The sequence below is a fragment of the Enterovibrio gelatinilyticus genome (assembly GCF_028683095.1).
GTDB classification, from domain to species: Bacteria; Pseudomonadota; Gammaproteobacteria; order Enterobacterales; family Vibrionaceae; genus Enterovibrio; species Enterovibrio gelatinilyticus.
This window is the reverse complement of record NZ_JAJUBC010000006.1, coordinates 57672-114931: the sequence shown is the minus strand read 5'-3', so window position 1 is coordinate 114931 and position 57260 is coordinate 57672. Positions and strand designations below refer to the sequence as shown.

Annotated in this window: 56 protein-coding genes, 1 riboswitch and 1 other annotated feature (2 of these 58 cut by a window edge); of the genes, 27 read left to right on the top strand and 29 right to left on the bottom strand. The window is 48.2% G+C overall.

All coding sequences use genetic code 11. The features are described 5' to 3' along the window. The 3 genes from LRP50_RS07240 to rnd all read left to right on the top strand — a co-directional run. Positions 1–62, top strand: the 3' portion of a protein-coding gene (locus tag LRP50_RS07240; protein WP_274163789.1) for an alpha/beta fold hydrolase. The gene continues 817 nt to the left of window position 1, outside the view; 62 of the gene's 879 nt are visible here — the last part of the coding sequence; its start codon lies off the left edge, out of view; the stop codon is at positions 60–62. A gap of 95 nt (positions 63–157) precedes the next feature. Next, on the top strand, positions 158–1843 hold the full coding sequence (gene fadD, locus LRP50_RS07235) for a long-chain-fatty-acid--CoA ligase FadD (RefSeq protein ID WP_274163788.1): 1686 nt from the start codon (positions 158–160) through the stop codon (positions 1841–1843). Between the two features lie 182 nt (positions 1844–2025). Continuing rightward, a complete protein-coding gene (rnd, locus tag LRP50_RS07230) occupies positions 2026–3150 on the top strand; it encodes a ribonuclease D (RefSeq protein ID WP_274163787.1) in 1125 nt (374 codons plus the stop codon). Between the two features lie 55 nt (positions 3151–3205). Here rnd and minE read toward each other — a convergent pair whose 3' ends face one another. Genes minE through minC form a run of 3 tightly spaced genes read right to left on the bottom strand, consistent with a single transcriptional unit; the run spans position 3206 to position 4967 of the window. Further along, positions 3206–3469: a cell division topological specificity factor MinE gene (gene minE / locus LRP50_RS07225; protein WP_274163786.1), complete on the bottom strand. Its 264-nt coding sequence runs from the start codon at positions 3467–3469 to the stop codon at positions 3206–3208. Positions 3470–3472: 3 nt separating this feature from the next. Continuing rightward, entirely contained in the window at positions 3473–4285 is an 813-nt protein-coding gene (gene minD / locus LRP50_RS07220; RefSeq protein WP_274163785.1) for a septum site-determining protein MinD, read from the bottom strand. 19 nt (positions 4286–4304) lie between these two features. Next, on the bottom strand, positions 4305–4967 hold the full coding sequence (minC, locus tag LRP50_RS07215) for a septum site-determining protein MinC (RefSeq protein WP_274163784.1): 663 nt from the start codon (positions 4965–4967) through the stop codon (positions 4305–4307). A 314-nt stretch (positions 4968–5281) separates the two neighbouring features. On the opposite strand from minC, the gene LRP50_RS07210 reads away from it, so the two are divergent. Together LRP50_RS07210 and LRP50_RS07205 are read left to right on the top strand one after the other, a co-directional pair. Further along, complete coding sequence (locus LRP50_RS07210) at positions 5282–5557, top strand: YcgL domain-containing protein (RefSeq protein WP_274163783.1); 276 nt, start codon at positions 5282–5284, stop codon at positions 5555–5557. Between the two features lie 9 nt (positions 5558–5566). Then, the gene (locus LRP50_RS07205; RefSeq protein WP_274163782.1) at positions 5567–6544 is read left to right on the top strand and encodes a lytic murein transglycosylase; all 978 of its coding nucleotides are present in this window, start codon (positions 5567–5569) and stop codon (positions 6542–6544) included. A gap of 256 nt (positions 6545–6800) precedes the next feature. Here the strand turns inward: LRP50_RS07205 and LRP50_RS07200 are convergent, their stop codons facing one another. Next, positions 6801–7199 carry an H-NS family histone-like protein gene (locus LRP50_RS07200; protein WP_274163781.1) on the bottom strand — a complete coding sequence of 133 codons (399 nt, stop codon included), beginning with the start codon at positions 7197–7199 and terminating at the stop codon, positions 6801–6803. Between the two features lie 341 nt (positions 7200–7540). Continuing rightward, positions 7541–7720, top strand: a riboswitch (Lysine riboswitch). 86 nt (positions 7721–7806) lie between these two features. Here LRP50_RS07200 and LRP50_RS07195 point away from each other — a divergent pair. Further along, complete coding sequence (locus tag LRP50_RS07195) at positions 7807–9387, top strand: Na+/H+ antiporter NhaC family protein (RefSeq protein WP_274163780.1); 1581 nt, start codon at positions 7807–7809, stop codon at positions 9385–9387. 119 nt (positions 9388–9506) lie between these two features. After that, complete coding sequence (locus tag LRP50_RS07190) at positions 9507–10085, top strand: thymidine kinase (RefSeq protein WP_017008861.1); 579 nt, start codon at positions 9507–9509, stop codon at positions 10083–10085. Positions 10086–10209: 124 nt separating this feature from the next. Here the strand turns inward: LRP50_RS07190 and LRP50_RS07185 are convergent, their stop codons facing one another. Genes LRP50_RS07185 through LRP50_RS07165 form a run of 5 tightly spaced genes read right to left on the bottom strand, consistent with a single transcriptional unit; the run spans position 10210 to position 14792 of the window. Continuing rightward, positions 10210–12003 carry a bifunctional molybdopterin-guanine dinucleotide biosynthesis adaptor protein MobB/molybdopterin molybdotransferase MoeA gene (locus LRP50_RS07185; protein ID WP_274163779.1) on the bottom strand — a complete coding sequence of 598 codons (1794 nt, stop codon included), beginning with the start codon at positions 12001–12003 and terminating at the stop codon, positions 10210–10212. Beyond that, the gene (gene mobA / locus LRP50_RS07180) at positions 12000–12584 is read right to left on the bottom strand and encodes a molybdenum cofactor guanylyltransferase MobA (protein ID WP_274163778.1); all 585 of its coding nucleotides are present in this window, start codon (positions 12582–12584) and stop codon (positions 12000–12002) included. Before mobA ends, LRP50_RS07185 begins: the two co-directional genes overlap by 4 nt. Beyond that, positions 12568–13269, bottom strand: coding sequence for an energy-coupling factor ABC transporter ATP-binding protein (locus tag LRP50_RS07175; protein ID WP_274163777.1), 702 nt, complete (start codon positions 13267–13269; stop codon positions 12568–12570). Before LRP50_RS07175 ends, mobA begins: the two co-directional genes overlap by 17 nt. A 12-nt stretch (positions 13270–13281) precedes the next feature. Further along, complete coding sequence (locus tag LRP50_RS07170; protein ID WP_274163776.1) at positions 13282–13980, bottom strand: ABC transporter permease; 699 nt, start codon at positions 13978–13980, stop codon at positions 13282–13284. Then, a complete protein-coding gene (locus LRP50_RS07165) occupies positions 13980–14792 on the bottom strand; it encodes an ABC transporter substrate-binding protein (RefSeq protein WP_274163775.1) in 813 nt (270 codons plus the stop codon). The genes LRP50_RS07170 and LRP50_RS07165 overlap by 1 nt, the downstream gene beginning before the upstream one ends. A gap of 257 nt (positions 14793–15049) precedes the next feature. Here LRP50_RS07165 and LRP50_RS07160 point away from each other — a divergent pair, with 257 nt between their 5' ends. After that, positions 15050–16441 carry a sigma-54-dependent transcriptional regulator gene (locus LRP50_RS07160; RefSeq protein WP_274163774.1) on the top strand — a complete coding sequence of 464 codons (1392 nt, stop codon included), beginning with the start codon at positions 15050–15052 and terminating at the stop codon, positions 16439–16441. A 45-nt stretch (positions 16442–16486) separates the two neighbouring features. Continuing rightward, positions 16487–18532 (top strand): sensor histidine kinase, encoded by a 2046-nt coding sequence (locus tag LRP50_RS07155; RefSeq protein ID WP_274163773.1) that lies wholly within the window; start codon positions 16487–16489, stop codon positions 18530–18532. A gap of 13 nt (positions 18533–18545) precedes the next feature. Here LRP50_RS07155 and LRP50_RS07150 read toward each other — a convergent pair whose 3' ends face one another. Continuing rightward, positions 18546–19445 (bottom strand): helix-turn-helix transcriptional regulator, encoded by a 900-nt coding sequence (locus tag LRP50_RS07150; RefSeq protein WP_274163772.1) that lies wholly within the window; start codon positions 19443–19445, stop codon positions 18546–18548. After that, on the bottom strand, positions 19438–20268 hold the full coding sequence (locus LRP50_RS07145) for a formate dehydrogenase accessory sulfurtransferase FdhD (RefSeq protein ID WP_274163771.1): 831 nt from the start codon (positions 20266–20268) through the stop codon (positions 19438–19440). Before LRP50_RS07145 ends, LRP50_RS07150 begins: the two co-directional genes overlap by 8 nt. A 186-nt stretch (positions 20269–20454) precedes the next feature. Here LRP50_RS07145 and LRP50_RS07140 point away from each other — a divergent pair, with 186 nt between their 5' ends. From LRP50_RS07140 to LRP50_RS07105, 8 genes are all read left to right on the top strand, one after another. Then, a complete protein-coding gene (locus LRP50_RS07140; RefSeq protein WP_274163770.1) occupies positions 20455–20907 on the top strand; it encodes a DUF3305 domain-containing protein in 453 nt (150 codons plus the stop codon). Continuing rightward, positions 20897–21586 carry a DUF3306 domain-containing protein gene (locus LRP50_RS07135; protein ID WP_274163769.1) on the top strand — a complete coding sequence of 230 codons (690 nt, stop codon included), beginning with the start codon at positions 20897–20899 and terminating at the stop codon, positions 21584–21586. Before LRP50_RS07140 ends, LRP50_RS07135 begins: the two co-directional genes overlap by 11 nt. Positions 21587–21815: 229 nt before the next feature. Continuing rightward, positions 21816–23519: a 4Fe-4S binding protein gene (locus LRP50_RS07130; protein WP_274163768.1), complete on the top strand. Its 1704-nt coding sequence runs from the start codon at positions 21816–21818 to the stop codon at positions 23517–23519. A gap of 9 nt (positions 23520–23528) precedes the next feature. After that, a complete protein-coding gene (locus LRP50_RS07125; RefSeq protein ID WP_274163767.1) occupies positions 23529–24140 on the top strand; it encodes a TorD/DmsD family molecular chaperone in 612 nt (203 codons plus the stop codon). Between the two features lie 49 nt (positions 24141–24189). Next, a complete protein-coding gene (locus tag LRP50_RS07120) occupies positions 24190–24399 on the top strand; it encodes a twin-arginine translocation signal domain-containing protein (RefSeq protein ID WP_274163766.1) in 210 nt (69 codons plus the stop codon). Between the two features lie 25 nt (positions 24400–24424). Continuing rightward, complete coding sequence (locus tag LRP50_RS07115) at positions 24425–27280, top strand: formate dehydrogenase subunit alpha (RefSeq protein ID WP_274163765.1); 2856 nt, start codon at positions 24425–24427, stop codon at positions 27278–27280. A 15-nt stretch (positions 27281–27295) separates the two neighbouring features. After that, positions 27296–27901, top strand: a complete 606-nt coding sequence (gene fdh3B, locus LRP50_RS07110; RefSeq protein ID WP_028025033.1) for a formate dehydrogenase FDH3 subunit beta — start codon at positions 27296–27298, stop codon at positions 27899–27901. A 47-nt stretch (positions 27902–27948) separates the two neighbouring features. After that, positions 27949–28950 carry a formate dehydrogenase subunit gamma gene (locus tag LRP50_RS07105; RefSeq protein WP_274163764.1) on the top strand — a complete coding sequence of 334 codons (1002 nt, stop codon included), beginning with the start codon at positions 27949–27951 and terminating at the stop codon, positions 28948–28950. 99 nt (positions 28951–29049) lie between these two features. On the opposite strand, the gene pseI is transcribed toward LRP50_RS07105, so the two are convergent. The 16 genes from pseI to LRP50_RS07025 all read right to left on the bottom strand — a co-directional run bounded on the left by pseI (position 29050) and on the right by LRP50_RS07025 (position 43786). Beyond that, positions 29050–30099: a pseudaminic acid synthase gene (gene pseI, locus LRP50_RS07100; protein WP_274163886.1), complete on the bottom strand. Its 1050-nt coding sequence runs from the start codon at positions 30097–30099 to the stop codon at positions 29050–29052. After that, positions 30096–30668 (bottom strand): UDP-4-amino-4,6-dideoxy-N-acetyl-beta-L-altrosamine N-acetyltransferase, encoded by a 573-nt coding sequence (pseH, locus tag LRP50_RS07095; protein ID WP_274163763.1) that lies wholly within the window; start codon positions 30666–30668, stop codon positions 30096–30098. The genes pseI and pseH overlap by 4 nt, the downstream gene beginning before the upstream one ends. Continuing rightward, the gene (gene pseG, locus LRP50_RS07090; RefSeq protein ID WP_274163762.1) at positions 30668–31735 is read right to left on the bottom strand and encodes a UDP-2,4-diacetamido-2,4,6-trideoxy-beta-L-altropyranose hydrolase; all 1068 of its coding nucleotides are present in this window, start codon (positions 31733–31735) and stop codon (positions 30668–30670) included. Before pseG ends, pseH begins: the two co-directional genes overlap by 1 nt. Next, entirely contained in the window at positions 31732–32433 is a 702-nt protein-coding gene (pseF, locus tag LRP50_RS07085) for a pseudaminic acid cytidylyltransferase (RefSeq protein WP_274163761.1), read from the bottom strand. The genes pseG and pseF overlap by 4 nt, the downstream gene beginning before the upstream one ends. A 9-nt stretch (positions 32434–32442) precedes the next feature. Next, on the bottom strand, positions 32443–33609 hold the full coding sequence (gene pseC / locus LRP50_RS07080; RefSeq protein WP_274163760.1) for a UDP-4-amino-4,6-dideoxy-N-acetyl-beta-L-altrosamine transaminase: 1167 nt from the start codon (positions 33607–33609) through the stop codon (positions 32443–32445). A gap of 241 nt (positions 33610–33850) precedes the next feature. After that, on the bottom strand, positions 33851–34483 hold the full coding sequence (hisIE, locus tag LRP50_RS07075) for a bifunctional phosphoribosyl-AMP cyclohydrolase/phosphoribosyl-ATP diphosphatase HisIE (RefSeq protein ID WP_274163759.1): 633 nt from the start codon (positions 34481–34483) through the stop codon (positions 33851–33853). After that, positions 34480–35253 carry an imidazole glycerol phosphate synthase subunit HisF gene (gene hisF, locus LRP50_RS07070; protein ID WP_017008889.1) on the bottom strand — a complete coding sequence of 258 codons (774 nt, stop codon included), beginning with the start codon at positions 35251–35253 and terminating at the stop codon, positions 34480–34482. The genes hisIE and hisF overlap by 4 nt, the downstream gene beginning before the upstream one ends. Then, positions 35235–35972, bottom strand: a complete 738-nt coding sequence (hisA, locus tag LRP50_RS07065; protein WP_017008890.1) for a 1-(5-phosphoribosyl)-5-[(5-phosphoribosylamino)methylideneamino]imidazole-4-carboxamide isomerase — start codon at positions 35970–35972, stop codon at positions 35235–35237. Before hisA ends, hisF begins: the two co-directional genes overlap by 19 nt. 6 nt (positions 35973–35978) lie before the next feature. Next, on the bottom strand, positions 35979–36575 hold the full coding sequence (gene hisH, locus LRP50_RS07060) for an imidazole glycerol phosphate synthase subunit HisH (RefSeq protein WP_274163758.1): 597 nt from the start codon (positions 36573–36575) through the stop codon (positions 35979–35981). A 10-nt stretch (positions 36576–36585) separates the two neighbouring features. After that, positions 36586–37653 (bottom strand): bifunctional histidinol-phosphatase/imidazoleglycerol-phosphate dehydratase HisB, encoded by a 1068-nt coding sequence (hisB, locus tag LRP50_RS07055; RefSeq protein WP_274163757.1) that lies wholly within the window; start codon positions 37651–37653, stop codon positions 36586–36588. A gap of 37 nt (positions 37654–37690) precedes the next feature. Then, positions 37691–38731, bottom strand: coding sequence for a histidinol-phosphate transaminase (gene hisC / locus LRP50_RS07050; protein WP_274163885.1), 1041 nt, complete (start codon positions 38729–38731; stop codon positions 37691–37693). Positions 38732–38751: 20 nt separating this feature from the next. After that, complete coding sequence (gene hisD / locus LRP50_RS07045) at positions 38752–40044, bottom strand: histidinol dehydrogenase (RefSeq protein ID WP_274163756.1); 1293 nt, start codon at positions 40042–40044, stop codon at positions 38752–38754. Positions 40045–40047: 3 nt separating this feature from the next. After that, positions 40048–40944, bottom strand: coding sequence for an ATP phosphoribosyltransferase (gene hisG, locus LRP50_RS07040; protein ID WP_274163755.1), 897 nt, complete (start codon positions 40942–40944; stop codon positions 40048–40050). Positions 40945–41015: 71 nt separating this feature from the next. After that, positions 41016–41155: a sequence feature (His leader region), on the bottom strand. 362 nt (positions 41156–41517) lie between these two features. Continuing rightward, positions 41518–41706, bottom strand: coding sequence for a hypothetical protein (locus tag LRP50_RS07035; protein WP_274163754.1), 189 nt, complete (start codon positions 41704–41706; stop codon positions 41518–41520). A gap of 60 nt (positions 41707–41766) precedes the next feature. Beyond that, positions 41767–42267 (bottom strand): YchJ family metal-binding protein, encoded by a 501-nt coding sequence (locus tag LRP50_RS07030; protein WP_274163753.1) that lies wholly within the window; start codon positions 42265–42267, stop codon positions 41767–41769. A 109-nt stretch (positions 42268–42376) separates the two neighbouring features. Next, on the bottom strand, positions 42377–43786 hold the full coding sequence (locus tag LRP50_RS07025) for a glutamine synthetase family protein (protein ID WP_274163752.1): 1410 nt from the start codon (positions 43784–43786) through the stop codon (positions 42377–42379). Positions 43787–44113: 327 nt separating this feature from the next. On the opposite strand from LRP50_RS07025, the gene LRP50_RS07020 reads away from it, so the two are divergent. The 8 genes from LRP50_RS07020 (at position 44114) to LRP50_RS06985 (ending at position 53456) form a co-directional block, all read left to right on the top strand. After that, positions 44114–44893: a gamma-glutamyl-gamma-aminobutyrate hydrolase family protein gene (locus LRP50_RS07020; RefSeq protein WP_274163751.1), complete on the top strand. Its 780-nt coding sequence runs from the start codon at positions 44114–44116 to the stop codon at positions 44891–44893. Then, entirely contained in the window at positions 44880–46226 is a 1347-nt protein-coding gene (locus LRP50_RS07015; RefSeq protein ID WP_274163750.1) for a glutamine synthetase family protein, read from the top strand. The genes LRP50_RS07020 and LRP50_RS07015 overlap by 14 nt, the downstream gene beginning before the upstream one ends. 70 nt (positions 46227–46296) lie before the next feature. Next, a complete protein-coding gene (locus LRP50_RS07010; RefSeq protein WP_274163749.1) occupies positions 46297–47682 on the top strand; it encodes an aspartate aminotransferase family protein in 1386 nt (461 codons plus the stop codon). Positions 47683–47821: 139 nt separating this feature from the next. Next, the gene (locus tag LRP50_RS07005; RefSeq protein WP_274163748.1) at positions 47822–48940 is read left to right on the top strand and encodes a polyamine ABC transporter substrate-binding protein; all 1119 of its coding nucleotides are present in this window, start codon (positions 47822–47824) and stop codon (positions 48938–48940) included. Between the two features lie 206 nt (positions 48941–49146). Continuing rightward, positions 49147–50298: an ABC transporter ATP-binding protein gene (locus LRP50_RS07000; protein ID WP_274163747.1), complete on the top strand. Its 1152-nt coding sequence runs from the start codon at positions 49147–49149 to the stop codon at positions 50296–50298. After that, positions 50295–51245 carry an ABC transporter permease subunit gene (locus LRP50_RS06995; protein ID WP_274163746.1) on the top strand — a complete coding sequence of 317 codons (951 nt, stop codon included), beginning with the start codon at positions 50295–50297 and terminating at the stop codon, positions 51243–51245. The genes LRP50_RS07000 and LRP50_RS06995 overlap by 4 nt, the downstream gene beginning before the upstream one ends. Continuing rightward, positions 51242–52078 carry an ABC transporter permease subunit gene (locus LRP50_RS06990; protein ID WP_274163745.1) on the top strand — a complete coding sequence of 279 codons (837 nt, stop codon included), beginning with the start codon at positions 51242–51244 and terminating at the stop codon, positions 52076–52078. The genes LRP50_RS06995 and LRP50_RS06990 overlap by 4 nt, the downstream gene beginning before the upstream one ends. A 49-nt stretch (positions 52079–52127) precedes the next feature. After that, on the top strand, positions 52128–53456 hold the full coding sequence (locus tag LRP50_RS06985) for an NAD(P)/FAD-dependent oxidoreductase (protein WP_274163744.1): 1329 nt from the start codon (positions 52128–52130) through the stop codon (positions 53454–53456). A gap of 64 nt (positions 53457–53520) precedes the next feature. Here the strand turns inward: LRP50_RS06985 and LRP50_RS06980 are convergent, their stop codons facing one another. Continuing rightward, positions 53521–54069 (bottom strand): cupin domain-containing protein, encoded by a 549-nt coding sequence (locus tag LRP50_RS06980; RefSeq protein ID WP_274163743.1) that lies wholly within the window; start codon positions 54067–54069, stop codon positions 53521–53523. 334 nt (positions 54070–54403) lie between these two features. Between LRP50_RS06980 and LRP50_RS06975 the strand changes: the two genes are divergently transcribed. Both LRP50_RS06975 and LRP50_RS06970 read left to right on the top strand, forming a co-directional pair. After that, positions 54404–55708: an NAD(P)/FAD-dependent oxidoreductase gene (locus LRP50_RS06975; protein ID WP_274163742.1), complete on the top strand. Its 1305-nt coding sequence runs from the start codon at positions 54404–54406 to the stop codon at positions 55706–55708. Positions 55709–55940: 232 nt separating this feature from the next. Continuing rightward, positions 55941–57158, top strand: coding sequence for a bifunctional alpha/beta hydrolase/OsmC family protein (locus LRP50_RS06970; protein ID WP_274163741.1), 1218 nt, complete (start codon positions 55941–55943; stop codon positions 57156–57158). Positions 57159–57247: 89 nt separating this feature from the next. Here LRP50_RS06970 and LRP50_RS06965 read toward each other — a convergent pair whose 3' ends face one another. Beyond that, positions 57248–57260: the final stretch of an aldehyde dehydrogenase gene (locus tag LRP50_RS06965; protein WP_274163740.1), read on the bottom strand. Its footprint extends 1484 nt past the window's final position; the window shows 13 of its 1497 coding nt (coding positions 1485–1497); its start codon lies off the right edge, out of view — the gene reads right to left on this strand; its stop codon occupies positions 57248–57250.

Here is a 57260-nt window from a genome sequence, read left to right as displayed (position 1 = left end):
CTGCGTTGATCATTGATTTTGTGACAAAGCTACATCTCACAAAGTGTGGTGATGTTAATTGATTGTTACTCGTGGTCTAATTGGGTGTTAAAACACTCGTTTGAATTTTTGCTTCTGACGTGGGCCAAGACCCGCGATATTAAATAGGAGAGATCAAGTGGATAAGGTTTGGCATAACCGCTACCCATCAGATGTACCAGCGGAAATTACCCCGAACATGTACCCATCTTTGGTAGAAATGTTTGAAAAGTCGGTTCAAAAATATGCCGACCAAACTGCCTTTATTAACATGGGGCAGGTCATGACTTTCCGCAAGTTGGAAGAGCGCAGTCGTGCATTTGCGGCTTACCTGCAAAACGATCTTGGTCTGAAAAAAGGCGACCGTGTCGCTGTGATGATGCCTAACTTGCTGCAATACCCTATTGCGTTGTTTGGTATTTTGCGCGCTGGCTGTGTAGTGGTTAACGTTAACCCGCTATACACCCCGCGTGAGCTTGAACACCAATTAAATGATTCAGGCGCTGCCGCGATCGTTATTGTGTCGAACTTTGCTCACACGCTTGAAAAAGTGGTTGATAACACGAGCGTTCGCCACGTGATTCTGACCAGTTTGGGCGATCAGCTTCCTCGTGCGAAAGGTACAATCGTTAACTTCGTGGTGAAGTACATCAAGAAGATGGTGCCGAAATACAGCCTGCCACATGCTACCTCAATGCGCCTTGCTCTCAAGAAAGGCCGTCGCATGCAGTACGTGAAACCGTTTATGACGGGCGACGATATTGCGTTCCTGCAATACACGGGCGGTACGACAGGCGTGGCAAAAGGCGCGGTGCTGACGCACAAAAATATGCTGGCGAACGTGGATCAAGCCAAAGCCATGTATGCGCCTGTACTTCAAGAAGGGCGTGAACTCGTTGTGACTGCGCTGCCGCTGTATCACGTATTCGCGTTGACAGTGAATGGCTTGTTGTTCATTGAGATGGGCGGTCAGAATCTGTTGATCACCAACCCTCGTGACATCCCAGCTTTCATTAAAGAGCTAAAACAACATCCGTTTACTGCTATCACAGGCGTGAATACCCTGTTTAATGCCTTGCTGAACAATGAAGATTTCCATGAATTGGACTTCTCTAAGTTGAGTCTGACCGTCGGCGGTGGTATGGCCGTTCAACGTGCAGTGGCTGAACAGTGGAAGAAACTGACTGGCAAACACTTATTGGAAGGTTACGGCCTAACCGAATGTTCACCATTGGTTGCTGCCTACCCGTATGACTTGAAAGACTACAATGGCTCAATTGGCTTGCCTGTGCCTTCAACCGATGTTCGTATTGTTGATGATGAAGGCAATGTTGTGTCTAACGACCAAGTTGGCGAGCTTCAAGTTAAGGGCCCTCAGGTGATGCAAGGTTACTGGCAGCGTCCTGAAGCGACCAAAGAAGTGCTGACTGACGATGGTTGGTTATCAACGGGCGACGTGGTGAAGTTTGACGAAGATGGTTTCTTACATATCGTTGACCGTAAAAAAGACATGATTTTGGTATCGGGCTTCAACGTATACCCGAATGAAATCGAAGACGTCGTTGCGCTGCATGGCAAAGTGTTGGAAGTGGCCGCGATTGGCCAGCCACATGAAACCTCAGGCGAAATCGTCAAGATTTGCGTTGTAAAGCGTGACCCAAGCTTGACCAAAGAAGAGTTGTTGGCGCATTGTCGTGAGCATCTTACGGGTTACAAAGTACCTAAGATTGTCGAATTCCGTGAAGATTTGCCGAAAACCAATGTCGGCAAAATTTTGCGTCGCGCGCTGCGTGAAGAGCAAGAGGCGAAACAAGCAGAAGCATAAACCCCTCGTGCGCTTTGATGTTGAAGGGCGTACAATAAAGGGCATATGCCTTTGAAAACATGCTGGCTTATGCCAGCATGTTTGCTTCTGGCCCCATACCCACTCAAGCACCTTCTGTTTGCTTGTGTATCGCCGCGATTAGGTCAGGCTCTCGGGCGTCAAAATTAAATACGGATGACAGTGTGAACTTTGAAATAGTAACTGAAGTATCTCAACTCGAACGAGTTTGTGAGCAAGCGAGAAAGGTTCCAGCAGTGATGTTGGATACAGAGTTTGTTCGCACTCGAACACTTTATCCAAGATTGGGTCTTATCCAACTTTATGATGGAGAAACCTTGTCTCTGATCGACCCTATTGAGCTCGATGACATGACTCCGCTTTGGGCACTGCTTACGGATGAATCCGTCATCAAAGTGCTACATGCTTGCAGTGAAGATTTGGAAGTGTTCCATCATTATTCTGGTGTCATGCCAACGCCAATGGTCGATACTCAGATCATGGCGGCATTTTTAGGGCATGGTCTGTCTACGGGTTTCGCTGCCTTGGTAGAAGAATACTTGGTGGTGACACTTGATAAAGGTGAAGCGCGAACTGATTGGTGTGCCCGCCCGCTGTCAGACAAGCAACTTGAATATGCCGCCGCTGATGTGTTCTACCTGTGGCCTTTGTATCACCTACTTGCTGAACGTATTGAAGCTGCGGGCTGGCAAGAAGCTGTTATACAAGAGTGCAATCTGATTGTTAGCAAGCGCGGAAAGACAGCGGATCCAGAAAAAGCCTATTTGGATATCAAGAATGCATGGCAGCTTCGTCCTAAGCAACTGGCTGTGCTTAAAAAGCTGGCGAGCTGGCGTTTACAAGAAGCTCGTCGCCGAGATTTGGCGCTGAACTTTGTGGTGAAGGAACTTCATCTTTGGAAAATGGCGCGTTTTGATATTCGTTCATTGGATAAAATGGCTGATGAAGGGTTTGACCGATTTGAAGTTGAGCGTCACGGTAGCCGAATGCTACGTATGGTTTCAGACTTGGATTCAATGCTTGAGTCGGACTACCCAGAAACCATCGTGCGTCTCGTTGACATGCCAGGCTACAAGCAGATGGTCAAAGACATCAAAGACCAAACCAATGCCGTCGCGGAAAAGCTGGGTGTAGTGCCTGAGTTTATCGGGTCGAAAAAACAAATTCACCAAGTGCTAAAGTGGGCTTGGATAAATGAGCAAAATCCAGAGAAAATGCCTGATTTGCTTTCTGGGTGGCGTAAAGCTTACTTGGAAGAACGCGTTATGCCTATGCTCAATAAACCTTAAGCAGGGCAGAACAGCAGCATAAAAAACCGGCGAAAGCCGGTTTTTTTATTGATGCTTATTTGTCTTCGTCAGGCAAAGTGACGTTGAGCTCTAGAACAGACAAATCGTCATCTCGTTGTTCGAGAGCCACAGAGACTTGCTCTGGAGAAATATCAACGTACTTACGGATAACGTCAAGGATATCCTGTTTTAGCTGAGGCAAGTAAGTGGGCTCTGAACACCCGGCGCTGCGACGTTCGGCAACAATGATTTGCAAGCGTTCCTTCGCAACCGATGCAGATGCTTTCTTTTTCGGACGGAAAAATTCCAGCAGTGCCATGTTCTATCCTCCAAATAGTCGTTTTAGAAACCCTTTCTTCTCTTCTTCCAAGAAGCGGAATGGGCACTCATTGCCGAGTAGGCGACTGATAGCGTCGGCATACGCTTGTCCGGCATCGGATTCTTCATCCAAAATGACAGGTTCGCCTTTGTTTGACGCATGCAAAACAGATTGGCTTTCTGGGATAACACTCAATAGAGGTATACGCAGAATCTCTTCCACGTCAGAGACGCTTAGCATCTCACCGCGGTTAACGCGCACTGGATTGTAGCGCGTCAGGAGAAGGTGAGTTTTCACTGGGTCTTCACCGTTTTCGGCGCGGCGAGACTTGGAATCCAAAATGCCTAGAATACGGTCTGAATCGCGTACTGAAGAGACTTCAGGGTTCGTGGTGACAATGGCTTCATCTGCAAAGTATAGCGCCATCAGGGCGCCCGCTTCGATACCTGCTGGTGAATCGCAGATGATGAAATCGAAATCCATCGCTTTAAGGTCGTCAAGAACACGGCCCACACCTTCTTTCGTCAAAGCATCTTTATCGCGCGTTTGAGAGGCGGGAAGTACATAAAGATTTTCAATGCGCTTGTCTTTGATCATTGCCTGATGAAGGTTTGCTTCACCATTGATAACATTCACAAAGTCATACACTACGCGACGTTCGCAGCCCATGATGAGGTCAAGGTTACGTAGACCAATATCAAAGTCGATAACTGCTGTTTTCTTCCCAGCTTGAGCAAGGCCAGTTGCAATGGCTGCACTTGAAGTGGTTTTACCCACGCCGCCTTTGCCTGAAGTGATTACGATAATTCGAGTCATTCCTCAATCCTTTGGATAATTACAGTGTGAGGGGTTCAATGTTTAAAGAGTCTTCTTTGAGTGAGACTTTCACCGGTTGAGCTGCGTATTGCTCTGGGATGGATTCACTCAGCCAGTATGTACCAGCAATAGATAACAATTCTGATTGCAGGTTCTGGCAGAAAATGTGGGCTTCTTTTTGACCGCTAGCGCCCGCTATTGCACGTCCACGAAGTACGCCATAGATGTGAATACTGCCATCTGCAATGATCTCTGCGCCAGCACTCACATGGTTTAGCACGACCAAATCGGCGTTTTTTGCATAAACCTGTTGGCCTGAACGAATCGGCGTTGTGACGACTTTTGTCGGCGTTTGAATAGGGTCATTGACCCGAGTTTGGTTTGCCGGATTCATCACAGCGAGTCCCGCGAGTTTTGCCGCTTCACGGTAAGTATTTTGTTTGCACCCTGTGACACCAACAACCAGCATGCCAGTCTGTTCTATCGTGGCTTTCAATGCCGAAAAGTCAGGTTGTCGATGCAGTCTTGAAATATCGACCACAACGGGTGCGCCGTCGAAGAATGCCGGTGCTTGGTTCACCTTATCGGAAAGAATCTGCATAGCGCTATCTAAGTCGTCATCTAATAAATGAAGGACAGAAAGCGTAAATGAACTGCCTTTGAGCTCAGCGTTTTTGGTCATTAGATGTTGTCCTGATGGCAGTTGTTTGCGCTGATTTTACGCGTATTAATGTGTCTCGCAATGGGAATAATGCCTCCTTGCAATGTAACGATTGGGGCGAAATATCTGTGTAAAGAACAGATGGATACACTTTTCCGCTTCATCCCGAAAAATATGAGGGACGCACGCATTATCAGACTGTGTTCAGCATGGTATATTCATGGAAACTTTGCGGCAAGCATGAACGCCGTTTGTGGCGTTTTAATCGTCGAATTCATAACAAATATCTAAGCGATTTCTCTTTATTGCGAAATCGCAACACTGTGAGGTACAAGGTGTATTGCGCAATCTATAAGAGCAGTAAAAAAGAATCGACCTATCTTTATGTAAATCGTAAAGATGATTTAGGGGATGTACCTCAACAATTGTTACAAACTTTTGGGAACCCTCAGTTCGTTATGATGGTCAACCTAGATAAAAGAGAGAAGCTTGCGATTGCGGATCTTTCCAAAGTGAAAGAGAGTTTGCAGAACGAAGGTTTCTATTTGCAACTGCCACCACCACCTGATGGGGCACTGCTACATATTCGAACAAAAAACACCAAGTTATAAAGGAGCGCTATGCGTAAAGGACTGATAGGGATACTCATTGGGGCTGCATTGTCTTTGTCAGCACCCGTGTTGGCAGAAAAGCCCAGCTTTGATGAGTATGTGACGGGTCTTAAGCAAGAAGGCTCGGCGAAAGGGATCGATGCTCAGTTACTTGAGCAGGCATTTGATGGTATTCGTTATCGAGAGAGGGCAGTCAAAGCCGACCGAAATCAGCCTGAGAAACGACTCACGCTGGATGAATATATCCCGCGCGCGGTACCTGATTGGAAAGTGAAAAAAGCCCGTCGTTTGTATGACGAACATTATGACGATCTAAAACGTATTGGTGAAGAATACGGCGTACAGCCTCGTTTTCTTGTGGCGCTTTGGGGGGTTGAAAGTAACTTCGGCGCGTTAACGGGTAATTTTAATGTCGTCGAAGCATTGACGACATTGGCTTATGACGGTCGACGTGAAGCGTTTTTCCGCAAAGAAGTGTTTTCAGCATTAACTATTTTACAAGAAGGCCACATAGCGCCTAATGACATGAAAGGGTCATGGGCGGGGGCGATGGGGCAATGTCAGTTTATGCCGAGTTCCTTTATTTCATTTGCTGCTGATGGAAACAACGACGGTAAAAAAGATATTTGGACCTCGAAACCAGATGTATTTGCGTCATCTGCTAATTATTTAAAAAATGCAGGATGGGATGATGAATACACTTGGGGACGTCAGGTAAAAGTCCCAGAAGGCATTGGCAAAGAAATGTCAGGTTTAAGTCAAGATAAAGCCAAAACTTTGGCAGGATGGCAGGCTGTTGGTGTGCGTCGTATGAATAATGCAACGTTGCCGGATGTCGATATAAAAGCGTGGTTGATCCAGCCGGATGATGAATATGGGCGTAGTTACTTGGTCTATGGGAATTATCAAAGCTTGATGAAGTGGAATCGCTCTCACTATTTCGCTATTGCAGTGAGCCATTTAGCCGACAGAATTAAGCATGGATAAGATTTCTTCGTATGAAGAATAGCGTTATACCTTGTATATCACATGGTCTTTTATTGGTGATTAGACGATGAGAATTCAGTCAGATAGATACAAATAGATACAAGGTGAGAGTGATAACAGTTAGACGACGTAAGAAAATAGCATCATATGAAACAGTAAAGTGATGGTGCGACTAACAATGAAAAAAGGGGCGTAAGCCCCTTTTTTCATTGTTCAACAAAAACGAGAGGTTTTTGTTGTGACAATAAACATTCGATTACAGTAGGAAATCTTCGATTTTCTTACCGCTGTCTAGTGCTTCTTTAATTGTCTTTGGCGTACGACCTTGACCAGTCCACGTTTTTTCTGAACCGTCTACATCGATGTACTTATATTTAGCTGGGCGAGCAGCACGCTTTGATTTTGGTTTAGCACCACCCAGAGTAGCCAACAGTTCCTCAGGATCAATACCGTCTTTGATCAGCATTTCACGGTATTTCTCAAGTTTCTCTAGACGCTCTTTTTCCGCTTCATGAGCTTCTGCTTCAGATTCTTCGCGCTCAGCGACGACAGTTTGAAGTTTCTCAAGAGCTTCTTGTAATTGTTCTAGGGAAAGTTCACGTGCAACGGCACGAAGGCTACGTAGATTTAATAATACTTTCAGTGCGTCAGACATTATGCCTATCCTATTCTCTGTTTATAATAATTAGCTTCGAGGCTAAGAGTAGCAAGAATTATTAATTCTATGCAATATTTGTTTAATTAAATATTGAAACATTAGATATCGAAATTAAAAAAAAGTGCAAATTGAATTAAATCGCATCATTTACTTAGTACAGAAGTTGTTTCATTTTTGTAGAATGTACAATAAATCTGTCAGGCGTGTTTAGCTTTGTGTGCGATCAGAGAGCGGGAAAGGAAACTTGTTTGAGAGTTGTAAATGCAATGGTGTTGATGTGTAAAATCATTGAGATGGATATTGCAATGTCTCTCATGTCACCTACAATACGCTGGCATTATGCACGTAGAGGTGCGTGATTTATCAGTAACACGTTTTAGGGTGATGCCAATGAGAACGTGTGAAAGGAAATGACGCCGAAGTAAGCTTTGCCTATCAAGCTGTCTTGCTGGGGTTGTAATCGAAAGATACAACACTGCCATAGTATTGGGATTTAACTATGGAGCGCTACTGTAGGGTTTAAGAATGCGTTTAACCATCATTCTATTTCAGTGGTTTCCGTTTCTGCAGTAGATCTCCAACCTCATAGGTTGATATAGAGATCATGAATTTAGTCGATTTTTCCGCGTCATCATTATCGGTATTGCCCGCGATTCTCGCGCTGGGCCTCGCCATTGTTACTCGTCGTGTTTTGTTATCTTTAGGGCTGGGTATTCTTTCAGGCGCTGTGCTACTGAATGATTTTTCTATCTCGGGAACAGCATCTTATTTATTCGGTCTTATCAAAGGCTTATTTATTGCCGACGGCAGTATTAATAGCTGGAACATGAGCATCGTTGCTTTTCTTGTCTTGCTGGGTTCTATCACCGCATTGATTACCCTTTCCGGAGGCACGCGCGCTTTCGCTGAATGGGCTCAGACACGTGTTAAAAGCAAACGTGGTGCTAAATTGCTCGCGGCTTTTCTCGGTGTTTTCATTTTTGTCGATGACTATTTTAACAGTCTAGCCGTGGGTGCAATCAGCCGCCCCGTTACTGATCGCTTCCATGTTTCTCGTGCGAAATTGGCATATATTCTTGATTCCACTGCGGCACCTATGTGCGTCATCATGCCAGCCTCTAGTTGGGGGGCTTACATCATTACGATTGTTGGTGGCATTCTTGTTAGTCACGGTGTCACAGAGTACAGCCCATTAAGTGCATTTGCGCATATGATCCCGATGAACTTCTATGCCATTTTTGCGCTGCTGATGGTGTTTGCAGTGGCATGGTTCCAAATGGATGTTGGCCCGATGCGTCGCTTTGAATACCAAGCATCAACTGGCAGTCGTCTTGGCGATGACGAAAATAGTGATACTTCACTTGATGATGAGTTAGGTATTAAAGAAAGTGACAAAGGCCGAGTTACAGATCTCATTGTGCCGATTATTGTGCTGATTGTGGCGACCATGTCTTGGATGGTTTACTCAGGTGCACAAGTTTTAGCGGCCGACGGTAAAGCATTTTCTATCCTCGGAGCGTTTGAAAATACCGATGTAGGTATGTCTTTGCTGTACGGGAGTGCAATGGGACTGTTCGTGGCATTGGTGACTGTGTTTAAACAGGGTATTCCAGTATCAGACGTGGCTCAAACCGTTTGGGTTGGCTCTAAATCTATGTTTGGTGCCATCTTAATTCTGCTTTTTGCATGGACAATCGGCAGCGTCATTGGCGACATGGCAACGGGTAAGTTCTTGTCTACCTTGATTCAGGGAAATCTGTCACCACAACTGTTGCCTGTTATTTTGTTCTTGTTGTCTGCAGCAATGGCGTTTTCGACAGGAACTTCTTGGGGAACCTTCGGCATCATGTTGCCTATTGCCGGTGATCTTTCTGCTGCGACAGATATTGCGTTAATGCTGCCTATGTTGTCCGCGGTACTGGCGGGTGCAGTATTCGGTGACCATTGCTCGCCGATTTCAGACACGACCATTTTGTCGTCAACCGGTGCGCGTTGTGGCCATATCGATCACGTATCTACGCAACTGCCTTACGCACTGGCTATTGCCTTGGTGGCGGGCTTGTCCTACTTGGTCTTAGGCTACACGGATTCGCTGTCAATATCGTTGCTGGCGGGTATGTGCGCGTTTGTATTGGTTTGCGTATTATTTGGTTGGCTATCTCGTCGCCCAGGTAAGCTGGCTTAACATCTATTCGAAAAACCTCCCAGTCGGGAGGTTTTTTTGTATCATTTCGCGGCTTGCAACGCTTTTACCCCTTCGCTTTTTTCGGTAGCATGCCAGCGTCTTTTTCTCGGGAGAGCCCAATGGCCCAGCTGTATTTCTATTACTCTGCAATGAACGCAGGGAAGTCGACGACACTTCTGCAATCGTCATTCAATTACCAAGAGCGTGGCATGAATCCGCTTATCTTCACTGCTGCCATTGATGATCGCTATGGGCTGGGTAAAGTCAGTTCACGTATTGGCCTTCAAGCCGACGCGCAATTGTTCTCACCTGAAGACAATATTTTTGCTGCAGTGAGCGACATCAACAGCAATCAAAAAGTCGATTGTTTGTTGGTAGACGAGTGCCAGTTTTTGACGAAAGAACAGGTTCATCAAATTACCGAAGTGGTCGATAAATTACGCATTCCAGCATTGTGTTATGGCCTTCGCACTGACTTTCTTGGTGAGTTGTTTGAAGGATCGAAATACTTACTGGCGTGGGCAGACAAATTGGTTGAGCTTAAAACTATTTGTCACTGTGGACGCAAAGCTAATATGGTTATTCGAACTGACGCTGATGGCAACGCCATTGCCGATGGTGATCAAGTGGTGATTGGCGGCAATGACCGCTATGAGTCTGTTTGCCGCGTACATTACAAAGAAGCGTTGGGTAAATAGGCGCAGCTGAAATCCAGCATCTACAGGTTGTTTGGGTATATTCAGTTTCAAAACAAAGAATAAAAAAGCGGCGATTATCGCCGCTTTTTTTGTGTCTGAGTCAGCAATGGCTGTGCGTGAACTATTACAGTCGAGATGCCAGTGGAATGATGGAGACGCGATCGCCCACTTCCGCATTATCAACATTCGGTGCGACTTCAATTAAGCAGTTGGCCTCACTCATTGAACGCAAAATACCCGAACCCTGTGAGCCCGTAGATCTGACTTCGAGCTGACCATTGGTACTGATGCTGTATATCCCACGTGTATATTCAGTGCGACCGCGGCGCGAGCGGATACGCTCTTGTGTAATTGCGGATAGCGTTTCAGGCTGCCAGTATACATCGCCTTGCATTTTACGAATGGCGGGCTCAACGAACTGTAAGAACGTCACCATCACTGCGACAGGGTTGCCTGGTAGCCCAAAGAAAGGCTTATCGCCTAGTGTGCCGAAGGCGAGCGGTCTGCCAGGGCGCATGTTGACGCGCCAGAAGTTAATGTCACCCAGTTGGTTTAATACGGTTTTGATGTAGTCTGCATCGCCTACAGATACGCCGCCGGACGAAATTACCATGTCGGCTTGCTTTGTTGCAGCGAGGAGTGTGTCGTTCAGTGCTGCTTCCGTGTCTTCAATGATGCCGAAATCGAGGATCTCGCAACCGAGTTTGGTGAGCATGGCTCGTAGCGTGTATCGGTTCGCATCATAAATGCAGTGAGATTTTGCTGGTATACCTGGTGCTTGTACTTCATCACCGGTTGAAAATAGGGCAACCTTTATGGGTTTGAATACTTCAGCGCTATCAAAACCTAGCGACGCCATCATTCCCAGCTCTGCTGCTCCAATGCGCTTTCCGGCATGAAAAACCGTCGAACCTTTTCGAAGATCTTCACCCGCTTGACGCACATTTTGCCCGGCACGGACAGCACCTTTATCGGTATCGAAAGACACTGTTCCGTTATCGTTGCTTGCCTGTTCACGCATGATCACCGTATTTGCGCCTTCAGGAACGGGCGCGCCAGTCATAATACGCACACATTCTCCTGCTGAGAGTTTTTCAGCATAGTGGTGACCTGCAAACACTTCACCCACGAGACGATAGGTTTCGCGTTCAATATCGTCACTGCGAATGGCATAGCCATCCATTGCCGAGTTGGTAGAAGAAGGCACGTTGACGGGCGCGACGATATCTACTGCGAACACGCGATTAGGCAGTTCATTAAGGCCGCATGTTTCGGTGTTTTTAGACACCGAAATCGCAGCAAGGATTTGGCTTTTGCCATCTTCCATAGACAGCATGGTTGGCGATAGAGAATCGCACGTGGCGGTTTGTGCGTGATGGCTTTCCATCCAACGTTGAATAAACCCCACTAAACTTCCAATGTCATTGATGTCTAGACGTGGCAGGGACGTTGATGAAAGCGCGAAAGAGGGTGCAGAAGAAGGTGGCTCATCGCAAGCGACCGCCACAATGTTTGGATCTTCCGGGTGAAGCCAAGGCTTTTCAAGTGCCCAGCGGTGAAGTTCTATCTTGGGGAAAGCCTGATGCTTAAAACCTTCTACTAACACTAAATCAGCGTTGTTTTGGTCAAGTTGACCAAGCAATTGATTGAGCGTGCATTCGTCATCAGGGGTTTCCGTCATTAACGCGTGGCGATAGCGAGAGCTGATGAGCATTTGCGTTGCGCCTGCTTTGCGAAGGCGATAACTGTCTTTACCCGGTTTATCGACATCAAAATCATGATGCGCGTGTTTGACCATGGCAATGCGAATGCCTTTCTCGACCAAGGCTGGAATGAGCTTTTCCAACAGGGTCGTTTTACCTGTCCCACTGAACGCAGCAAACCCTAAAATGGGCAGTGAGCAGTTGGACAAGCTCATGAAATAGCTCCGTACTTCTCCAATTCATCCGGGGTGTTTAAGTTGATGAAGGCATCATGCTCATCACTGAAATCAACAAAATGAGTGGTACAAAGATCGTAGAGCATCACGATTTTCCGGTCACCGTTAGCGAGAAAGCGATCGAGGCGTTCAAAAATATCGCGCTTCATCATGGTCACGACGGGTTGAACGGATTCGCCATCATGGGCAACCACAATCTCGGTCTCTTCATTAATCGCAGAGACCATTTTTTTAATCAGATTGTGTGGCAAGTTGGGACAATCACAAGGCACAAAGCCTAACCATTCACTATCAAGGTGTGACATCGCAGCATGCATTCCGCCGAGTGGCCCAGGAAAGCCTTCCAATACATCACCAAAGACTGGACCATATTGCTGATAGATTTCTTGATTGCGGTTAGCGTTCACCGCAATGTCAGCACCTTGCTCTTGCAGTCTGTGATGAACGTAATCAATCAAAGGTTTCTGATTCAGGGTCACAAGTCCCTTATCTTGGCCACCCATGCGGCGAGCTTGGCCGCCAGCGAGAATGACCCAAGTGGTGTCAGGATGCGAAGGCATGATTGTCCTTGTCGATAATATTGAGTTTAGGTTTATGGATTAGACGCTGATTTTCAATCCGCCATTGTTGATTGCAGCATTCCGTCAATTTGTTGGGATGATGGCTAGTGATCACCAAACTGGCGCCACGTTCTATCAAGTCATCAATCATATGCTTTTGCGCATCAATGGCATCAGGATCTAGGTTAGCGCAAGATTCGTCCATCAGAAGGATTGAAGGGCTGAGTGCCCAAGCGCGCGCCATGGCGACCTTTTGTTTCTCTCCGCCAGATAGTACGGAGATATGTTCGTGGCTTAGGGCTTCTAGCCCGATTTTGCGCAAGGCTTGCATTGTAAGCTGACGTCGCCGTCTTTGACAGAAATGCTTGCCCATCAAGCCATAGGCGACATTTTCAGCCACTGTACCATCAAAAAGGTAAGGGGTTTGATGCATGTAAACCACGCCACTTTGACCTGAAAACCCTGCTAGTCGTTGTAACCATGAAGGACGTTTTAGATTCAGTGTACCTTTGGTTGGCTTTTGAATGCCGGCCATGACTTTCAACAAACTGGTTTTGCCGATGCCGTTTTGTCCGGATAAATAAATAGCATCCCCTGGGCAGACCTTTAATGAGGGGATATGAAATAGCAATCGATGCTTATATTTCACAGAAAGGTCGATGGCTTCCAATGTAATTTGACTCATCATTGCCCCTGATTATGTCCGTAAATGGCCGTTTCCGCGGGCAAAGCTGATGAAGAAATTCATCGTCAAAGCCAGCAACAACAGGACCATGCCAAGTGCGACTCCCTCTGCAAAAGCGCCTTTTGATGTTTCTAACGCTATGGCGGTGGGAATGTTTCGGGTGTAATTGAGAATATTGCCGCCAACCATCATTGAACAGCCAACTTCAGTGATAATGCGGCTAAAAGCGGTGATAACAGCGGCAAGAAGAGGGAATCGAATCTCCCACATTAAGGTCATCATGGCTCGGGGAATAGAAGCGCCTAAGGTGTAGGCGGTTTCCCATGCTCGCTTGTCACTGTTTTGAAAAGCCGCATGCATCATCGACACCAAAATCGGTAAGCTGATGAGGACTTGCCCCAATATCATCGCTTTTTGTGTGAATAGCATTTTCCAGTCACCCATAGGGCCTGCCCGTGACAAAAGCATATAAAGCAATAGCCCAATGACCACAGTAGGAACAGACTGGAGCGTGTTCACGATGGACAAGACGATCCACTTGCCGGGGATCTCCCAATAAGCGAGCGCAAAGCTAAGCAATAGGGCGGGCACGATGACCAACCCAATTGCTACAAGGGACACGGAAAACGAGACCCCGACAATGCCCCATAGCGTGGTATCACCACTAAATAGCAGTGCGGCGGCTTGTCGAGTTGTTTCCAGCATGTCCATTAGCCTGCATCCGCCACGAACAGTTGCTGACCGTTTACTCTAAAATCATTAATCATGGCTTGCGCTTTTGGGTTAACCAGCCAATCACTTAGCTCTTTTGCACCTTGGTAATTGAGGTCTGGATAGCGGCTAGGGTTGATCAGAATAACTTGGTAAGGGTTGAATAAGCGTTTGTCGCCTTCAACGAGAACACCAAGTTCCAGCTTGCTTTGATACGCCAGCCAAGTACCACGATCGGTGAGAGTGTACCCTTGAATTTCATTCGCCATAGTGAGGGTGGGGCCCATTCCCTGACCAACGGCCTTGTAGGCTGAAAATTCCGGTTTAACAGAAGCCGCCTGCCAAAGAAGGAGTTCTTTTTTGTGGGTGCCGGAATCATCCCCTCGTGAAACAAAGTGCCTGTCCGTTTCTGCCACTTTTGCTAATGCGGCAGTGACATCTTTGATGCCTTTGACCTTTGCAGGATCGCTGACTGGGCCGACAAGTACGAAATCGTTATACATGAGTCCTCGTGGAAGAACGCCGTAGCCTTTATCCACGAACTTGGCTTCTGCGTTTGGTGCATGAGTCATCACCAAATCCACATCGCCATTCTCCCCCATTTTTAAGGCTTTACCTGTGCCCGCAGCGAGCACTTGGACGTCGTAGCCTGTGTCTTTTTTAAATTCAGGGAGGAGGAAATCCAGCAAGCCTGAGTGATAGGTGCTGGTGGTGGTTGCCAACCGAACGAGTTCTGCTGCGCTAACAGTTCCGGAAACGGAAAGTAGAATTGAAACCAGTGCGAACGTTTTAGTTATTTTCATTGAGTTCATTAGTCTTCCTGACGATGGTTATTTTGATTTTATGACCTCATCAATGAATGAGGGCAAATATTGACTAAGCAACAAAAATGCCAAATTTTTCGCCTGTGCGTCAACAGGTTTAATTGACTGAAAAATAAAAGTATTTTTGACTCTCAAATGACTTGTAGAGCTGAGTGCAATGCATTGAACTGTGGCGAGTCTCATAGACTGAGTCAAAATGTCCCATGTATGATGGCAGGCAAGAAACGAATAGGGATGTTCATAAAATGAAGGATGCGTTGCAGCAATTTGGTTTCTCTGCCTTGGTGGTTGATGACGAACCCGGCATGCGAGCGATCTTGAACAAAGCGTTGTCTAAAAAGCTGACTCAGGTTGAAACCGCATCGTCTTTGGAAGAGGCAGAAGCCCTGCGCAAGCGGAATCACTTCGATTTACTCATCGTGGACATTAACTTGCCAGGACGTTCTGGTATTGATTGGCACGAAGCGTTTGATGATGATGAGCGTCGTAGCGACATTATTTTCATGACGGGTTATGCCGAACTGGAGACTGCCATTAAAGCGCTTCGAGCAGGCGCTTCAGACTTCATTCTCAAGCCTTTCAATCTGGAGCAAATGCTGCAATCAGTGCAACGTTGTCTCGATAAACGCATGATTGAGCGTAAAAATATTGCGCTTCAACGTGATGTCGCCCGTTCGTTTCCCATCGATATTATTGGCGAAGCGCCCAAAACACTCGCCATGCGTGAAGTTATCTCGCGCCTTGCGCCGTCTCCCGCTGCGGTATTAATTGAAGGTGAATCGGGCACAGGTAAAGAACTCGTCGCGCGCGCACTTCATGGTATGAGTGGTCGTTCGGGGCCTTTTGTTCCGCTTAACTGCGGAGCCATTGCGCCAGAGCTATTAGAAAGTGAGTTGTTTGGGCATGTTTCAGGCGCGTTTACTGGCGCGCGAAAAAACAAAGATGGCCTTTTTAGAGTGGCAGACAAAGGCACCTTGTTTCTTGATGAAATTGGCGAGATGCCATTATCCATGCAGGCGTCTTTGCTGCGTACGTTAGAGCAAAAAACCATTCGTCCCGTCGGTGCTGAGCGTGAAGTCAGCGTTGACGTGCGTATTGTCGCCGCGACCAATCGAAACTTGCATGATGAGGTCGGGGAAGGACGTTTTCGAAAAGACCTTTTCTATCGTTTGAATGTGTTATCAGTGGAATTACCACCACTGAGAGAGCGTGTTGATGATATCGGATTGTTGCTCAACCATTTCTCCGATGTGCTGGCGCGGGATCTTGGGCTAAAACCCGTCGTGTGGTCTGAGCTCGAGCTTGCTGCAATGCGATATTACGATTGGCCGGGCAACATTCGAGAACTGAAGAATACCGTCGAGCGAGCAATATTACTGGGTAAGCCAGATCTGGGTCATTGGCAAGGTGACTCGCCCTTATCGATAAGTGACAACCTAGACGAGCAGCAAACGCAATTAGATCAGGAGCGTTACGAAGAGGGTTATCCGTTAGTTTGGCCTTTAAAAGAGGTGGAGCGGGCGCACATTGAGAAAGTTGTTGGTGCGCATGAAGGAAACAAGTCCGCGGCGGCACGACAACTTGGTGTGGCGAGAAAAACCCTGGAGCGAAAGTTTAAAGAGTGGCTTGATGAATAGGGTTATCCCTTGTTGGGCGCGATGGGATGCTGAAGGGAGTCTGCAATGAACTTGATTAACAAGTGGCGACAGCGTTTTCGAACCATGGTGCGTTACCGCCTGTTGGTGCTGACATCTGTGCCCATTATCATTACGTTACTCGCACTCATCGCATTGACCATGTATTGGACGGTCGCTTATTCGTGGAAAAATGCCTTGTCAGGCGTCAAAGCAGACCTTGCTGTCGCCAGCAACAGTATGGAAGTACTGCAACGAGAACAACGTAGTCAATTACATGCCATCGCCGATTCATATGACTTTCAAACGCAAATTGCCCGAATAGCTGACGAACCGGAAAAGATATTGAGTTGGGCACAATCTCGTGCTGATAAGTATGGCGTGGACTTCCTTGCTGTATACCCTGCCAGTGATATTGACCGATTGCCGCAAAGCTTGAGACAACGAATTTTGAACGGCAAAGAGCAGACCTTTTTTCAAGTGATGTCTGCGATCGAACTGGACTCGATTTCCCCCGATATGTCTGCCCGCGCTGAGATCCCGCTGTTGCAGGAAAACATCAAGGAATCACGCGGTTTAATTAGTCGCACCTTATTACCTCTTTACGATGAAAACGGACGATTAGAATGGATTGTGGATGGAGGGTTACTGCTCAACAACAGTACCGTCTTGGTAGATAGGATCCGTGATCTTGTATTTCCTCCCGGAAAACTGCCCGAGGCCAGCGTGGGAACCGTCACCCTGTTCATGGATGATATCCGTGTGAGTACCAATGTCCCCTTAGACAGTGACAATCGTTTTGGGCGTGCCATTGGGACGCGAGTGTCAGATGAAGTGCGCAATACTGTGCTGCTTGATGGCGATGAGTGGGTTAATCGCGCATACGTTTATGATGCGTGGTATATCTCTGCGTATAAGCCCATCCGAGACTTCAACAATACGGTTATTGGCATGCTTTATACCGGCTACCTTGAATGGCCGCTGATCAGTCGATATCTCACCAACCTCATTGAACTTGGGGTAGGGATTTTACTAACGCTTCTCATCTCAGGGCTACTGGTTTATCGCGGTGCCAAAGACTTATTCCGGCCCATAGAGCGCATTCACCGTGTGGTTCATCTTATGCGCTTTGAACAAGATGCGAGGATCGGCAAATTGGGTTTAGACCCTCAGCACGAACTGGCTATTCTCGCTCGACAGTTCGATAGCATGCTTGATCAGCTAAAAAAGCAAAATGAAGCGATTCGACAAAGTGCTTTAGAGCTGGAAGATAAAGTTAAACAACGAACAGCAAGTCTGCATGAGAAAACCGAAGAGCTAGAGCACAACATCAGCTTGCTAGAGCAAACTCGAAACAAGCTGTTATTAAATGAAAAACTGGCAGCACTGGGAGAGTTGACTGCCGGGATTGCGCACGAAATAAACAACCCCACCGCGGTTATTCTGGGCAATATAGAGTTGATGGAGTATGAGCTGGGTAAGCATAGTGATCTTATTTCGGAGGAGATGAGCACGGTGCTGGCGCAAATCGACCGTATTCGAAATATCACGCGTAGCCTATTGCAATACAGCCGCCAAGGGGGCGTTCAAGATACTGTCACTTGGCAACATGTGAATCCCGTGATTGAAGAAAGTGTGGTGCTAGTGCGTTCGGGCACAAAAAAACAAGATGTCGACATCGAGACCGAACTCAATGCCAAGTGTTGTGTGGAGATCAACCGTCATCAGCTTTTGCAGGTGCTGGTTAACCTACAGATGAATGGCGTTCATGCTATGAACGATAAAGGTAAGTTAATCGTGAAATCTGACGATTGGGTAGATATTCGAGGTGTTATACAAGGCGCTAAAATATCTATTCAAGATTTTGGCTGTGGCATTGCAAATGAAAACATGACCAAAATATTCGACCCCTTTTTCACCACGCGTCGATCTGGTACAGGGCTTGGATTGGCAGTCACCCAAGGTATCGTCAGTGGCTTGGGCGGGGAAATAAAAGTGGATTCGCAATTGGGCGAGGGCACGACATTCACGCTTTACTTGCGTGAAAAAATCCAAATGGGTGATGAAATCACGTCATTGAACGTTGTGGAGTAGCGGTAAAGTCAGCCTACTCTGCAGCCCACATTTGTTTGCCAGTATGGGCGAAGTGATAGCCCCCAAACTGTTCACTTTGCTTAAGAGTCGCGACGTCATCCAAATGATGAACTAGTTGCTGAACCAATGCGCGAAAGTAGATGTTTTTGGGGATGACGAGCTCAAACGCCTCGTTGGCGATAGGGTGAAATGCTAACCCAAATTCGCCAGCACCACTTTGGCTACCAAAACCAATGTCAGCGGCACCGCGGGCGATGGCGGAGCCGAGTTCGCGCTCGCTCAGGCATTCAACCACGGTATTCAGTTGATCGCGGGTTGTTCCGTTTCGAAATAGCCATTCATCCATAGCACGCGCACTTCCTGCGCCGTCTTGTCGTCCTGCCCATCGCCACTTATTGTCGATAAAGTGATGTGGGTCTTCGAGTTTTTCGAGCATTTCAGAACGCATGATCAGCCCTTGCTGACGTTCAAATGCGTGAAGCAGCACCCAATTTCTATGACCAGAGTACTGTTGAATCAACGCTGGGTGACGCAGTTTTGCTTCTTCTGCATTTCCCCAGTGAATGGCGCAGATATCAACGTGACCTTTTTCTAACATCGCGAGGCCTTGTTTGGTGCCGGTAGCGGTATAGCCAACCAGTGCTGTGCTGCCAAGAGCCGCCGCCATCTTGCTTACAATGTGCTGAAGCAAAGGGTCATCAGAGCCTGCAATGAGTAGGCGATCGTTGAAGACACCGTTGTGGCTCGATTCAATCAACCAGCGGTCAAGTAGGCTTTTAGGGAATAGCCATTTTCCAGTGACCTTGGTGGCGGGTAATACGCCATCGTTAGCAAGGCTATAAACTTTCTTTTCGTTCAGATCGAGGTATTCCGCGACCTGACGCGCATTCATAAAGGCCGGAAACTCACTCATCACGACCGCCTTTTACATCAAATTCGATATTCTCAGCCCCGTTAAACACCTGAAAGCGGTGGCCTTTGGCGCGGGCAATCATAGTAATGCCTAACTGCTTGGCGAGATCGAGCCCCATTTGGGTGATACCGGAACGTGACAGCAACACGGGAATTCCCATTTGCGCCACCTTGATGACCATCTCCGAGGTCAGTCTTCCCGTCGTATAAAAGACTTTGTCGCCCCCCGTTTCGCCTTCAAGCCACATCTCCCCCGTTAAGGTATCAACGGCATTATGTCTGCCAATGTCTTCGACAAAGGAAAGGATTTCTGTATCTCGGCATACGGCGCAGCCATGCACGGCGCCTGCGGCTTTGTAAGTGTCATTGTGGTGGGTGAGTGCTTCGAGTAAGCCATAGAGCATAGATTGTTTAATGTGTGGGCGAGGAAGCTGCAGGTTTTCTAATTTCTTCATGACGTTACCGAACATGGTGCCTTGACCACACCCTGAGGTCACCGTTTTCTTCGATAAGGTTTCTTCTATGTCTTCGTTCTGTTCGCTTGTGACAACAGCCGCTGATTGGGTTTGCCAATCAATAATGACGGAATCGAGCGCACTGGCATCTTCAATCAACCCTTGATTCTTCAAATACCCTAACACCAACATGTCAGGGCGGGCACCGAGTGTCATCAGCGTCACGATCTCCTGCCAATTGAGGTACACCGTTAACGCTCGCTCGCACGCGATTTGCTTGGTCATGGTTTCTCCATACTCGTCATGAACCATGACATCGATGGTTTGGGGGATCTCTGATTGCGTGGTGATGATTTTTGGGTGAGGCATCTAGCCGAGTTCCTTGTGACTGAAAATGAGAATGCTTGAATCCATAGGTTATTTGCAAAACCTGTTCCAACCCTTTGTGACTGGTATGTGTTTTGCTTTGTTGGGTAAATAGCAACCACAGCAGCAAGCGCAGCACCGGCTAAATCTACGTTTGGAATATGCTGCGGACATGACAAGGAGTGATGTGTGCCTGTAACAATCAAAGACCCTCAATACTGGCTCATGCAATTTGATCTGGTGTCGCAAGAAGTTGATGTTGGTCGTTGGAAAACCAAGCGTTGGTCGATCGCCAACTTGCATCTGCCGCGTGAAGAGGCAGAACGAATCGACAGCCAAATCTCTATGCCTCTAGAGCTTTATAAGGATGAGAGAACCGACTACCGATTCAACCTCAGTTCTCGCGACCCCCACCTGTTTTTTGTCTTTGACGTTCAAGATGATGAATCCTTAAAACCTCTGAAAGTGACCGCGGCACAATCCTGTGCAGCGAGTTTTATGGATGGTGATTACGTGGTGCTTTCTGAGCCGATGCCACTGCCGATTCAAGCATGGATGGAAGCGTTTATTGGTCGTCACGGTGAGTTACTAGAAGTGCGTAAGAAGAAGCGTCGTGGCGCGGGGAGGGCGAGTGGCAACTGATTCTTTTTTGCACCGATGGAATAAGCGAAAACAAGCGATTGCGGAAGGCGAGTCCAGTGAACTGAATGCCGAATTGCCGTTGAGTGACCAAGCTGTTGTTCGAGACAAAGACATGGTAGTGACCACTTTGGATGATGCATCCGATGTTCTTAGCGATGACAGCCATGACGCCCTTGACGTTCGAGCCCCCAGTGATCACATGGATGACGCTCAAGAAGAAGCGATATCAATGCCGGACATGGATGATGTTGCACGTTTGAAGCAAGGGGATTCTGCTGCGTCTTTTCTGGTTAAGGGCGTGTCTGCGGAGATCAAAAAAGCAGCGCTGAGGAAGTTGTTTCATAGCGAGGCTTATAACGTGCTGGATGGGATGAATGATTACGATCTTGATTACTCGAATAAAGCGTCGCTTTCCGCGGAGGTGGCTGCGAGTTTGCGTCAATGGACGAAAGAGCAAGTCGACGATTTACCCGACGACGCTTCTGAACAGCTTGATGCTGAACACAATCTTCATCAAACCGTGATGGAGGAGGAGCAACTTCCTCAAGAAGATTCTGAGAAGGTTTCCGATCATGGTGAGACAAATAGTACCCATGGAGATAATAGGGACAAATTGTCCAATGATGCGGGACAATTTGTCCCAAGAGATAATGTGGATAATAATTCAGGCGGATCCTGACTCCTTATTCGTCATTTTATTTCCTTCAAAACTGGTTCACTACTTGCTCTATCAATGAGGTCACAGGCAAAGGATATGCTAACCCCTTGTCTGACAACGCCTTACCACATTGGCAATGGCCTTGAGTTAATCAAAACGCATTGATAACGCCGATGTAGGAAATCAGTCCACGAGGTGCTAACCAGGACGGTTAGTTACCATGGCATTCGAGACGATGGCAAAGAAGACAATGTCGACAAAAAACAATATAACAACATTGAATCAACTCGTTGAAATAACAACGGACGCAGATGGCCGTGCTAGGCAACATGCACTGACCGCGACGGTAACGTTGGGGAATTTGATTCCACCAACGGTCACTTTTGCAAGCCGAGGTTTAGCCTTGGTTATTGGTGATGGTGTTGATGTGGCTGCATTTGCCAATCAAGTGCACGTTAACTCAGTTTCTCTGGGGAATATCGATCAAGTCGCGGACAACTTGGTGCTGGTCTGTACCGACGACACATCTCCTGAACTGCCCGAAGGTATGGCATTTTTCTATGCGCGAGAGGCCGAGATTAGCGGCTTTTTGGGGGCATTTGATGTGTTGATTACACACACAATGATGAAGCAAAACCTCGCCAATATTGCGAAAGGTAAACCGCAATTTGATGTGGTTATCGACCTATCAATGAACGGTTTCCATCCTGCAGAATTGCCGCCGCTTGGTTACTATGCTGTGGGGCGTGGTCTAGTGAGTGTCGCTGATGCGTGTGACGCCTTGGCGGACATGACTGGCACATTCGATAAGCCTAAATTTTTTCGCTTGGACACAGAACGATGTGCCCATTCGGCTCGTGGCCTTGAAGGATGTACGCGCTGTATCGAGGCATGCCCTGCCGATGCATTGAGCTCGGTAGAGCAAGCGATCACCATTAATCCTTATCTCTGTCAGGGAATGGGCTCTTGTGCGACTGCATGCCCAACAGAAGCCATCAGCTACGCGTTACCCGATCCTGATAACACGCAACATTTCGTTTTCCAGCTCATCTCTCAATACCGTGAGCAAGGCGGAAAATCCCCCGTTATTTTGTTTTACGCAGAAGCCTCTGAAACGGAGCTTGCTCAGCAATTGGCAGAGTTGCCAAGCCGCGTTATTCCTGTTCGCTTGGAAGAACTAGCCTCTGTCGGGATTGATACTTGGTTTAGCGCACTGGCGTATGGTGCATCTCAGGTAGTGCTCGCAACCTCTCCATTGCTCCCCGCTAAAACGGAGGCAGTGTTAGTACAAGAGGTGGCGAATGCGGTTACGTTTCTTCATGCGTTAAATCACGCCGAAGAGCGTATTTCAATTACCCCTCTTGCGTCCCTCACTCAGCAGCACCTCTTTGATGACGTGTTACTTGAGCATGAAGCAAAGCTGCTTGGCACTAAGCGAGAAAAGTTAGCCCAAGCGCTCGATCTTCTTGCGTCCAATATCGTCATGACATCAACCGTCAGCGCAGTACCAAATGGCGCTCCGTATGGACGTATTGAGATTGCCACCTCTGATTGCACATTGTGTATGGGCTGCGTCGCGGTGTGCCCGACCGATGCTCTGCAATCTATGGGAGATCGCCCAGGAATGACGTTTAGAGAACAAGATTGTGTGCAGTGCGGGTTATGCGAGAAAGCCTGCCCTGAGTCGGTGATTTCGTTGGTCCCTAACTACAACTGGGATGCTGACGAGCGTCAGCAACGTCAAATCATTCATGAAGAACCGGCGGCTGAGTGTGTCAGTTGTGGTAAGCCTTTCGCCCCAGTTTCTATGGTTAACATGCTCATTGAGAAATTACGAAATCACAGCCATTTCCAAGACGACGCCATCAAACGCTTGTCGATGTGTGAAGACTGTCGTGTGCGCGACATCGTCTCCGACATGATTGATAACCCAGACAATCAGATGAAGGTGTAGGAGGCGGATATGGCCATGCAAGATATCGCAATCGAAGACGTGACGAACGAAGACAATCAAATCCGCCAAAGCATCTACGGCCTGTTGGCGCATTTATTTCGACAGGCACCCGATGAACAGTCACTGGATTGGTTATCCACACTGGAAACAGAAGGGGATGAGCAGCCTGCCGGGATGGCAGCGGCTTGGTCGGTGCTGAAGCTCACCGCGAGTAATACGACTCCCACTCAAGCCGCCGATGAATATCAATTGATGTTTATCGGTGTTGGTCGCGGTGAGGTGGTGCCTTTTGGCTCTTGGTATTTAACGGGTTCGTTAATGGAGCTGCCATTGGCGTTGCTTCGTGAAGATCTCCGTCGACTTGGGTACGAGCGCCAAGATGGGACAAAAGAGCCTGAAGATCATTTTGCTGCGTTGCTTGAAGTGATGGCAATGCTGGTGGAAGAAGCGAATGAAGCAGAACAAGCTTATTTCTTTAACCGACACATAGCTGCGTGGTTTGAAAGGCTGTGTGAAGACACGAAACGTGCTCACGCATCGGTGTTTTATGCCGCTGTCGCTGAGCTTGCACAACGATTTCTCATGATTGAAAAAACTCGCTTTACCCAACGTCCATGGTGATACGCCCTACATCAACCTGACGTGGCATAAAAAGAATAAGGAGCTAGCAATGTCTGAAAAGCAAAAAGATACAGAGCTGCAGAACACCAATCGGCGTCAGTTTCTGACCGGTCTAGGTGTGGCTGCCGCAGCGGGTGCTGTGGCAACGGTTGCAACAACACCCGCTCAAGCAGAGAGCGTGGTGAAAGCACCGGAGCAGAAGAACGCATCAGGTTATCGCGAAACCCAACATATTCGCGATTACTACGATTCTCTATAACCCAGCGTGAAGATGGAGTTTGACAATGAAACTAACCAAACGCTCTGATTCGGTCATCAAGGATGAAAAGCAGCTGGGTGTGTCGCGCCGTACATTTATGCGTAACACGTCTTTGGCGACTGCAGGTGGTATCGCCGCAGCAGGCATGTTTGCACCGGGTATGATGAAAAAAGTGGCAGCAAAGGATGCTGACCCAAGTAAACCGGTTGAGCAAAAACGAACCATTTGTTCACACTGCTCTGTGGGCTGCGGTGTATATGCTGAAGTGCAAGATGGAGTGTGGACCGGGCAAGAGCCTGCGTTTGACCACCCGTTTAACCTCGGTGGACATTGCGCCAAAGGGGCGGCTCTTCGTGAACATGGTCATGGCGAACGCCGCTTGAAATACCCAATGAAACTGGTCGATGGCAAATGGCAAAAGATCAGCTGGGACACCGCACTGAATGAAATCGGTGACCAAGTGCTGGATATCCGTGAGCAGTCGGGCCCTGATGCGGTCTACTTCTTAGGATCTGCAAAGCACAGCAATGAACAAGCCTATATGTTCCGTAAAATGGCATCGCTTTGGGGCACGAACAACGTCGACCACCAAGCGCGAATTTGTCACTCCACGACAGTGGCAGGGGTAGCCAATACGTGGGGCTACGGGGCCATGACCAACTCCTTTAACGACATGCATAACTGTAAGTCGATGCTCTTTGTTGGCTCTAACCCTGCGGAAGCTCACCCTGTCGCCATGCAGCATATCTTGATAGCGAAAGAGAAGAACGGTTGTAAGATCGTTGTTGCTGATCCGCGTCGCACGCGCACCGCTGCAAAAGGGGACCATTACGTCTCATTGCGTCCGGGTACTGACATTGCCTTCATCTGGGGCTTGTTGTGGCATATTTTTGATAACGGCTGGGAAGATAAAGAATACATTCATCAGCGTGTTTTCGGTCTCGACGAGATTCGCGAGGAGGTGGCCAAGTGGCCGCCAGAAGAAGTGGAGCGTGTCTCTGGTGTTGGTCGCGATGATATGTATCAGGCGGCGAAAATTCTCGCGGATAACAGACCCGGTTGTGTGGTTTGGTGTATGGGGGGGACTCAGCACACCACAGGGAACAACAATACTCGCGCCTACTGTGTGCTCGAATTAGCTCTGGGTAACATCGGTAAGTCTGGTGGGGGTGCGAATATCTTCCGCGGTCACGATAACGTGCAGGGCGCGACTGATTTAGGCGTGCTTTCTCATACATTGCCAGGCTATTACGGTCTTTCTGATGGCGCATGGAAACATTGGTCGAAAGTGTGGGACGTTGATCATCAGTGGGTCCAAGACCGTTTTGACCCTGCAGAATATAACGGTTCAAAACCGATCAACAGCAATGGTATTCCTGTGTCTCGCTGGATAGATGGCGTACTGGAAGACAAAGATAAGATCGCGCAGAAATCGAATATTCGCGCCATGTTCTACTGGGGGCATGCGGTTAACTCGCAGACTCGTGGACCAGAAATGCGTAAGGCGATGGAAAAATTGGATTTGATGGTCATCGTCGACCCTTATCCAACCGTGGCTGCGGTCATGAACAATCGTCAGAATGGCGTCTATTTGCTCCCCGCAACGACACAGTTTGAAACGACTGGGTCGGTGACTGCCTCTAACCGCTCTTTGCAGTGGCGTGACAAGGTGATTGAACCGCTGTTCGACTCTAAACCCGATCACACCATCATGTACTTGCTATCGAAAAAGCTCGGTTTTTCAGATCAATTGTTTAAAAACATTGAGGTGAAAAACGATGAGCCTGTTGTTGAAGACATCACTCGAGAGTTCAACAAGGGCATGTGGACTATAGGTTATACAGGCCAAAGTCCGGAGCGTATTAAAGAGCACCAGAAAAATTGGCATACCTTCAATACCACAACACTTGAAGCGCAGGGCGGCCCTGTTAACGGTGAAACCTATGGCCTGCCTTGGCCATGCTGGGGAACGCCAGAAATGAAACACCCAGGTACACATATTCTTTACGATACGTCGAAAGAAGTGGCTCGAGGTGGCGGTAACTTTCGAGCGCGCTTTGGTGTGGAATACGAAGGTAAGAGCCTATTGGCTGTCGACAGCTATTCAAAAGGGTGTGAGCTTGAAGACGGTTACCCAGAATTTACCGATAAGATGCTCAAGCAACTTGGCTGGTGGGATGATTTGACCGCTGAAGAGAAGGTGGTTGCTGAAGGTAAAAACTGGAAAACCGATTTGTCTGGCGGTATTCAACGTGTTGCCATCAATCATGGTTGTATGCCTTTCGGGAACGCGAAAGCACGAGCGATTGTGTGGACATTCCCAGACCGCGTGCCACTTCACCGTGAACCGCTTTACACGCCTCGTCGCGACCTACTTCCTGAGTATGCAACGTGGGATGACAAAGCCGATATTTATCGTCTTCCTACCTTGTACAAGTCTATTCAAGATATTGATGCGGCTAAAGACTACCCCATTATTCTGACATCAGGCCGCTTGGTCGAATATGAAGGTGGGGGTGAAGAAACGCGTTCAAATCCTTGGTTGGCAGTGCTCCAGCAAGAAATGTTCGTTGAGATCAACATTGTTGATGCTAACAACCTCGGCATTGTTGATGGACAAGATGTATGGGTTGAAGGGGCTGACAAAGGCCGAGTCAAGGTCAAAGCCATGATCACACCACGCGTTTACGCAGGATTGGCATTCATGCCGTTCCACTTTGGTGGTGTGTATCAAGGGGAAAGCTTGCTCGATAAGTATCCTGAAGGTGCAGAGCCGTTTGTGATTGGTGAGTCCGCTAACACGGCAACCACCTATGGTTATGACCCGGTGACTGTCATGCAGGAAACCAAGGTTACCCTTTGTAAGATCATTCCAGCGTAATAGGGAGCATACACGATGGCCGATATGAAATTTATGTGTGATACCAAACGCTGCATTGAGTGCAATGGGTGTGTCACCGCTTGTAGTAACGCGAACTCCGAGGTGGTTACCTGGGGTATTCAACGTCGTCGAGTCGTCACACTAAATGACGGTGAAAAAGGCGAAAACTCAATTTCTGTCTCTTGCATGCATTGCGCCGATGCGCCTTGCATGGCGGTATGTCCGGCAGATTGTTTTTATCGCACCGAAGATGGCATTGTCCTGCACAACAAAGAAACCTGTATTGGTTGCGGATATTGCTTGTTTGCCTGTCCATTTGGTGCACCTCAATTCCCGAAAACCGCAGCCTTTGGTGAGCGTGGGAAAATGGATAAATGTACCTTCTGTGCGGGCGGTCCTGAACCTGATGGTTCTGCTAAAGAACGAGAGCTTTACGGTGCTAACCGCATTGCTGAAGGGAAACTACCTCTTTGTGCAGAGATGTGTTCCACCAAGGCATTGCTAGCGGGGGACGCAGAGAAAATATCTGCTGTTTTCCGTCAGCGTGTGGTTGAACGCGGCGCGAAAGGTGCAGGTTGGACAAACGGCAACGACCTTGCGTACGACGCATCAAAAAGCTGATGAGCATGGAAAGCTGCTGGAAATATCCAGCAGCACGAGGAGGAGATATGTTTAGAACATTGCTCGCCATGCTGATGGTGATTGCTGCCTTCACTGTGCCCATGTCGTTTGCGGAAACCGCTGAGAAAGCCGATCCACAGAAAGAGATGGTGCAATTGGCTGGGCCAGAGTTTTGGCGAGAAGTACGGTCTGGAGAAAAGGGGTTTACGGTTGCTAATGGTTCGGAAGCCGGTCAGCTAATCAATGTTGATGGACAGCGTTGGCGTGAAGTGAGAAATCAATGGGTAAGTCCTATTGGGTTGATTTTCATTGGGGCGTCTGCGTTAAGTTTGCTGCTGTTTTACCTCTGGGCGGGACGTATCGAACTGTCAGACAAGCGTTCCGGTAAGAAGGTAAAGCGATGGACACCATTTGAACGTGCTATGCACTGGTTTACCGCGATCAATTTCTTGATCTTGGGGTTCTCCGGCATTGTTCTTTTGTACGGTAGACATTTCATTAAACCTGTTGCGCCAGATGCTATCTGGGGAAGCTTGATTTACGCGGCGAAGCTATCGCATAACTACTTGGGGCCTTTGTTCGTTCTTGGCTTACTTTGCATGTTGGTGAAATGGTTCAAGAACAACATGATCAATAAGGTCGACATTGAATGGTTTAAGCAAGGTGGTGGGATTTTACCTAACGGTAAGCACCCTGATGCGGGATTTTGTAATGGCGGTGAAAAAATCTGGTTCTGGTTGCTCGCAACAGTCGGCGTAGTGGTTTGCGTGACTGGGTTAGTGATGGATTTTCCGATTTTTGGACAAACCCGCGCAGACATGCAGATCGCCAACGTGATCCATGGCATCGCATCCTTGGGTTTGCTGGCCGCCGCATTTGGTCACATCTATATCGGCACAGTCGGTACAGAAGGTGCACTTGAAGGCATGGCAACAGGGTATGTCGACGAAACGTGGGCGAAACAGCACCACAAGCTTTGGTTAGAAGAAGTCCAGAACTTACCTGAGTCAACCACGAAAACATCGGCAACGGATGAACAAAAAGCCTAGAGCGTTAGGTCGAAGTTGTCGTAATGCTTGATGTACCGTGTTACGAGTTAAAGGCTTGCTTCGGCAAGCCTTTTTGCTAAGTGATGTATGGTGTGGGTCTCAATCAATCAAATCCCAGTTAAGCGCGGTACCGAACGGAATGTCCGTTTTAGCTGTTTTGCCAATAACATCATCATAGTATTTCGGCGCTAAGCCAAACCCGGGTCTGACACTGCGCACGTTATCTACGGTGAAGGTGTCGCCTGCTTTCATTGGCTGGCTGACATACAGCGAGCGACGAAACTGCTTGTTACCCTTTTCGGCGTCTTTGAGTTGATAGCCTGCTTGGCCTAGCGCTTGCCATGCGGTTTCTGTATCTCGGCATAATGTCGCGAGTTCGTCAGGTTCTAAAGAGAACGTGGAATCAGGACCTGGGTCGTTTCGACTCAAAGTGACATGCTTTTCAATCACTGAAGCGCCAAGTGCAACAGCCGTGACGGACACGGTTGTGCCGAGGGTATGATCGGAAAGGCCTGCTATGACACCAAAACGTTCTGCTAAATCTGGAATGGTGCGTAAATGGCTTTGCGATGCAGGTGCAGGGTAGGCGCTGATGCAATGTAGCAACACCAATTCTTGGCATCCATTGTCTTTTGCGGTATCAACGGCTTCAGCGATTTCCTCATCGTTTGCCATGCCCGTAGAAATGATCATTGGCTTGCCTGTTTGCGCCACGTAACGGATCAGCGGCAAGTCGATAGCTTCGAACGAGGCAATTTTATAGGCAGGCGCGTTAAGATCTTCGAGCAGATCAACGGCAGTGAAATCGAATGGCGAGGAAAACAGCGTAATGTCCAGTTCACGTGCTTTATCAAACAACGGTTTGTGCCAATCGAATGGGGTATGGGCTTCTTGGTACAAATCATACAGTGAGCGCCCATCCCACAGGCCGCCATGAATTTGAAACTCTTCAGCGTCGCAATTCAAGGTAATGGTATCGGCGGTATAAGACTGCATTTTTACCGCATCTGCCCCAGCGTGTTTCGCCATGGCTAAGGTTTGAAAGGCGCGTTCCAGTGAGCCATTATGGTTCGCAGACATTTCAGCAATGATGTAAGGCTTTTGGTCTGGGCCAATCTTGCGCCCATCAATCGTAATGAATTGCGTCATAGTGTCTTGCTCTGCTGCGGGTTGGATTGGCATTGTTGTGTGATGCTTGGCTCGCGTAAACGCCAAGTGTTGATGGTTAACGCGAAATCAAAGTAAGGGATAGCGTTCTCGTCTGCGTCGTACGCAATGGCTTCGCCAAGTTGGGTAAAACCGAGTTTGTTGTGCAAGTGCAGCACTTTGGGATTGATGGCTAACACGCGGCTATCAACCTGCTGCAAACTAAGTGTGTTAAAGGCATGGTTTAATGCAGCATGCAGTATCACAAGCCCAACGCCTGCACGCGCATTTGGGGCTTTGTAGAACCCCCATTCAGCGCGTCCACTTTCTTGATTAATGTCTGTGAACGACACCATACCGATATCTGTACCTTCAATACTCACCACGTAAAAGCGCTTCGTATTGTCGTGCTGTATGCGTTCAAACCACGTTGCATGTTCATGGGGCTTGATCTCGTGGGTCGTGAACATTTTCTCGCGGGTTTCAGGGGCGTTTCGCCATTGACGAACAACATCGAGGTCGTCTTTGGTCATGGCTCTTAGTGATACGTTCATGGAAGAGGTTTGCGGCATTAGGAGGCGGCCTCCATGACATTAACCACGCGGTTCGCACCGTCACCATCAATGTCCGATTCAGGCAATCGCCAAGGCAAGGAATCCCAATGTTCCGCTAACCAATCAAGTTCATTGGAGTAGCAGGCTGGTGTGGTTGTATCGCTTACACCGAGGTAACGATAAAGCCCCGACTTCGCGAGGTGCTCAGCCATCTCCCGCTGGTTCTCTGCCACGGATACCAGCGTACTTGGTAAGCGCAAGCAGGTGCGTTCGATAGCACTGACCCCGGCACCACCAAACGCATAGCGAGAATGCGCCAGTTCGGTTTCAAAGTCGGGCAGGCTCTTTACTAAGGTGACAAAAGCGGGTAACGGCTTCTCCAGTAACTCTGCTTCCCTTGGGTTCGACATGCCGTAAACCAGTACCACTCGAAAGGGCAAGTTGGGGATCTGTTGGCAGGCCGAGAGAAGTTTCAAGCACTCGCCAGTTGGATCTGTGCCGCTGAAAAACGCAATGACTTGGTTTTTGATGTCTTCTCGGCGGGCTTTTCTGAGCGAGGCAAAGCTGTCGCGCAGCAAAGCGAATTTGGGACCAAGCAGTTGCTGACACGATGCAGGCACCAAAGCGTGGTAACGATGTTCGAAGTTAGGCCAAGGGTTGTGGTCGAATAAAATCTCGCAATTATGTTGACGATTGGCGAGATCATCAATGGCGAAGATTTTTGCGCCTTGGCATTTCATCAACGATTGCCACTGGGTATCCAGCGCATAGTGATCGAACACCACCCAATCAAAAGGCGTTTCTTTGAGAGCCGATAGGCACTGTTTCGCGTCTTCTTCTTGGCTTACGCCTAACCAGTGCTGGTAGTCATTACGGTCAGAGGTGACGATTTCCTCTATCGCTGGTAAGGCAATGACGACGATACCTTGCTGGCGGCAATAATCAATTAGGTTGCCCGTTAATTCGCGACTCAACATGGTGGCATTGTGGCGGCGCTCAAGAAGCTTTTTCGCCAGCACCAAACAGCGCATGACATGCCCTGTACCAATTTGGTTTGAGGCATCGACGCGGATAACAACGTTCACAGCTCGCCTCGCTGTGAGAGAATTTCGTAAAGCATTTCGGCGCGCACCCAATCATCGGGCTCATCGATATCCTGAACGCGAAAGTGCGGGATTTGAACCGATTTAGAATGCGGGGCAAAAATAGGTAAACCTGACACAAATGCGCTCGGTTTGCCCCAATAGAACATACCTGCATCGTGGAATGCAGGTTCTAAGTCTTGTGAGCGCGTGGAGAAATGTTCAGGCCAGAACATCTCTACGTTGCCTTCTTGATTCATGCGAATGCTGCGCTGGATCGGGAAGGAAAAGCGCGTGCTGGCAAAGGTATATTGGGTGTTGTTCTCAGCCAGTAAGGCTAACCCTTCTTCAAGATCAGAAGGGCGGGTAAACGGCACTGTTGCGTAAAGACAGCAAACGGCACTGATAGGACGATCGTCATTTTCTTCCAGCCACTCAATCGCATGTTTAATGACATCTAGCGTTGTGGCGTGGTCATTGGCAATACCCGCAGGGCGAAGGAAGGGGATTTCTGCGCCGAATGCTAGCGCGACGCGGGCGATCTCATCGCTGTCTGTGGAGACGATGATGCGGTCGAATAATTCGGACTTTTTTGCCACATCAATGGCATAGGCGATAATAGGCTGACCGATGAAGGTCTTCAGGTTTTTACCCGGAATACGTTTGCTGCCACCACGGGCAGGGATAATACAAACTTTCATATTGTCCTTTTAGCTGATATTCAGCGCCGACGAGATAGCGTCGGAAAGCGCTGCAACCACCTGATCTTGTTCGTCTTCCGTCATGTCGAAGAACAAAGGCAAACTGAGTGCCGCATGGTAATAGTCTTCGGCGACGGGGAATTGCCCCCAATCGAACCCCAACGCTTGATAGTAGGGCTGGGTATGAACGGGAATATAGTGAACATGCACACCAATGCCTTGTTCGCGCATCGTGTCAAACACACGGCGGCGGCAAGAAGGTTCCGCAAGCTGAATTACATACAAATGCCATGCCGATTTGCAGTTGCCAAGTAATGTCGGTGTGATAAGCGGCAGAGAGGCCAGTTTCTCGTTATAGCGCTGGGCAAGCTGATTGCGTCGTTCAACAAACTCATCAAGGCGGGTTAATTGGGACACGCCTAGCGCGGCTTGTAAATCCGTCATGCGGTAATTGAATCCAAGCGCGTGCTGCTCGTAGTACCAAGCGCCTTGGTTAACGTCTTTTAGCTCAGAAGGGTCGCGTGTGATCCCGTGGCTTCGCAGGCTCTCCATGGCTTTTGCCAGCTCAGCGTCGTTGGTCACCGCCATACCACCTTCGGCAGTGGTGACAATTTTTACGGGATGGAAACTGAATACCGTGATGTCACTGTGTCGGCAGTTACCGACATACTCGTCGTGGTATTTTCCGCCAATGGCATGGGAGGCATCTTCAATCACACGAAAGTTATACTGTTTCGCTAAACGGCCAATGGCTGCCATGTCGCAGCTTTGTCCGCACATGTGTACGGCAACCAACACATCAGGAAGTTGATTAGTCTGTTCAGCGGCAATCAGTTTCTCTTCGAGTTTTATCGGGCAAAGATTGTAAGTGGCTGGGTTGATATCGACAAAGTCGACCTCTGCACCGCAGTACAAGCCACAGTTAGCAGACGCGACGAAGGTGTTCGGTGACGTCCACAAACGCTTGCCAGCGCTCAGTCCCAGCGCGAGGCAGGCCAAATGCAGGCTGGATGTGGCGCTGTTCGCAGCCACCGCGTATTCCGCCCCAACCTTTGAGGCGATGGTTCTTTCAAACTCTAAAACTCTCGGCCCTTGAGTGATGTATTCGGACTGTAATGCTTCGATGACGGCTTCTATATCAGCCTGATTTATTGATTGTCGGCTATAGCTATGCATCTGTTCTCGATCTATTGAGCAAAACACATCCATATTCACAGCAAATTTAATGCCGAAGTATTCGACTTGAGTAGAAATTGCTGAAAGGTGAAATTTGCAATGAGTGAATGTTTATAAATCATTTTATCGCAGAGTGAGTATGCAATTGGTGGAAATTTGCCTGCAGCGTGACTAGGTGTCGAAAAAAAAGGCAACTTCTTGTGAAGTTGCCTTTTCATGTCATAAGTATTCACGTTTTTGCTTACTTGTGCCGTTCTTTTAGCTTGTTTGCCACGTCTTCTAGTGAGAAACCTTGGTCTTGCAGAAGCACCATCAAGTGGTACATCAGGTCTGCGGATTCATTGATTAATTCCTCCTTATCGCCCGACGTCGCTGCAAGCGCGACTTCAACGCCTTCTTCACCCACTTTCTGCGAAATACGCTTGGTACCCTTAGCGTAAAGCGACGCAGTATAAGATGTAGAAGGATCGGATCCTCTACGGGATGCCAACACCTGCTCCAATTGATGAAGAAACACCAAGGAAGGTTTGTTTGCGTCGTCATCGCCGAAGCAGCTTTCTGTGCCGAGGTGGCAGGTTGGGCCAATAGGGTCGACTTGCACAAGCAGGGTGTCTTGGTCGCAATCAAGGTCGATGTTCTTGAGTTGCAGCACGTTGCCAGAGGTTTCGCCTTTGGTCCAAAGACGCTCCTTGGTGCGTGACCAGAACGTCACTTGCTCGGTTTCTAGGGTTTTTGCTAGGGCATCTTGGTTCATGTAACCCAGCATAAGCATTTGACCGCTCTTTGCATTTTGAACAACGGCAGGCACTAGGCCATCAACTTTGTCCCAATTAATGCGTTCAGCCAGTGCTGCGTTTCCTTCTGTCTGGCTCATAAGCGAATCTCCACATTTTCTTGTTTTAGGTATTGTTTCAAATCACCAATATTGATGACTTGTTTATGGAAAACTGAGGCGGCTAACGCGCCATCCACGTTGGCTTTTTCAAATGCATCTTTAAAGTGAACCATTTCACCTGCACCGCCAGAGGCGATAAGTGGTACATGGCACACTTCACGGACCATGTTGAGTTGGTCGAGGTCGTAACCGTTGCGAACGCCGTCTTGGTTCATCATGTTCAACACGATTTCGCCAGCGCCGCGTTTTTGCACTTCCTGCACCCAGTCACGGGTTTCCCATTTGGTCGCTTTGGTGCGCGCTTCGTCGCCAGTAAATTGATATACCTGATATTTTCCTGTTTCACTGTCGAAATACGAATCGACACCGACGACGATGCATTGCACGCCAAATTTCTCAGCAAGCTCAGTGATGAGTTCTGGGTTAGCGAGAGCAGGGGAGTTGATGGAGATTTTATCTGCACCAAACTCCAGAATGCGCTTGGCGTCTTCTGCGGTTTTAATGCCGCCTGCCACACAGAAAGGAATGTCGATGACTTCAGCCACACGCGCAACCCAGCTTTTGTCGACAACACGGCCATCGCTTGATGCGGTGATATCGTAAAACACCAGCTCGTCTGCGCCTTCAGCCGCGTAACGCGCAGCAAGGGGGACGATGTCGCCGATGATTTCGTGGTTACGGAATTGAACGCCTTTCACCACTTGACCATCACGAACATCAAGACACGGAATTATTCTTCTTGCCAGCATGCGAATGCCTCCTCAGCGGTGAATTTCTCATCCAGCAGCGCCCGGCCGACGATAACACCCGCCACGCCAGAGCCTTTCAAGGCTTCAATGTCTGCCAACGAGCCGATGCCACCGGATGATTGGAATTGAACGCTTGGGTAAGCGGCGCAAAGGTCTTTGTAGAGTTCAACGTTCGAGCCTGCCAGTGTGCCGTCGCGAGAGATGTCAGTACACAGCACATGCTTTAAGCCAACCTTCAAGAAGTCTTCAAGCAGCGCTTCGATGGTCACGCCTGAATCTTCTTGCCAACCTGAAACTGCTACAATGCGGTTGCCGTTGTCATCAATGTTGATGTCCAGTGCCAACACGATTTGCTCAGGGCCGTATTTTTCCATCCAGCCTTTTACAATTTCAGGTTGTTTCACTGCAGTTGAACCAATAACAACGCGCTTTGCGCCTGCACGAAGCAGTTCAACCACATCGCTTTCTTTGCGTACGCCACCACCAATTTGGATGTTAGCGGGGGTGCTTTCAATTAAACTGCTGATCATGGAGATTTGGCGCGCAGACGTGTCTTTCGCACCGGTCAAATCAACAAGGTGAAGCCAGTTAGCGCCCGCTTTATGGTAAAGCGCGAATTGCTCACTTGGGTTCACTTTGTATTCGGTAACTTGTCCGTAGTCACCTTGATAAAGACGAACCACTTGTCCGTCGATCAAATCTAACGCTGGAATAATCATCCCTAATTACATCTCCAAGAAGTTTTTGATTAACTGCGCACCGGCTTTGCTTGAACGCTCAGGGTGGAACTGCACACCATAGTAGTTACCGCTTTGCACCGCGGCGCTGAATGCATGACCGTAATCGCAACGGCCAATGGTGTAGTCACCTTCTGGCATGGCGTAGCTGTGTACAAAGTAGAAATAGCTGTTTTCTGGAATGTCTTTAAACAGCGGGTGGTTATCGACAGGTGTCACTGTGTTCCAACCCATGTGAGGCAAAGGTAAATCGCCCGTGTCCATCAACGAGGTGCTCGCAGGCACATGGCCTAAACAGCTCACGTCAGACTTACCTTCTTGGGAGGAATTCCCCAGAAGTTGCATACCAAGGCAAATGCCAAGCAGAGGTTGTTTCACCTGCTGAACAAGCGCAATCAAGTCGCGCTCTTCAAGGTTTTTCATTGCCTCTGTTGCCGTACCTACACCTGGCAAAAATAGCTTGTCTGCGTCCAAGACAACCGCAGGGTCACGACTAATCGTCACGTCGTAACCCAAACGCTCAATGGCAAATCGCACTGAGCTCACGTTGGCGCATCCGGTATCGATAATGACAATCTTGCTCATTTCTCTCTCCTTAGAGGACGCCTTTGCTGCTTGGCAGTTCATTGCCATCAACACGAATAGCCTGACGCAGAGTGCGACCGTAGGCTTTGAACAAACTTTCCACGATGTGGTGCGTGTTATCGCCATCTGAAGACAGGTGCAGCGTACACGCCATGGTATCCGTCAATGAACGGAAGAAGTGCTCGACCATTTCTGTTGAAAGGTCGCCGACTTTCTCTTGTGAGAAACTGGCTTCAAATTTCAGGTAAGGGCGACCTGACAAATCCAACGCACATTGTGCCAAGCACTCGTCCATTGGTAGGCTGAAACCGAAACGGCCGATACCACGTTTGTTACCCAGCGCTTCTTTTAGCGCTTGGCCTAGTGCCAATGCGGTGTCTTCAACGGTGTGGTGATCGTCGATATGTAGATCGCCCTCCACCGCTACTTTCATTTGGAAGCCGCCGTGGGTCGCGATTTGATCCAGCATGTGGTCGAAGAAACCCAAACCGGTGCTGATGCTATTGCCACCGGTTTCATCCAAGTTCACCGTGATGTTGATGTCGGTTTCTTTGGTGGTACGGGTCACAGAGGCGACGCGTGGGCTGGTGGTCAAATCTTTTAAGATTTGCTTCCATCCCAAGGTTTCAGGGTTGTACTGAATACCACGTATTGCCATGCTCTCTGCCAGTTGGATATCAGTGTGACGATCGCCAATCACAGCAGAGGTTTTGAAATCAACACGGCCTTGTTGCAGGTAGTCTTTCACCAAGCCGAGTTTAGGCTTGCGGCAGCTACAGTCTTCGTGGTCGAAGTGCGGACAAATCAGAACATCAGCAAACTTCACGCCTTGAGATTCGAAAATCTCCATCATCATGTTGTGTGGCGCATCGAAATCTGCTTGCGGGTAACTGTCTGTGCCTAAGCCGTCTTGGTTAGTCACCATCACTAATTTGTAGCCTGCATCTTGCAGCGCAAGAAGTGCTGGGATCACGAAAGGTTCGAACTTGAGTTTGTCGAGGCGGTCGACTTGGAAGTCTACAGGCGGCTCAACAATCAAAGTGCCATCGCGGTCAATAAAGAGAATTTTTTCTTTCACATTGCTTTCCTTAACAATACGTCCTTTGCTTCCTGCTTCACGCCAATTGTTGGCGGATAAAGGTCAGGGTTTTTTCGCACTCTTCTCGGTTACCGACGCTAATGCGAATGCAGCCTTCAATTGGTGAGCGTCTTAGGATGATGCCGTTATCCCACAGGGCGGTAAACAGCAGTTCCGCGTCTTCAAATTTTACTAAAAGATAGTTACCGTAACCGTCAAACACCTGGACACCCGGCAGCATAGAAAGGCCTGCTTGCAGGTATGCGCGGTTGGCGCATAGGTCAAGCACTTGGTATTTCATGCGTGCTAGACCCACTTCGGACAGTGCTTGGCAAGCAATCTCTGTCACAGGCACAGGCACTGGGTATGGCGCGATCACTTTCAACATCAGTTGGATGACTTGCGTATTCGCCAGTGTGAAGCCACAACGAAGACCTGCAAGGGCAAAGGCCTTCGACATGGTGCGTAAAATCGCAAGGTTCGGGTAACGCACCAAAAGATCGACCGTCGACGCTTCAGGGCAGAAATCGATATACGCTTCATCGACAACCACCAGCGCTTTACCTGCGGTCATCTCAAGCAATGCTTCGATGTCGCCACGGTTCAGCAGGTTGCCCGTTGGGTTGTTTGGGCTACAAACGAACACCAATTTAACGCCATCAATCTGTTTCGTTATTTCTGGCATATTGAGCTGCCAGTCTTCTGTCAACGGCACGGTTTTGCGCGCAACGCCGAAGGTTTCTGCACTGATGGAATACATGCCGTATGTTGGTGGGCAGAACAGAATGGAATCTTCACCGGCTTCACAGAAGGTGCGGATCAGCAGTTCAATGCTCTCGTCGGCACCGCGAGAGGTCAGCACTTGGTCTGGTCGAACACCGGCATACTCTGCGTAAGCGCGAATCAGCGGCTCGGGCTGACATTCGCTGTAGCGGTTTAGGCTATTTCCGTTGACCACGTATTCATTGTTGAACGGTGATTCGTTGGCGTTTAGCCAAACGTCACCTTGTCCGCCCAAACGGCGAGCAGACAGGTAAGGGGTCAATGCTTGAACGTCCTTACGGGCTAACTTCTCAATATCCATAACAACCCCTAAAATTAAGCTTTGTTGAGTTTTTCAATGCGAAGCGTGACGGCATTTCTGTGTGCGTCTAGCCCCTCAGCATTAGCCATGGCAACCACGGTAGGTGCCAGTGCTTGTAGGCCATCGGCTGACAACTCTTGTACGGTCATACGTTTACTAAAATCTGCAAGTCCAAGACTTGAATAGGTACGCGTAAAACCATAGGTTGGCAGCACGTGGTTGGTGCCTGACGCATAATCGCCCACAGACTCTGGTGACCAAGCGCCAAGGAAAATCGAGCCTGCATTATCAAGCAGTGGCAGTGATTCACGTGGATTTTTGGTCTGCACGATTAAGTGCTCAGGGCCGTAGTTGTTCGAAATAGCGATACATTGCGGCAGACTGTCGGCAATGATAATCAAGCTAGAACCAAGGGCTTTGCTGGCGATGTCTGCGCGGCTCAAGGTTTCTAGTTGGCGCTGAACAGCGTCTGCCACTTTCTCTGCTAATACAGGAGAAGGTGTTACCAGCACCACTTGTGAGTCAGGACCGTGCTCTGCCTGGCTCAGCAAATCTGCGGCAACAAAATCTGCATCCGCTTCTTCATCGGCAATCACAAGCACTTCAGAAGGTCCTGCCGGCATATCAATGGCTGCGCCTTTGAAATCATTGCTGACTTGGCGTTTTGCTTCGGTCACAAAGGCGTTGCCCGGGCCGAAAATTTTGTCCACTTTACTGACGGTTTCTGTGCCATAAGCCATCGCAGCCACTGCTTGTGCGCCGCCAAGGTTATACACTTCGTCGATTCCACAAAGCTTCGCGACATACAGAATTTCGTCTGCAATCGGTGGCGGGGAGCTCAACACTACTTTACGACAACCAGCGATTTGTGAAGGAACACCTAACATCAATACGGTGGATGGTAAGGGGGCACTACCGCCAGGGATGTACAAACCAACACGGTTGATAGGGCGAGTCACCAACTCACAGACCACTCCCGGCATGGTTTCGACCGTCAGTGGCTGTGCTTTTTGTGCTTTGTGGAAACAGGCAATATTTGTGTAGGCTTGTTTCAGCGCTTGTTTGATTTCATTGCCTAAACGATCTTCGGCACTGTCAATGTCGCTTTGGCTAACACGGATGGATTCAGGCACAACCTTATCGAATTTTTCGGTAAGGGCTTTAAGCGCTGCATCGCCACCTTCACGTACGTCGCGAAGCACGCTAGTAACAGCATCAGTGATAGATGCGCTGTCGCTGATTGCTGGGCGTTCCAGCAAGGCATCGCGTTGTTCATCGCTGAGAGATTTCCAAACCACCGTTTTCATGGCTTACTCCATCATTTTCTCAATTGGCAGCACCAGAATGGAGCTCGCACCCAAGTCCTTCAGTTTTTCCATGGTTTCCCAGAACAGGTTTTCTGTGCTGACAAGATGTACAGCTACGCGCTGTTTGTCGTGCGCCAATGGAAGGATGGTTGGATCTTCTGCGCCCGGTAGAAGCTCAACGATTTTTTCCAACGTTTCGCTCGGTGCGTGAAGCATGATGTATTTGGATTCTTTCGCTTTAATCACGCCGTTAATACGCGTAAGTAGACGTTCAATAAGTTCAACTTTGTCTGAAGCAAATTCGCCAGTGCGTTGGATAAGCACGGCTTTTGAACGGAAGATCACTTCGGCTTCTTTCAGGCCGTTTGCTTCTAGGGTTGCACCGGTTGATACCAAGTCACAGATGGCATCAGCAAGGCCAGCACGAGGTGCCACTTCCACAGAGCCGTTGAGCATACAGGTACTGAACTTAACGTCTTGCTTATCAAGGTAAGATTTAAGGATGTTTGGATAGGTCGTCGCAATGCGCTTGCCAGCGAGATCTTGAGGGCCGTTATAGTCTTGGTCTTTTTCGACAGCGACAGATAAACGACAACCACCAAAGTCTAGGCGACGCAGCTTGTTGTATTCACTTGGCTCGCCAACTTTAACGCGTTCTAGGCGAACTTCTTCTAGCTCGTTTTCACCGATAACACCGAGGTCAACCACACCATCCATGATGAGGCCTGGGATATCGTCATCGCGCACCAGCAATAGGTCGATAGGCATGTTTTCAGCGTGCGCCACAAGACGGTCGCCAGAAACATTAATTTTAACGCCACAGCGTTTTAGCAGCTCAAAGCACTCTTTTGCTAGGCGGCCTTTCTTTTGTATAGCGATTCTTAAACGTTCAGTTTGCATGATCTATTCCCTGTATCTTTGGCTTTAACGCTTCCTTCTAGAAGACGTTGCCACAATTTTTAATCCTAAAATGTAAAAAACCCCCGGAAGGTTCGCTTCCGGGGGTCTGAATCTTGTGTTCGCTTTCAATGACCGTTGGAAGAACCTAATCCTTGTCTTCCAGTCGAAACCAATGTTCCCGAAAGACTACTCAGGATGGTGATGATGGTGAATGGTCATGAGCGATTTTTGCATGTTTACTTGACTACCTTGTCTGCGTATTTGTGTAAACCAGAACACGATTTTCACAAATTGTGTGCTAAATAGGTTTAACGTTTACTTGGCATCAACACTAACAAACTCATTAAATATTGCAACAAGTAATTTGTGGATTTCTACATTTACGGAAGGGGTTCATAGGGAAAGGCGAGAAATGCTGAGTTGACTCGCATTTGGAAGACACTTTGGTGACAGTTAGATGACTCTTTTTTAGAACACTTATTGAGGGGTGAATCTCGCTACCCTCATGGCTACAGGGCGATGCCTTCGTTTTATAAATTTAATTTTCTTGCAGTCTTATGTGTTTAACGAGCTCTAGACGTAAATATCAAGTAACCCGTCTTTTTTCTTTTTGTCTGTGCTATTGGCGGTTTCGCTGTTCGATGCCTCTTGCTCGTCATTTTCGATATCGCGCTCGGCATTCGATTTCGTTTGATCTTGTTTCAAGATCGTGCCGACTTTCTTGAGCGGTGATTCTGTTAATTTGGGGAACCAAGTCATCATTCATCCTCATGATTTGTTCCCCTATGTTATCGGCGTTAATTGATGTGACTTGAGTGTTTTTTAACCACAGCACTTCTTGTGTTTTTTGCCGCTACCGCATGGGCACGGATCATTTCGTCCCACTTTGTCAGCTTTTGGGTATTCTCCGTCGATGTAATACCAGTAGCTTTCTCCATCTCTATCTTCAGCAACAAAGCGCGACTTTTCATGCAGGCAGTAAGGTGTGCCATTTTCCACATAATGCGCTTTGAACTCGACAAAACCTTGTCGTCCACTGTCATCAACAGAACTCGACAGAACTTGAAGCATTTGCCATTTGCTTTTTACTGAAGAAGCGATGGCATCGCGATGCGCTTCAGCGTGGCATGAGGTGTGGTAGGTATCCACGACGAAGTCCACCAAACCCACCACATGAGCGCTATAACGTGCGCGCATGAGCTTTTCTGGGTGATCGGCCTTGCTGTGTTCAAGGTGAATGGGCTCACAGCAATCACCATATGGCTTTTGGCTAGCGCAAGGGCAGGGTGCGGTGGTGGAAAATGTAGAGAGCTTTGCAGTCATGAAAGTGAACCGAATTAATGAAATCCGGCTCATTTTCGAAGGCTAATCAGAAAGAGTCAACATAGATGATCAATACACAGCACAAAGACCGTGTCAGCATGATTTCCCATCAAAAGGCGTGAAGGTACCAGTCATACTCCAAATTGGTAATATGTTGTTCAAATTCCTCAAGTTCTTTCTCTTTACAGGTAACAAACACATCAACGAAGTCTGTGCCAAGGAACTGACGCATCACGTCAGAAGATGACAATGACCTTAAAGCATCACGAAGATTCGTGGGTAAGGGGGTTGTGTCTACATCATAGGCATTCCCGACAATGGGGTCGCAAGGTTCAATCTTGTTATCAATCCCATGCATGATCGACGCAAGAAATGCGCTCATCATTAAATAGGGGTTTGCATCCGTGCCTGCGACGCGATGTTCAATTCTTGTGGCTTGGGGAACATCACCGGGAATGCGAAGCGCGGTTGTGCGATTTTCCAATCCCCATGTTGCTGCGTTTGGAACATAAAATTCAGGACTGAAACGACGGTACGAGTTGATGTTTGGACACAAGATAGAAAAATACTGTGGCATCAATTCAAGCAGTCCACCTAGAGCGTAGCGCATCGTATCGGTAACTTGAGCGTCTTCTTCAGGCTGGAAAACGTTGTGCCCTTGTTCATCGAGTAAACTGATGTGCAGATGCATCCCATTGCCAGCTTGATCGGCATAGGGCTTTGCCATGAAAGTGACGTCGAGATCGTGATCGTGAGCGACTTGCTTAATGACGCGCTTGAGCAATATTGAATGGTCGCACGCAGCCAGTGCGTCATCGGTGTGTTTGAGATTAATTTCGAATTGACCCGGAGCTGATTCGGCAACAATGGTATCAGCAGGTAGCCCTTGCTCTCGTGCTGCGTCGATAATGTCGGTAAGAAGATCGGCGTATTCGTCTAAATCATCCAATGAATAGACCTGCGTGTTTTCAGGACGCTTACCTGTAATCGGCGAGATAGGTGGCAATGGCGCTTTATTAGGTGACTTGCTGTCGATGAGATAGAACTCTAGCTCGAACGCTGATACGGGGTTGAAGCCTCGTTCCTGTATTTGGCGTAATACGCGGCGAAGAATCATTCGTGGATCGCCAAAAAATGGCGTATCACTTTTCTCATACATTTCGAGCATGACTTGGGCAATAGGGCGCTTTTGCCAAGGTTGACGAGTGAGTGACCCGGTCACTGGAAAACAAATTGCGTCGGATTCACCGATCTCTAGGCCCAACCCAGTTTCTTCGACGGGGTTACCTTTAATGTTCATTCCATAGATAGAGATAGGTAAGGCAATACCTTGTTCGTAGGCTTTTGGTAGCTTGTCTTTTTCTATGCGCTTACCGCGCACAATGCCGTTCATATCAAGCAATAACAAATCAACAAATTCAATATCGGGGTTGGCTTCGAGGAACTGAATAGCCTCTTGAACGTCCGGTAGATTTGTATCTTTAGGCGTGAACATTTCCCTGTCTGTTTGATATCGCATTAAACACCTACCTAAGTGTAAATTATATTAACCACTCATGTGGTTACCATTGAGTGAATAGTAAACGCATGAGAATGTCAACCGCGTCACAAGTCACAAAATACATATTACTCCTTCAAATCAATGCGATAAGCTCGGGTAAATCAGGTGATTAGCAATGTTAATAAAATGATAAATAAATAGCTTGTTTTTGTTGCTTTGGTCACTTGCGTAATTTATTTTTAACGTGTAGCGTGTGAAAAAACGAACGCAGTAAGTGTGGTAAGTGGTGGGGCAGGCCATTTATCAATCCCTCAGTTTGGGGTAATGAAAGAGCAAAGGATGGTTATGCGGTGTTCAATTTCTCCATTAGTCGGCGTGACAGGGTGTAGCACTCAGTTAGGATTACACCCTTTTCATATTGCGGGTGAGAAGTACGTGAATGCTGTCGTTGATGGCGCCGGGTGCTGTCCACTTATTATTCCTGCTTTAGGTGAAGCGTTGCCGATGAAGCAGCTTCTTTCCTCACTAGATGGCCTTATGTTTACAGGGTCACCGTCTAACATAGAACCTCATCATTATCATGGCACCCCCAGCGATGCGGGGACGGATCATGATCCTAAACGTGATGCCACAACTTTGCCGCTAATGAAGTTAGCACTGGAAATGGGCGTGCCAGTTCTGGCCATTTGCCGCGGGTTTCAAGAAATGAACGTGGTAATGGGGGGCTCCTTGCATCAAAAGCTTCATGAAGTTGGTGGTTTTATAGAGCACCGTGAAGACAAAACGGCCAGTGTCGATATTCAATATGGCCTTTCTCATACCGTTACGATCGAACCCGGAGGCCTTCTCTGCGAGGCGTGGGGTCGCACCTCTGCCGAAGTCAATTCTGTTCATACTCAAGGAATTGATCAGTTAGGTAAGGGTTTGCGACCGGAAGCAACTGCGCCAGATGGGTTGATAGAGGCATTCTCTGTCATAGAGGCTAAAAATTTCGCATTAGGGGTTCAGTGGCATCCTGAGTGGATGGTCACAAAAAATCCTTTTTATTCAGCTATCTTCGAAGTATTCGGGGATGCCTGCAGAAGAAGAGCGAAATCGCGTGAGAAAGACTATGAGCAAGCTTAAAAAATGGTTAAAAGACAATGAAATCACAGAGGTAGAGTGTGTCGTTGGTGATCTTTCGGGGATTGCACGAGGAAAAATCGCACCAGTTGATAAGTTCATCAGTGAGGGTGAGATGCGCCTGCCTGAGAGCGTATTGCTTCAAACTGTGACCGGTGACTATGTTGATGATGACATTTACTACGCGCTGTTGGATGAGGCCGATATCGACTTCATTTGTAAGCCAGATGAAGACGCAGTGTACTTGCTGCCTTGGACGATTGAAAAAACTGCACAGATCATTCATGACACCTTCGACAAAATGGGTAATCCCATTGACCTGACGCCTCGAAATGTTCTTAAAAAAGTACTCAAGCTCTACGAAGATAAAAATTGGAAACCTGTGGTGGCGCCAGAGATGGAGTTTTACCTCACTGCGCGAAGTGCCGATCCTGATTTGCCACTAGAGCCGCCAATTGGGCGTTCCGGGCGTGTTGAAACAGGGCGTCAGTCGTTTTCTATTGATGCAGCTAACGAGTTTGATCCGTTATTTGAAGACATGTATGAGTGGTGTGAGACTCAGGGATTGTCGATTGATACTTTGATCCACGAAGAAGGTGTCGCTCAGATGGAAATCAATTTCCGTCACGGCGATCCATTGGTACTTGCTGATCAGGTTTTCGTCTTCAAGCGCACGCTTAGGGAAGCCGCGCTCAAGCACAATGTGGTCGCCACCTTTATGTCCAAGCCGATTACTGATGAGCCGGGTAGTGCCATGCATTTGCACCAGAGCATTCTGGATGTCAAAACGGGCAAGAACGTGTTTACCAGCGAAGACGGCACCAGCTCGTCCTTGTTCCATGGACACATCGCAGGATTGCAGCAGTTCATTCCTCAAATGCTTCCTTTGTTTGCACCCAATGTAAATTCATTCCGCCGTTTTCTTCCTGATACTTCCGCACCTGTGAATGTGGAGTGGGGAGAAGAAAACCGTACCTGTGGTTTGCGTGTGCCAAGTTGTTCACCGCAAAACCGTCGTGTTGAAAACCGCCTTCCGGGCGCGGATGCAAACAGCTATTTGGCGATCGCAGCGAGTTTGCTGTGTGGCTACATCGGCATGATAAAAGAGCTCAAACCAACCCCCCCAGCACAAGGTCGTAACTATGAAATTCGCAGTCCTGTGTTGCCATATACCCTTGAAAGTGCGCTTGAAGGCATGGAGAACTGTGATGAGGTTTCTGAGTATTTAGGCGATGCCTTTGCTAAAGGCTACATCGCAGTGAAGCGTAAAGAGCAGGAAAACTTCAAACGCGTCATTAGTTCTTGGGAGCGCGAATTCCTGTTGTTGACGGTGTAATGACAACAGCGTAGGGAAGGCCGCCTGCTAGGTTGGTATTCAATTCATTGACAAGGATGTGGAGGTCGTGATGACACACGTCGGACAACAAAGTACTGAGACATTGCAAGCGCTGGATAACGCGCACTATTTACACCCGTTTAGCGATTCAAAAACGCTTAGAGAGAAAGGCGCACGAATGATTGTGCGTGCGCAAGGCGTGTATATTTGGGACAGTGAAGGTAACCGTATTCTAGATGGTATGGCTGGGCTTTGGTGCACCAATATTGGTTACGGTGAGCAACGATTAGCAGATGCTGCCTATCAACAAATGCTGGAACTTCCTTATTACAACAGTTTTTTCCAATGTGCACATCCACCCGTGGTGGAGCTTGCCAAAGAGATTGCCGACTTGGCACCCGACCATATGAATCAGGTGTTCTTTACTGGGTCGGGTTCTGAATCAAACGATACGGTGCTGCGAATGGTTCGTCATTATTGGACCGTTAAAGGCCAGCCTGAAAAGTTCACTATTATTGGCCGTCATAACGGCTATCACGGCTCGACGGTTGCGGGTGCAAGCCTTGGCGGAATGAAAGCCATGCACCAACAAGGCGGCTTACCGATTCCTGGAATTCATCATATCCCTCAACCGTATTGGTTTGGTGAAGGGGGTGATCTTTCTCCTGAAGAGTTTGGTACTCAAGCAGCGCAAGAACTTGAAAAAGCCATTCTCGAATTAGGTGAAGACAAAGTCGCCGCCTTTATCGCGGAACCTTTTCAAGGCGCAGGCGGCGTTGTGATCCCTCCTTCAACGTATTGGCCTGAAATAAATCGAATTCTCGCCAAGTACGACATTTTGATGATCGCCGATGAAGTGATCTGTGGTTTTGGTCGAACGGGTGAATGGTTTGGCAGCCAGCACTTTGGTATCAAACCTGATTTTATGCCGATCGCCAAAGGCATGACATCGGGATATATCCCTATGGGCGGCGTGATCGTCAGCGATCGAGTTGCACATACCTTTGAAGAAAAAGGTGGCGAGTTTAATCATGGGTATACCTATTCAGGGCACCCTGTTGCTGCTGCCGTCGCGCTAGAAAATCTTCACGTAATGAAAGAGAAGCACTTGGTTCAATATGTCAAAGAGGACATTGGGCCGTATTTGCAGACTAAATGGCAAACACTGGCTGATCACCCATTGGTGGGAGAGGCGCGTGGCCTTGGTTTAGTCGCAGCCATTGAGTTGGTGAAAGATAAAGCAACCCGTGCTCGGTTCGATGAATCTGTCGGTATAGGTGGGATCTGCCGAGACAAAAGTGTCGAGAATGGCCTAGTTATGCGGGCTTGCGGCGACACCATGATCATCAGCCCACCTCTTGTCATCTCACATTCGGAAGTGGATGAACTTGTGGAAAAAGCACGTTTGGCCTTGGATCTCACCTTCGAGCAACTTCAAGCGCTTGGCGCGGTGTAGCGTTATATAGAAAGGATGATCTTGATGCGTGCACTTTTGTGTATGCAAACCATCACGCCAGATTGGATAGATCTGGTGGGGAGAAAAAGTGTGGCAGTGCGCTTTCTCTCCTAAACGGAAAGGACCCTAAGGAGTACACATGAAAATGGCTACTAGAAATAAGACCACAGTAATGACCTTTGCAGGGCTGTTGGTATCATCAGGACTGATGTTGTCGACAAGCGTACAAGCAGAAGAAATTCTTCGCATTTACAACTGGAGCGATTACATCGCCGAAGATACGATTGAGAATTTTGAAAAAGAAACGGGCATCAAAGTCACCTACGATGTGTATGACAGCAATGACGTACTCGAAGCCAAGTTGCTATCAGGAAACTCTGGCTATGACTTAGTGGTTCCTTCCAGTAACTTCCTCGCTAAACAGATTCAAGCAGGTGCTTTCCAAAAGCTGGATAAAGCGCTTCTGACCAACAACGGCAACCTTGATCCAGCCATGATGAAACGCCTAGAAATGGCAGATCCAGGTAACCAATATGCGATCCCTTACCTTTGGGGAACCAATGGCATTGGTTACAACGTAGAGAAGGTGAAAGCCGCTTTGGGTGGGCCGTTACCTGAAAATAAATTGGATCTGCTTTTAGATCCAAAATACGCAGCCAAGCTAAAAGATTGTGGGATTGCCGTGGTCGATTCGGCAGACGAAGTGATGCCGCAAGTACTGCAGTATTTAGGTAAAGATCCAAACTCAACCAACAAGAAAGATTACAAAGCCGTCGGTGAGGCGCTCGCAGAAATCCGCCCTTACGTCACCTATTTCCACTCTTCTCGTTACATCACAGACCTTGCGAATGGTGATATCTGTTTAGCTTATGGCTTCTCAGGCGATATTTTCCAAGCGGCAGACCGTGCGGATGAAGCAGGGAATGGGCAAGTTATCGACTACGCCATTCCGAGCGAAGGTGCCCAGCTTTGGTTCGACATGATGGCAATCCCCGTCGATGCGAAGAATGCCAAAAATGCACTAACCTTCATGAACTACTTATTACGCCCAGAAGTGATAGCCCCTATTACTGATTACGTGGTGTATGCCAACCCGAATCCCGCATCCAATGATCTGATTGAAAAAGAGATCTTGGAGAATCCGTCAATTTATCCAACGCCAGAAGTGATGGATAGACTGTTCATTTCTGAAGTCCTTCCTTTGAAAATCAACCGCGTACGAACGCGCATTTGGACCCGTATGAAGACGGGGCAATAGCGACGTCTTGTCGCATGCTTTACGCCGTGCATCTGCATTGACTCCGCGCGGCGTTTTGCTCTACCGGATGTATTGTTCCGCTGGATGTATCGCTCTGAGGAGTGCCACCCATTGAGTTTGATTGCTTAGGTAATGTTGAAACGAATGTTGGACGGTACTTGTTTCAGAGCAAATGTCGGCGAATGCAGCAGTAAGTAGGAGGTCTCATGACGACCAGTAATCCGCAACCAAGTAACCAGCAACCAAGCGCGGAGCAGGGAGCGGCGAAACAAGATCCGCTATTGAAAATAGATCGTGTCAGCAAATTATTTGGCGATGTTCGTGCTGTTGATGATGTGTCACTGACCATTGATCGCGGCGAGATTTTCTCGTTGCTTGGCGGATCTGGCTCGGGGAAATCGACCCTGCTGCGAATGCTGGCCGGCTTCGAAAAGCCGTCGAGCGGGCGCATTTATCTTGATGGTGAGGACATCACGGATATTCCTCCCTATGAACGCCCGATCAATATGATGTTTCAGTCTTACGCACTGTTTCCGCACATGACGGTGGCGCAGAATATTGCGTTTGGACTCAAGCAAGACAAGATGAAGAAAGATGAGATCAAAGTTCACGTCGAAGAAATGCTTCGTCTGGTGCGTATGGAAGCCTTTGCGAACCGAAAACCACACCAGCTTTCCGGTGGTCAACGCCAGCGAGTGGCCTTAGCGCGTTCGCTCGCCAAAAGGCCAAAATTACTGCTTCTTGATGAGCCAATGGGTGCCCTAGATAAGAAACTGCGAACCCAAATGCAATTGGAAGTGGTGGAGATTCTGGAGCGGGTTGGCGTGACCTGTGTGATGGTGACACACGACCAAGAAGAAGCCATGACCATGGCTGGGCGTATATCCATCATGCACGAAGGGTGGATAGCACAAACAGGTACACCGACCGACATTTATGAAAGCCCGAACAGCCGAATGATTGCTGAATTTATTGGTTCGGTGAATTTGTTCGAAGGGGAGATTGTGACGGATGAGGCGGACCACTGCATCATTGAATCACAAGAAACGCCGCAGCCGATGTTTGTTGGTTATGGTGTTGCCACTAACCTAGAAGACAAAAAGGTTTGGCTCGCGGTTCGCCCAGAAAAAGCATTGATCGGGCGGGATAAACCGGATGATCAGTACAATTGGGCGAAAGGCACTGTGCATGATATTGCCTATTTGGGCGGGACATCGGTGTATTACGTCAAATTGCCGTCTAACAAGATTGTTATGTGCAGTATGACAAACATTACTCGCCGACAAGACAGACCCACATGGGACGATGAAGTCTTCATTAGCTGGGAGGCCACCAGTGGGGTGGTATTGCGTGTATGACGAATTCCACCTCCCCCTCACAAAATGGCACGAAAGGGGCCGCGCCACATAAGTCACGCGTCCTTTTCCCAAAGGGTCGTCATTTCACCATGGGCTTCCCGTTCTTTTGGCTATTGCTGTTTTTTGCGCTGCCGTTTGCCATCGTTTTAAAAATCAGTTTTTCAACGGCAGCCATTGCGATTCCGCCGTATGAAGCCATCATGCAGTACGCCGATGAAATGCTCGAGATTGCCATCAACCTTGAGAACTACATTCGTATTCTTGACGATGACTTGTATTACCTCGCTTATCTTAGCTCTCTGAAGATTGCGTTCTTCTCGACGTTAGGCTGCTTGTTTCTCGGCTATCCGATGGCTTATGCCATTGCGCGCGCTCCCGCGCGAATGCAAACCTTGCTGCTATTACTGATCATGCTGCCTTCATGGACATCGTTTTTGATTCGAGTGTATGCATGGATGGGGCTGCTCAGTAACACTGGGATCATCAACAGTTCTTTGATTTGGCTGGGCGTGATCAGCGACCCTATCCAAATCCTCAACACCAATGTTGCAGTGTATATCGGCATTGTTTATACCTATTTGCCCTTCATGGTGCTGCCACTCTATGCCACTTTGGTAAAGCTTGACGGTAGCTTGTTGGAAGCCGCGTCTGATCTTGGTTCTCGCAATTTCAATACCTTCTGGAACGTGACCTTACCGCTGTCTAAAGGCGGCATAATTGCCGGCTCTATGTTGGTGTTTATTCCGGTGGTCGGTGAGTTCGTGATCCCCGAACTTCTTGGTGGCCCTGAAACCTTGATGATAGGTAAGGTGCTGTGGCAGGAATTCTTTAACAACCGTGATTGGCCTGTGGCATCGGCACTGGCAATAGTGATGCTGTTACTGTTGATCATCCCGATCACCTTGTTCCATCACTATCAATCCAAAGACATGGAGGCAGACCGATGAAACGTTGGCAATTTTCGACTGTCATGCTCTGGGTTGGTTTGTTGTTCCTTTATCTGCCCATGTTGATCTTGGTGATCTACTCCTTCAATGCCTCCAAGCTCGTGACAGTTTGGGGTGGTTTTTCACCAAAGTGGTATGCAGAACTGTTTAAAGATGAGCAGATCCTGCAAGCCGTTTGGACGAGCCTTCGCATCGCGTTTTATAGCTCCACCATGGCCGTGATTATCGGCACGCTGGCAGCTTTTGTGATGACGCGATTTAAGCGCTCATGGGGGCGGTTAAGCCTATCGAATATGATTACAGCGCCTTTGGTCATGCCTGATGTGATCATCGGTTTGTCCTTGTTGCTCTTGTTCGTACAAATGGGAGAGCTGTTTGGCTGGCCCGCAGAACGTGGCATGACAACCGTGTGGATTGCGCACTCTACATTCTGTGCGGCTTATGTGGCAGTGGTGGTGTCATCGCGATTGCGGGAGCTCGATTTTTCCATCGAAGAAGCGGGCATGGATTTAGGCGCAACACCGCTGAAAGTCTTCTTTGTGATCACTGTGCCCATGATAGCGCCTGCGTTGGTGGCGGGTTGGTTACTGAGCTTTAGTCTATCTCTGGATGATCTGGTGATTGCGAGTTTCGTGTCAGGGCCGGGGTCAACCACCTTGCCAATGGTGGTGTTTTCTTCAGTTCGCCTTGGTGTGTCACCCAAGATCAATGCCCTCGCTACCTTAATCATTTTGGTTGTCTCTTTGTTTGCTTTTCTTTCTTGGTATGTCGCCCGTCGAGCGGAGCGAAAATCGAAAGAAGAAATGTCACTGCTCAATATGAAATCTGAGTAGCTAAGACCAGAGCAGCTAAGAGCAGAGCAGCAAAGGGAAGTCTTTCATCATGTTGGAACAAATTGGCTCAGAAGGAGCATCGCAACTCATGCAAAATCCGCCGTTAGAGCATACTGCGTCATATTATGCAGCGTCTGCCAATGTATCTGCGCAGAGAGACGTCTTAACCGATGATGTCATCACTGATGTATGCATTATCGGCGCTGGCTATACCGGTTTGTCTTCTGCATTGCACCTGCTGGAAGCGGGATTCAATGTCACTGTGTTGGAAGCGGCGAGAGTGGGTTGGGGCGCTTCAGGCCGCAATGGCGGACAAATTGTGAATAGTTACAGCCGTGATATCGATGTGATAGAGAAAACGGTGGGTGCGGAAAAGGCCAAATTGTTTGGCGAAATGGCGTTTGAAGGCGGCAAAATCATTCGTGATCGGATTGATAAATACAACATCCAATGTGATTTGAAAAACGGAGGTGTATTCGCAGCGCTGAACATCAAACAGATGCGCGAGTTGGAACACCAAAAAGCGCTTTGGGAACGTCATGGTAACGACCAATTGGAAATGCTGGATACAACAGAGATTCGCAGTGTCGTCGATACGCAGAACTATGTGGGTGGTTTGCTTGATAAATCAGGGGGCCATATCCACCCCCTTAATCTAGCGTTAGGTGAAGCGGCAGCCGTCGAAAGCTTAGGTGGCAAAATCTATGAGCACTCCGCGGCGATTCGTATTGAACGTGGCGAACCCGTCAAAGTATTTACCGATAAAGGATCTGTGACGGCGTCATTTTTAATTGTGGCAGGCAACGCCTATTTGGGCGGCTTGATGCCAGAGCTTCGCGCAAAGTCGATGCCATGTGGCACGCAGGTGGTAGCGACGGAGCCATTGACTGACTTGCAGGCCCAGAGTTTGCTGCCACAAGACTACTGTGTGGAAGATTGTAATTACTTACTGGATTACTTCCGGTTATCTGGCGATAAGCGTCTGATCTATGGTGGAGGCGTGGTTTATGGTGCGCGAGATCCGGCGGATATTGATGCCATCATTCGTCCTAAAATGCTCAACACGTTTCCTCAGTTAAGCCAAGTGAAGATCGACTACCGCTGGACGGGTAATTTCTTAATGACCTTGTCGCGATTACCACAGGTGGGGCGTGTGGGTAGCAATATTTACTATTCGCAAGGCTGTAGTGGACACGGAGTCACGTACACCCATTTGGCAGGACGCTTGATGTCAGAAATGATGCGCGGTCAGGCAGAAAGGTTTGATGCATTTGCAAGCTTGCCACATCTTCCATTCCCTGGCGGACATATGTTGAGTGTGCCTTTCTCCGCGTTGGGTGCGTGGTATTACACCGTACGGGATAAATTTGGGATATAAGACTATAGCGGTTTAAACACGAAGCGCCCATGTCAGTGCTAGGGCGCTTTGTTGATTCTAAAATCTAGAAATTTGCTGGCGTTGTCGCACTGAAGATTCGGCACTCTTTATCAAACGGATTGGCGAAGCGGTGAGGGCGGTTACTGTCGAAGTAATAACTGTCTCCAACTTCAAGTACATAGATATCATCGCCAACAGTGAGTTCTAATTGTCCTTCAATCACAAGCCCCGCTTCTTCACCGTCGTGCTGAAGCATGTCGTCGCCTGAATTAGTGCCGGGCGGATAAATCTCGGACAAGATAGATAGGGCGCGATTAGGGAAAGCTTTGCCGATCACTTTCATTGAAACGCCATTAGAACCGATCTCAAGCAGATCTTCTTGGCGATAAATCACGGGTGCAGCCTCGTTTTGACTGATATCGGTCGAGAAAAACTCGACGAGAGACATTGGGATGCCAGACAACACTTTTTTGAGAGAACTTACGGAAGGGCTGACACTGTTTTTCTCAATCATTGAAATGGTGCTGTTTGTTACGCCTGCACGTTTGGCTAACTCACGCTGAGATAATCCACGGTTTTTACGAACGGCTTTGAGGTTTGCACCAATATCCAATGTCCCACTCTCCTTTGACTCAGTAAGATGTTTTATTACTGTAATAGATTTCGAACGTGCGATCCTACTTGGTAGGCTGTGGGAATCAAGTATTTTGTGATGATATCGTCATAATGTAAAAAATATTCATCGGATTGGGATGGGTGAGCTTGAGGTTGGATTGTTTGGCTAAGGGAGGGGGCTTCATATTTGACGCCTAATCTCATATGAATATCAATGAGTGATCTGAGCCAGAAGATTACAAATGAAACGCTTAAAATGTATATTTTCCGCTTCACCTTGCTGTAGTGAATACGTTAATCTTTGTTAATTATATTTTACACTGGTGCTGATCATGGGTTCTACATCATCAAAACTTGCGCATACGCAATCCTATTACGCGGCAACCGCTAAATATAGCCAGCGCTACCCTGAACTGACTGAATCGGTGACAGCAGACATCTGCATTGTTGGTGGGGGATTTAGCGGGGTAAACAGTGCGATTGAACTCGCCTTACGTGGGTATTCTGTGGTGGTGTTGGAAGCCAATAAAATTGGATGGGGGGCGTCAGGTCGAAACGGTGGCGAGCTAATTCGCGGTATTGGACATGGCGTTGAGCAGTTTACCCAACAAATAGGCAAAGAGGGCGTTGATGCCATTAATCGAATGGGCATCGAGGCTGTTGAGATCGTTAAAGATCGGGTCGATACATTCAATATCGATTGTGATCTCACCATGGGTTATTGCGATCTCGCATTAAAACCAGCCCACATGAAAGAGCTTGAAGAAGATTTCGACAGCTTGAAAAATGCGGGTTATGAGCATGAGATTCGCATGCTTAGTAAGGAGTCTTTGTCGGATGTGATTGGCTCTGAGCGATATATTGGTGGCATGCTGGACATGGGAAGTGGTCATCTGCATCCCCTTAATTTGGCCACAGGTGAAGCTGCGGTGGCAGCGAGTTTGGGCGTTCAATTGTTTGAAGATAGCCCAGCGGTAGAAATTGTTAAGGGAACCAAGCCTTTAGTTAAAACGGATAAAGGGCAAGTAAGCTGCCAGTATGTTCTGTTGGCGGGCAACGCCTACATCGGCCATAAACTTGAGCCGTATGTTGGTGGAAAAGTCTTACCCGCAGGTAGCTATATCATTGCTACCGAGCCGTTAACGGACGAGCAAGTTCAAAGCATTATTCCAAAAAACATGGCGTTTGCTGATTTGAGTATGGCGCTGGATTATTATCATCTTTCCGGCGACAACCGGTTATTGTTTGGCGGGCTCTGTACCTACTCAGGGAAGGATCCAAAAGACATCACTGCCGCTTTGCTTCCAAATTTAGAACGTGTTTTTCCGCAACTCAAGGGCGTTAAAATCGACTTTGAATGGGGGGGCATGATCGGCATTGGTGCGAACCGTCTTCCCCAAATCGGGCGACTGCCAGATGCGCCCAATATCTTTTACGCTCAGGCCTATTCTGGTCATGGTGTCAACGCAACGCACATGGCTGGCAAAGTGATTGCTGAGGCGATTTCTGGTACGGCTGAACGCTTTGATGTGTTTGCGAAAGTAAAACACATGACATTCCCCGGCGGGCCGTTGCTTCGCTCACCTTTGCTCGCTATCGGTATGACCTATCATCGAATCAAAGAAGTACTTCAGTGACGCAAGTCGCGGTACGGTACTTGATTTCTTTAAATAACAAATTCAGCCACTTAGCGTCTCAAAAATAAGTTTGAGACGCGTTGTCATACTTTTCTCGTTTTCCGGTCTATTAACTATCCGAGTAATCTAAAAATACACATTGTCAGATTGTGTCGGTAAAACGCTGCATTACTTTTACTAACGGATGTAGAAACGGTACTTTTGCTGGGCGCATGTTAATCAGGAGAGAAGAATGGCTGGAAAACGTAATAAGGTGACCTTCAAGAGTGGCGGGTTAGAGCTTGCAGGGTTGTTGGAAACCCCTGAACAGAATGTACGTGGCTACGCCTTGTTCGCGCATTGTTTCACCTGTGGTAAGGATGTCGCTGCGGCTTCTCGTATTTCACGTGCCTTGGTCAACATTGGTTTTGCTGTTTTTCGATTTGATTTCACGGGCCTTGGTGGCAGTGATGGGGACTTTGAAAACACCAATTTTTCATCGAACGTTGATGATCTCGTGGCTGCGGCTGATTTCTTGCGTGATAATTATGAAGCACCATTACTGTTGATTGGTCATAGCCTTGGTGGGCGTGCGGTGTTGTCAGCAGCACACCGCATCCCAGAAATTGCGGCAGTTGCTACCGTTGGCGCCCCTGCCGATGCGGAGCATGTATCAAAGCAATTTTCTGCGCACGTAGAAAATATCGATGCAGAAGGTCAAGCAGAGGTGAGCCTAGCAGGTCGTCCATTTACCATCAAAAAGCAATTCCTTGATGACATCCGCGCTGAGAATGATGACATCGAAAACTTGCGTGTTCCTTTGTTAGTGATGCACTCGCCAATCGACAGCATTGTGTTGATTAAGGAAGCCGAGAAAATCTACACACGTGCGAAACACCCGAAAAGCTTTGTCACGTTAGATACGGCAGACCATTTGTTGACCAACAAAGATGACGCGCAATATGTGGCAGAGTTAATTGCCGCGTGGTCTCAGCGCTATATTGATAAAGCGTCGCCCATCAAAGAGGCTGAGGCGGGTGTGACACGTGGCGAGGTGTTGGTGAGTGAACACAATAAAGCCTTCACGCGCACTATTCAGACTGATCATCATCAATGGTTTGCTGATGAACCCATTGATTTCGGTGGCGATAACCTCGGGCCTGATCCTTACGAACATTTGCTAGCTGGGCTGGGTGCTTGTACATCCATGACTATTCGCATGTATGCAAATCGCAAAAAACTCGCCTTGGATGATGTGAAAGTCACGCTGTCACATAGCCGCCAACATGGCGCGGATTGCGAGCACTGCGATGAAGAACATTCGAAAGTAGAAGTATTAGCACGCACGATAGAGCTGGTGGGCGATTTGACAGAAGAAGAACGTCAGCGTTTGTTGGAAATCGCCGATAAATGCCCAGTGCATAAAACCTTGGAAAGTAAGATTGTGATCACGACGGCGTTGGCAGATTAAGAACTGAGTTTTCAAGCATATAGAAAAACGGGCAGTGAATATCACCGCCCGTTTTTTATTGGAGTGTGGTTATCGGTGTGTCGCTGATACTACAATGCAATC

Excerpts from the sequence above, each read along its gene's own strand:
- LRP50_RS07150 (WP_274163772.1), bottom strand. The coding sequence starts at position 19,445 with ATGAGTGAGTTTCCGGCCTTTATGAATGCGCGTCAGGTCGCGGAATAC.
- LRP50_RS06990 (WP_274163745.1), top strand. The coding sequence starts at position 51,242 with ATGAAACGTTGGCAATTTTCGACTGTCATGCTCTGGGTTGGTTTGTTG.
- pseC (WP_274163760.1), bottom strand. The coding sequence starts at position 33,609 with ATGCATAGCTATAGCCGACAATCAATAAATCAGGCTGATATAGAAGCC.
- LRP50_RS07010 (WP_274163749.1), top strand. The coding sequence starts at position 46,297 with ATGACACACGTCGGACAACAAAGTACTGAGACATTGCAAGCGCTGGAT.
- minC (WP_274163784.1), bottom strand. The coding sequence starts at position 4,967 with ATGACCAAAAACGCTGAGCTCAAAGGCAGTTCATTTACGCTTTCTGTC.
- mobA (WP_274163778.1), bottom strand. The coding sequence starts at position 12,584 with ATGCCTTCGCATCCTGACACCACTTGGGTCATTCTCGCTGGCGGCCAA.
- LRP50_RS07155 (WP_274163773.1), top strand. The coding sequence starts at position 16,487 with ATGAACTTGATTAACAAGTGGCGACAGCGTTTTCGAACCATGGTGCGT.
- LRP50_RS06985 (WP_274163744.1), top strand. The coding sequence starts at position 52,128 with ATGTTGGAACAAATTGGCTCAGAAGGAGCATCGCAACTCATGCAAAAT.
- hisD (WP_274163756.1), bottom strand. The coding sequence starts at position 40,044 with ATGAAAACGGTGGTTTGGAAATCTCTCAGCGATGAACAACGCGATGCC.
- LRP50_RS07195 (WP_274163780.1), top strand. The coding sequence starts at position 7,807 with ATGAATTTAGTCGATTTTTCCGCGTCATCATTATCGGTATTGCCCGCG.
- pseI (WP_274163886.1), bottom strand. The coding sequence starts at position 30,099 with ATGACGCAATTCATTACGATTGATGGGCGCAAGATTGGCCCAGACCAA.
- LRP50_RS07015 (WP_274163750.1), top strand. The coding sequence starts at position 44,880 with ATGAGCAAGCTTAAAAAATGGTTAAAAGACAATGAAATCACAGAGGTA.
- LRP50_RS07115 (WP_274163765.1), top strand. The coding sequence starts at position 24,425 with ATGAAACTAACCAAACGCTCTGATTCGGTCATCAAGGATGAAAAGCAG.
- LRP50_RS07025 (WP_274163752.1), bottom strand. The coding sequence starts at position 43,786 with ATGCGATATCAAACAGACAGGGAAATGTTCACGCCTAAAGATACAAAT.
- LRP50_RS07000 (WP_274163747.1), top strand. The coding sequence starts at position 49,147 with ATGACGACCAGTAATCCGCAACCAAGTAACCAGCAACCAAGCGCGGAG.
- LRP50_RS06995 (WP_274163746.1), top strand. The coding sequence starts at position 50,295 with ATGACGAATTCCACCTCCCCCTCACAAAATGGCACGAAAGGGGCCGCG.
- LRP50_RS07200 (WP_274163781.1), bottom strand. The coding sequence starts at position 7,199 with ATGTCTGACGCACTGAAAGTATTATTAAATCTACGTAGCCTTCGTGCC.
- LRP50_RS07035 (WP_274163754.1), bottom strand. The coding sequence starts at position 41,706 with ATGATGACTTGGTTCCCCAAATTAACAGAATCACCGCTCAAGAAAGTC.
- LRP50_RS07170 (WP_274163776.1), bottom strand. The coding sequence starts at position 13,980 with ATGGACATGCTGGAAACAACTCGACAAGCCGCCGCACTGCTATTTAGT.
- LRP50_RS07030 (WP_274163753.1), bottom strand. The coding sequence starts at position 42,267 with ATGACTGCAAAGCTCTCTACATTTTCCACCACCGCACCCTGCCCTTGC.
- hisA (WP_017008890.1), bottom strand. The coding sequence starts at position 35,972 with ATGATTATTCCAGCGTTAGATTTGATCGACGGACAAGTGGTTCGTCTT.
- minE (WP_274163786.1), bottom strand. The coding sequence starts at position 3,469 with ATGGCACTGCTGGAATTTTTCCGTCCGAAAAAGAAAGCATCTGCATCG.
- hisF (WP_017008889.1), bottom strand. The coding sequence starts at position 35,253 with ATGCTGGCAAGAAGAATAATTCCGTGTCTTGATGTTCGTGATGGTCAA.
- LRP50_RS07205 (WP_274163782.1), top strand. The coding sequence starts at position 5,567 with ATGCGTAAAGGACTGATAGGGATACTCATTGGGGCTGCATTGTCTTTG.
- pseH (WP_274163763.1), bottom strand. The coding sequence starts at position 30,668 with ATGCCGCAAACCTCTTCCATGAACGTATCACTAAGAGCCATGACCAAA.
- LRP50_RS07020 (WP_274163751.1), top strand. The coding sequence starts at position 44,114 with ATGCGGTGTTCAATTTCTCCATTAGTCGGCGTGACAGGGTGTAGCACT.
- hisIE (WP_274163759.1), bottom strand. The coding sequence starts at position 34,483 with ATGAGCCAGACAGAAGGAAACGCAGCACTGGCTGAACGCATTAATTGG.
- LRP50_RS07160 (WP_274163774.1), top strand. The coding sequence starts at position 15,050 with ATGAAGGATGCGTTGCAGCAATTTGGTTTCTCTGCCTTGGTGGTTGAT.
- LRP50_RS06975 (WP_274163742.1), top strand. The coding sequence starts at position 54,404 with ATGGGTTCTACATCATCAAAACTTGCGCATACGCAATCCTATTACGCG.
- LRP50_RS06970 (WP_274163741.1), top strand. The coding sequence starts at position 55,941 with ATGGCTGGAAAACGTAATAAGGTGACCTTCAAGAGTGGCGGGTTAGAG.
- LRP50_RS07125 (WP_274163767.1), top strand. The coding sequence starts at position 23,529 with ATGGCCATGCAAGATATCGCAATCGAAGACGTGACGAACGAAGACAAT.
- LRP50_RS07145 (WP_274163771.1), bottom strand. The coding sequence starts at position 20,268 with ATGCCTCACCCAAAAATCATCACCACGCAATCAGAGATCCCCCAAACC.
- LRP50_RS07165 (WP_274163775.1), bottom strand. The coding sequence starts at position 14,792 with ATGAACTCAATGAAAATAACTAAAACGTTCGCACTGGTTTCAATTCTA.
- LRP50_RS07005 (WP_274163748.1), top strand. The coding sequence starts at position 47,822 with ATGAAAATGGCTACTAGAAATAAGACCACAGTAATGACCTTTGCAGGG.
- LRP50_RS07175 (WP_274163777.1), bottom strand. The coding sequence starts at position 13,269 with ATGAGTCAAATTACATTGGAAGCCATCGACCTTTCTGTGAAATATAAG.
- hisH (WP_274163758.1), bottom strand. The coding sequence starts at position 36,575 with ATGAGCAAGATTGTCATTATCGATACCGGATGCGCCAACGTGAGCTCA.
- LRP50_RS07190 (WP_017008861.1), top strand. The coding sequence starts at position 9,507 with ATGGCCCAGCTGTATTTCTATTACTCTGCAATGAACGCAGGGAAGTCG.
- fdh3B (WP_028025033.1), top strand. The coding sequence starts at position 27,296 with ATGGCCGATATGAAATTTATGTGTGATACCAAACGCTGCATTGAGTGC.
- hisG (WP_274163755.1), bottom strand. The coding sequence starts at position 40,944 with ATGCAAACTGAACGTTTAAGAATCGCTATACAAAAGAAAGGCCGCCTA.
- LRP50_RS07120 (WP_274163766.1), top strand. The coding sequence starts at position 24,190 with ATGTCTGAAAAGCAAAAAGATACAGAGCTGCAGAACACCAATCGGCGT.
- LRP50_RS07105 (WP_274163764.1), top strand. The coding sequence starts at position 27,949 with ATGTTTAGAACATTGCTCGCCATGCTGATGGTGATTGCTGCCTTCACT.
- minD (WP_274163785.1), bottom strand. The coding sequence starts at position 4,285 with ATGACTCGAATTATCGTAATCACTTCAGGCAAAGGCGGCGTGGGTAAA.
- LRP50_RS07185 (WP_274163779.1), bottom strand. The coding sequence starts at position 12,003 with ATGAGCTTGTCCAACTGCTCACTGCCCATTTTAGGGTTTGCTGCGTTC.
- LRP50_RS07130 (WP_274163768.1), top strand. The coding sequence starts at position 21,816 with ATGTCGACAAAAAACAATATAACAACATTGAATCAACTCGTTGAAATA.
- pseF (WP_274163761.1), bottom strand. The coding sequence starts at position 32,433 with ATGAAAGTTTGTATTATCCCTGCCCGTGGTGGCAGCAAACGTATTCCG.